General features: G+C 54.8%; 51 protein-coding genes and 5 tRNA genes (3 of these 56 only partly in view). 17 read left to right on the top strand and 39 right to left on the bottom strand.

Going from position 1 to position 57,671, the window contains the following annotated elements; translation table 11 throughout:
- The 4 genes from thiH to L379_RS21375 form a co-directional block, all read left to right on the top strand.
- On the top strand, positions 1–547 hold the 3' end of the coding sequence (thiH, locus tag L379_RS21360; protein WP_015569973.1) for a 2-iminoacetate synthase ThiH. The gene continues 581 nt to the left of window position 1, outside the view; 547 of the gene's 1,128 nt are visible here — the last part of the coding sequence; its start codon lies beyond the left edge, outside the window; its stop codon occupies positions 545–547.
- Positions 548–885: 338 nt separating this feature from the next.
- Positions 886–2,427, top strand: a complete 1,542-nt coding sequence (locus L379_RS21365) for a sensor domain-containing diguanylate cyclase (RefSeq protein WP_032652183.1) — start codon at positions 886–888, stop codon at positions 2,425–2,427.
- A gap of 180 nt (positions 2,428–2,607) precedes the next feature.
- Complete coding sequence (locus tag L379_RS21370) at positions 2,608–2,916, top strand: PTS sugar transporter subunit IIB (protein WP_010425948.1); 309 nt, start codon at positions 2,608–2,610, stop codon at positions 2,914–2,916.
- The gene (locus tag L379_RS21375) at positions 2,916–3,233 is read left to right on the top strand and encodes a PTS lactose/cellobiose transporter subunit IIA (RefSeq protein WP_003862327.1); all 318 of its coding nucleotides are present in this window, start codon (positions 2,916–2,918) and stop codon (positions 3,231–3,233) included. Before L379_RS21370 ends, L379_RS21375 begins: the two co-directional genes overlap by 1 nt.
- 115 nt (positions 3,234–3,348) lie before the next feature.
- Here the strand turns inward: L379_RS21375 and rpoC are convergent, their stop codons facing one another.
- The 13 genes from rpoC to L379_RS21440 all read right to left on the bottom strand — a co-directional run bounded on the left by rpoC (position 3,349) and on the right by L379_RS21440 (position 17,411).
- On the bottom strand, positions 3,349–7,572 hold the full coding sequence (gene rpoC / locus L379_RS21380; protein WP_017384083.1) for a DNA-directed RNA polymerase subunit beta': 4,224 nt from the start codon (positions 7,570–7,572) through the stop codon (positions 3,349–3,351).
- Between the two features lie 76 nt (positions 7,573–7,648).
- Positions 7,649–11,677: a DNA-directed RNA polymerase subunit beta gene (gene rpoB, locus L379_RS21385; protein ID WP_015569976.1), complete on the bottom strand. Its 4,029-nt coding sequence runs from the start codon at positions 11,675–11,677 to the stop codon at positions 7,649–7,651.
- A 319-nt stretch (positions 11,678–11,996) separates the two neighbouring features.
- Positions 11,997–12,362, bottom strand: coding sequence for a 50S ribosomal protein L7/L12 (rplL, locus tag L379_RS21390; protein WP_002445276.1), 366 nt, complete (start codon positions 12,360–12,362; stop codon positions 11,997–11,999).
- Positions 12,363–12,428: 66 nt separating this feature from the next.
- A complete protein-coding gene (gene rplJ, locus L379_RS21395) occupies positions 12,429–12,926 on the bottom strand; it encodes a 50S ribosomal protein L10 (RefSeq protein WP_003862338.1) in 498 nt (165 codons plus the stop codon).
- Between the two features lie 289 nt (positions 12,927–13,215).
- Entirely contained in the window at positions 13,216–13,920 is a 705-nt protein-coding gene (gene rplA / locus L379_RS21400; RefSeq protein ID WP_006810530.1) for a 50S ribosomal protein L1, read from the bottom strand.
- Between the two features lie 3 nt (positions 13,921–13,923).
- A complete protein-coding gene (rplK, locus tag L379_RS21405; RefSeq protein WP_003862340.1) occupies positions 13,924–14,352 on the bottom strand; it encodes a 50S ribosomal protein L11 in 429 nt (142 codons plus the stop codon).
- A 156-nt stretch (positions 14,353–14,508) separates the two neighbouring features.
- Positions 14,509–15,054 (bottom strand): transcription termination/antitermination protein NusG, encoded by a 546-nt coding sequence (gene nusG / locus L379_RS21410; protein WP_003862341.1) that lies wholly within the window; start codon positions 15,052–15,054, stop codon positions 14,509–14,511.
- A 1-nt stretch (position 15,055) separates the two neighbouring features.
- Positions 15,056–15,439: a preprotein translocase subunit SecE gene (secE, locus tag L379_RS21415; protein ID WP_003862342.1), complete on the bottom strand. Its 384-nt coding sequence runs from the start codon at positions 15,437–15,439 to the stop codon at positions 15,056–15,058.
- A 227-nt stretch (positions 15,440–15,666) separates the two neighbouring features.
- Entirely contained in the window at positions 15,667–16,851 is a 1,185-nt protein-coding gene (tuf, locus tag L379_RS21420; protein WP_032634256.1) for an elongation factor Tu, read from the bottom strand.
- Between the two features lie 118 nt (positions 16,852–16,969).
- Positions 16,970–17,045, bottom strand: a tRNA-Thr gene (locus L379_RS21425).
- A 6-nt stretch (positions 17,046–17,051) separates the two neighbouring features.
- Positions 17,052–17,126, bottom strand: a tRNA-Gly gene (locus tag L379_RS21430).
- A gap of 116 nt (positions 17,127–17,242) precedes the next feature.
- Positions 17,243–17,327 (bottom strand) — tRNA-Tyr (locus L379_RS21435).
- Between the two features lie 8 nt (positions 17,328–17,335).
- Positions 17,336–17,411: transfer RNA gene (locus tag L379_RS21440), tRNA-Thr, on the bottom strand.
- Between the two features lie 317 nt (positions 17,412–17,728).
- Here L379_RS21440 and coaA point away from each other — a divergent pair.
- Positions 17,729–18,679, top strand: a complete 951-nt coding sequence (gene coaA / locus L379_RS21445) for a type I pantothenate kinase (protein WP_015569977.1) — start codon at positions 17,729–17,731, stop codon at positions 18,677–18,679.
- Positions 18,680–18,721: 42 nt separating this feature from the next.
- On the opposite strand, the gene dppF is transcribed toward coaA, so the two are convergent.
- The 9 genes from dppF to L379_RS21490 all read right to left on the bottom strand — a co-directional run bounded on the left by dppF (position 18,722) and on the right by L379_RS21490 (position 29,133).
- The gene (dppF, locus tag L379_RS21450; protein ID WP_017383568.1) at positions 18,722–19,735 is read right to left on the bottom strand and encodes a dipeptide ABC transporter ATP-binding subunit DppF; all 1,014 of its coding nucleotides are present in this window, start codon (positions 19,733–19,735) and stop codon (positions 18,722–18,724) included.
- Positions 19,732–20,715: a dipeptide ABC transporter ATP-binding protein gene (gene dppD, locus L379_RS21455; protein ID WP_015569978.1), complete on the bottom strand. Its 984-nt coding sequence runs from the start codon at positions 20,713–20,715 to the stop codon at positions 19,732–19,734. Before dppD ends, dppF begins: the two co-directional genes overlap by 4 nt.
- A gap of 10 nt (positions 20,716–20,725) precedes the next feature.
- Positions 20,726–21,628: a dipeptide ABC transporter permease DppC gene (gene dppC / locus L379_RS21460; RefSeq protein ID WP_006810535.1), complete on the bottom strand. Its 903-nt coding sequence runs from the start codon at positions 21,626–21,628 to the stop codon at positions 20,726–20,728.
- Positions 21,629–21,637: 9 nt separating this feature from the next.
- Entirely contained in the window at positions 21,638–22,657 is a 1,020-nt protein-coding gene (dppB, locus tag L379_RS21465; RefSeq protein WP_006810536.1) for a dipeptide ABC transporter permease DppB, read from the bottom strand.
- A 161-nt stretch (positions 22,658–22,818) separates the two neighbouring features.
- Complete coding sequence (dppA, locus tag L379_RS21470; protein WP_003860756.1) at positions 22,819–24,426, bottom strand: dipeptide ABC transporter periplasmic-binding protein DppA; 1,608 nt, start codon at positions 24,424–24,426, stop codon at positions 22,819–22,821.
- 621 nt (positions 24,427–25,047) lie between these two features.
- Positions 25,048–25,124: transfer RNA gene (locus tag L379_RS21475), tRNA-Pro, on the bottom strand.
- A gap of 91 nt (positions 25,125–25,215) precedes the next feature.
- Positions 25,216–26,910 (bottom strand): kdo(2)-lipid A phosphoethanolamine 7''-transferase, encoded by a 1,695-nt coding sequence (gene eptB / locus L379_RS21480; protein WP_017383570.1) that lies wholly within the window; start codon positions 26,908–26,910, stop codon positions 25,216–25,218.
- Between the two features lie 239 nt (positions 26,911–27,149).
- Positions 27,150–28,352: an L-lactate MFS transporter gene (locus L379_RS21485; RefSeq protein WP_015569982.1), complete on the bottom strand. Its 1,203-nt coding sequence runs from the start codon at positions 28,350–28,352 to the stop codon at positions 27,150–27,152.
- Positions 28,353–28,590: 238 nt separating this feature from the next.
- Positions 28,591–29,133: a lipase gene (locus L379_RS21490; RefSeq protein WP_032652178.1), complete on the bottom strand. Its 543-nt coding sequence runs from the start codon at positions 29,131–29,133 to the stop codon at positions 28,591–28,593.
- 160 nt (positions 29,134–29,293) lie between these two features.
- Here L379_RS21490 and tag point away from each other — a divergent pair, with 160 nt between their 5' ends.
- A complete protein-coding gene (tag, locus tag L379_RS21495; protein WP_032652175.1) occupies positions 29,294–29,875 on the top strand; it encodes a DNA-3-methyladenine glycosylase I in 582 nt (193 codons plus the stop codon).
- Positions 29,853–30,293: an N-acetyltransferase gene (locus tag L379_RS21500; protein ID WP_032652174.1), complete on the top strand. Its 441-nt coding sequence runs from the start codon at positions 29,853–29,855 to the stop codon at positions 30,291–30,293. Before tag ends, L379_RS21500 begins: the two co-directional genes overlap by 23 nt.
- On the opposite strand, the gene L379_RS21505 is transcribed toward L379_RS21500, so the two are convergent.
- Positions 30,262–32,631, bottom strand: coding sequence for a molybdopterin guanine dinucleotide-containing S/N-oxide reductase (locus L379_RS21505; RefSeq protein ID WP_044488942.1), 2,370 nt, complete (start codon positions 32,629–32,631; stop codon positions 30,262–30,264). The two genes, L379_RS21500 and L379_RS21505, sit on opposite strands and share 32 nt — an antisense overlap.
- 122 nt (positions 32,632–32,753) lie before the next feature.
- Between L379_RS21505 and L379_RS21510 the strand changes: the two genes are divergently transcribed.
- The 6 genes from L379_RS21510 (at position 32,754) to ghrB (ending at position 38,806) form a co-directional block, all read left to right on the top strand.
- On the top strand, positions 32,754–33,416 hold the full coding sequence (locus L379_RS21510) for an OmpA family lipoprotein (protein ID WP_015569987.1): 663 nt from the start codon (positions 32,754–32,756) through the stop codon (positions 33,414–33,416).
- Between the two features lie 179 nt (positions 33,417–33,595).
- On the top strand, positions 33,596–34,612 hold the full coding sequence (locus L379_RS21515) for a LacI family DNA-binding transcriptional regulator (protein WP_032652172.1): 1,017 nt from the start codon (positions 33,596–33,598) through the stop codon (positions 34,610–34,612).
- 102 nt (positions 34,613–34,714) lie between these two features.
- Positions 34,715–35,464 (top strand): sugar phosphate isomerase/epimerase family protein, encoded by a 750-nt coding sequence (locus tag L379_RS21520; protein WP_032652170.1) that lies wholly within the window; start codon positions 34,715–34,717, stop codon positions 35,462–35,464.
- A 3-nt stretch (positions 35,465–35,467) separates the two neighbouring features.
- Positions 35,468–36,406: a sugar kinase gene (locus L379_RS21525; RefSeq protein WP_032652167.1), complete on the top strand. Its 939-nt coding sequence runs from the start codon at positions 35,468–35,470 to the stop codon at positions 36,404–36,406.
- A gap of 117 nt (positions 36,407–36,523) precedes the next feature.
- Positions 36,524–37,804, top strand: a complete 1,281-nt coding sequence (locus tag L379_RS21530) for an MFS transporter (RefSeq protein WP_017694735.1) — start codon at positions 36,524–36,526, stop codon at positions 37,802–37,804.
- A 27-nt stretch (positions 37,805–37,831) separates the two neighbouring features.
- Positions 37,832–38,806, top strand: a complete 975-nt coding sequence (gene ghrB, locus L379_RS21535) for a glyoxylate/hydroxypyruvate reductase GhrB (protein ID WP_017694736.1) — start codon at positions 37,832–37,834, stop codon at positions 38,804–38,806.
- A gap of 58 nt (positions 38,807–38,864) precedes the next feature.
- Here ghrB and cspA read toward each other — a convergent pair whose 3' ends face one another.
- Together cspA and L379_RS21545 are read right to left on the bottom strand one after the other, a co-directional pair.
- Positions 38,865–39,077 carry a transcription antiterminator/RNA stability regulator CspE gene (cspA, locus tag L379_RS21540; RefSeq protein ID WP_003860775.1) on the bottom strand — a complete coding sequence of 71 codons (213 nt, stop codon included), beginning with the start codon at positions 39,075–39,077 and terminating at the stop codon, positions 38,865–38,867.
- Positions 39,078–39,321: 244 nt separating this feature from the next.
- Complete coding sequence (locus L379_RS21545) at positions 39,322–40,032, bottom strand: DUF3053 domain-containing protein (RefSeq protein WP_032652166.1); 711 nt, start codon at positions 40,030–40,032, stop codon at positions 39,322–39,324.
- 330 nt (positions 40,033–40,362) lie between these two features.
- Between L379_RS21545 and L379_RS21550 the strand changes: the two genes are divergently transcribed.
- Complete coding sequence (locus L379_RS21550) at positions 40,363–40,650, top strand: HTH-type transcriptional regulator (protein WP_003860776.1); 288 nt, start codon at positions 40,363–40,365, stop codon at positions 40,648–40,650.
- Between the two features lie 38 nt (positions 40,651–40,688).
- On the opposite strand, the gene L379_RS21555 is transcribed toward L379_RS21550, so the two are convergent.
- From L379_RS21555 to ubiD, 3 genes are all read right to left on the bottom strand, one after another.
- Complete coding sequence (locus L379_RS21555) at positions 40,689–42,308, bottom strand: ABC-F family ATP-binding cassette domain-containing protein (protein ID WP_032652162.1); 1,620 nt, start codon at positions 42,306–42,308, stop codon at positions 40,689–40,691.
- Positions 42,309–42,524: 216 nt separating this feature from the next.
- Positions 42,525–43,226, bottom strand: a complete 702-nt coding sequence (gene fre / locus L379_RS21560) for an NAD(P)H-flavin reductase (protein ID WP_003860778.1) — start codon at positions 43,224–43,226, stop codon at positions 42,525–42,527.
- Positions 43,227–43,265: 39 nt separating this feature from the next.
- Entirely contained in the window at positions 43,266–44,762 is a 1,497-nt protein-coding gene (gene ubiD, locus L379_RS21565; RefSeq protein WP_032652159.1) for a 4-hydroxy-3-polyprenylbenzoate decarboxylase, read from the bottom strand.
- 169 nt (positions 44,763–44,931) lie between these two features.
- On the opposite strand from ubiD, the gene rfaH reads away from it, so the two are divergent.
- Positions 44,932–45,423: a transcription/translation regulatory transformer protein RfaH gene (gene rfaH / locus L379_RS21570; protein WP_003860779.1), complete on the top strand. Its 492-nt coding sequence runs from the start codon at positions 44,932–44,934 to the stop codon at positions 45,421–45,423.
- On the opposite strand, the gene tatD is transcribed toward rfaH, so the two are convergent.
- The 9 genes from tatD to udp form a co-directional block, all read right to left on the bottom strand.
- A complete protein-coding gene (gene tatD, locus L379_RS21575) occupies positions 45,420–46,202 on the bottom strand; it encodes a 3'-5' ssDNA/RNA exonuclease TatD (protein ID WP_032652158.1) in 783 nt (260 codons plus the stop codon). The genes rfaH and tatD overlap by 4 nt on opposite strands.
- Before the next feature lie 41 nt (positions 46,203–46,243).
- Positions 46,244–47,014, bottom strand: coding sequence for a Sec-independent protein translocase subunit TatC (gene tatC / locus L379_RS21580; protein WP_015569997.1), 771 nt, complete (start codon positions 47,012–47,014; stop codon positions 46,244–46,246).
- Positions 47,015–47,016: 2 nt separating this feature from the next.
- Positions 47,017–47,559: a Sec-independent protein translocase protein TatB gene (tatB, locus tag L379_RS21585; protein WP_003860783.1), complete on the bottom strand. Its 543-nt coding sequence runs from the start codon at positions 47,557–47,559 to the stop codon at positions 47,017–47,019.
- Between the two features lie 3 nt (positions 47,560–47,562).
- Complete coding sequence (gene tatA / locus L379_RS21590; RefSeq protein ID WP_003860787.1) at positions 47,563–47,817, bottom strand: Sec-independent protein translocase subunit TatA; 255 nt, start codon at positions 47,815–47,817, stop codon at positions 47,563–47,565.
- Positions 47,818–47,893: 76 nt separating this feature from the next.
- On the bottom strand, positions 47,894–49,534 hold the full coding sequence (gene ubiB / locus L379_RS21595) for a ubiquinone biosynthesis regulatory protein kinase UbiB (protein ID WP_017694740.1): 1,641 nt from the start codon (positions 49,532–49,534) through the stop codon (positions 47,894–47,896).
- Complete coding sequence (gene ubiJ / locus L379_RS21600; protein ID WP_003860788.1) at positions 49,531–50,136, bottom strand: ubiquinone biosynthesis protein UbiJ; 606 nt, start codon at positions 50,134–50,136, stop codon at positions 49,531–49,533. Before ubiJ ends, ubiB begins: the two co-directional genes overlap by 4 nt.
- A gap of 13 nt (positions 50,137–50,149) precedes the next feature.
- Positions 50,150–50,905, bottom strand: a complete 756-nt coding sequence (gene ubiE / locus L379_RS21605) for a bifunctional demethylmenaquinone methyltransferase/2-methoxy-6-polyprenyl-1,4-benzoquinol methylase UbiE (protein WP_003860790.1) — start codon at positions 50,903–50,905, stop codon at positions 50,150–50,152.
- 66 nt (positions 50,906–50,971) lie between these two features.
- Positions 50,972–52,429: a DNA recombination protein RmuC gene (rmuC, locus tag L379_RS21610; RefSeq protein WP_017383581.1), complete on the bottom strand. Its 1,458-nt coding sequence runs from the start codon at positions 52,427–52,429 to the stop codon at positions 50,972–50,974.
- Positions 52,430–52,567: 138 nt separating this feature from the next.
- A complete protein-coding gene (gene udp / locus L379_RS21615) occupies positions 52,568–53,329 on the bottom strand; it encodes a uridine phosphorylase (protein ID WP_003860792.1) in 762 nt (253 codons plus the stop codon).
- A 259-nt stretch (positions 53,330–53,588) separates the two neighbouring features.
- On the opposite strand from udp, the gene L379_RS21620 reads away from it, so the two are divergent.
- Positions 53,589–54,395, top strand: coding sequence for a dienelactone hydrolase family protein (locus L379_RS21620; RefSeq protein ID WP_032652155.1), 807 nt, complete (start codon positions 53,589–53,591; stop codon positions 54,393–54,395).
- A 47-nt stretch (positions 54,396–54,442) separates the two neighbouring features.
- Here the strand turns inward: L379_RS21620 and metE are convergent, their stop codons facing one another.
- Positions 54,443–56,704 (bottom strand): 5-methyltetrahydropteroyltriglutamate--homocysteine S-methyltransferase, encoded by a 2,262-nt coding sequence (metE, locus tag L379_RS21625; RefSeq protein WP_032652152.1) that lies wholly within the window; start codon positions 56,702–56,704, stop codon positions 54,443–54,445.
- 116 nt (positions 56,705–56,820) lie between these two features.
- Between metE and metR the strand changes: the two genes are divergently transcribed.
- Positions 56,821–57,671 carry the 5' portion of an HTH-type transcriptional regulator MetR gene (gene metR / locus L379_RS21630; protein ID WP_015570000.1) on the top strand. The gene runs 103 nt beyond the window's last position, so 851 of the gene's 954 nt are visible here — the first part of the coding sequence; its start codon is at positions 56,821–56,823; its stop codon lies beyond the right edge, outside the window.
- Positions 57,662–57,671, bottom strand: partial view of a carboxylate/amino acid/amine transporter gene (locus L379_RS21635; protein ID WP_023295736.1) — the 3' end only. Its footprint extends 890 nt past the window's final position; the window shows 10 of its 900 coding nt (coding positions 891–900); its start codon lies off the right edge, out of view; its stop codon occupies positions 57,662–57,664. The genes metR and L379_RS21635 overlap by 113 nt on opposite strands.

Genomic DNA, 57,671 nt, shown 5'->3' with positions numbered 1-57,671 from the left:
CCTGAAAGGGAAGAAGCAGGATTTCATCTTCCGGCTGGAAACGCCGGACAGGCTGGGGCGCGCCGGTATCGATAAAATTGGGCTGGGCGCGCTTATCGGTCTGTCCGACAGCTGGCGGGTGGACTGCTATATGGTGGCGGAGCATCTGCTGTGGCTACAGCAGCAGTACTGGCAAAGCCGCTATTCCATCTCTTTCCCGCGACTGCGTCCCTGTACGGGAGGCGTTGAACCCGCCTCGCTGATGGATGAGCGCCAACTGGTGCAAACCCTGTGTGCATTTCGCCTGTTCGCGCCGGAAGTGGAATTGTCGCTCTCCACGCGTGAATCCCCCGCGTTTCGCGACCGCGCGATCCCGCTGGCGATCAATAACGTCAGCGCCTTTTCCAAAACGCAGCCGGGCGGTTACGCGGACGATCACCCGGAACTGGAACAGTTTGCACCGCACGACGGCCGACGGCCCGAAGCGGTGGCGGAAGCCCTGACTGCACAGGGGCTACAGCCGGTGTGGAAAGACTGGGATAGCTGGCTTGGAAGAGCCTCGCATTAGCGCTGAAACTGTCTGCAAAAATGCGAAAAGGTTACGAGGCGGCTCGTAAGATCATAACCGGGCGATTGAGGCGATCTGCCCGGTTTTCTTATGCTTAACCACGTCAGCAACGGACGCTGACCAGGGTGAAAATGCTTCTTCCTCGTTTCGCCCTGCCCTCCGCCTCTTAAACAAAATTCAATTGATACAATAAATACGTCGTTTCTTATCTACGCTTAAGATAAATCATCTCGTCGGTAATCGCCTTCTGTATAATTTACTACCAGCAACCGGACAGCGACTATGCTGAGGGTATCGACAGACGCAACGCGTCTACCATCTGGATTGATGTACAACTCATGGCACTCCACAGTAAAAAGCTCTCTTTTACCCGGCCAATTATGGTCAGCTTCGCGGGGATACTGTTCAGTTTCGCGCTGATCGCCGTCCTGGTCGTCCTTTCACAGAGAAAGGATTTCCTTGAGGATTATCATAAGATTAATGGTAACTTCACCCATAATCTGGCGGTGAACTATACCGAATCCATCCTGCGAGAAAATGACTATATTCTTGGTCGCGCTTCGATGTACTTCGCCCGTAATGACAGAGTGAATCAGACAATAAATATCGATCCGACACACGGTTTGCAGATGTTGATGCATTTGCAGAACCTGATGCCGACGGTGTCGTCTATCTCTCTGGCGGACACAGAAGGGCGCCATCTGCGCGCGCCGGAAGTGCTGCCAACGGAGAAAAGTAAGTCGTTCGACGCCAGAACCCGCCCATGGTTTGTCGGGCAAGCGGAAGCCAGCAACTTTCCTCACTACACCCGCCCCTATCTGGACTATTTCACCCAACATCCTACTGTCACCCTCTATAAGCCGGTCATTTCACCTGAAGGCCGTCTGAAGGGCACGCTCGCTTTCCATCTTGATTTAACGTCCATGGGGTATACCCTGCGCCAGATGGTGGCGCCTGTTCAGGGTGAGTTTTTTGTCGTGGAGCGTGACGGCGCCGTTGTGCTGCATCCGGACACGGGGGCGCTCTTTAAGCAGTACGTAAGCGAAGCGCTGATGGACAAAATGACCAGCGGCGAAGGCCATCTTTTCGACCCCAAAAGTAAAACCTGGTATTACTACTACTCTTTCACCAATCCGGACTGGTTTGTGATTTATCGGGTCTCCGATGCCACGCTTACCGTCATCACCCGGCATGAAACCACCGTCGTCGGCTGGGGATTTGCGCTGGCGGCAATCATCATCATTTTGTTCGGGCTTTACCTTCGTCATGCCTCGCGTTCTGTGCTGATGAACATTATCAACGCCATCAAAACCGGCGACGTCAACCAGGCGCCACGCCTTGAGGCGATGCTCAGCCATACCATTCGAACCAATAAAGAACGCGAGCTGGCCTATGTCCGTCAGGCCACCCATGATGCGCTGACAGGCTGCAAAAATCGCCGTGCGTTCGATAACGATGTGGATGAGCTGCTGACCGCTCATCAACCCTTCGTTCTGGCGCTGATCGACATCGATAACTTCAAATCCATTAACGACACCTGGGGCCACCTGAGCGGGGATATTGTGCTGCGCAACGTGGCGCGGGAAGGTATTCAGATCATGCAGCCGCACCACGTTTCCGTTTACCGCTACGGTGGAGAAGAGTTCGGCGTGATATTCCCGGCCGAGCTGATGAACTCCGCGCACGCGCTACTGGAAGCCTGGCGCACCGCCGTTGAAAAGCGGACCTGGCGGGAAGAGAACCTGCGAGTGACCTTCAGCGCCGGGATGGGAGAGTGGCACTTCGAACCGCTGGAACAATTTATCGGTAGCGTAGATGAAGCGCTGTATACCGCTAAACAACAGGGTAAAAACCGCATCGTAAGCACGGCCTGCCGATAATACCCTTCCTCAAATTCTGCCCGATCTGACGGGCAGAATGCTCTCCGCTGTAAAATTGTAACCGGTTTCAGAAAAATGCCGATTTCTTTGTGATGCCTGACACACAATCGCGGTAAAGCGGTTGTTGAAGCGGTCTGCACGGGATAATTATCAATAAACACATGTAGATCGAGGCTGACTATGAAGAACATCGTTTTATGCTGTGCAGCGGGAATGTCAACCAGCATGCTGGTTCAACGTATGAAAGATGCCGCGCAGAAAAAAGGAGTCGAAGTAACCATTAAAGCCGTTCCGGTCGCGGAGTTTAAAGATAACATCGCGACGGCTGATATCGTATTACTGGGGCCACAGGTTAAATACGAACAGGCAAAACTCCAGGCGCAGGCCGATCCGCTCGGAAAAAAGGTTGCGGTCATCGACATGATGGATTACGGCATGATGAAAGGTGATGCCGTACTGGAAAAAGCGCTCAAACTTCTGGAGTCATAATGGAAGACTTAGAAACCACGATTATGGAACTGCTGGTCAACGCAGGCGCAGCGCGCAGCGCGGCCCTGACGGCGTTACAGATGGCGCGAAAAGGCGACTTTGATGAAGCCGAGAAAGCGATGGAAGAATCGCGTGAATATGTGAAACATGCGCATACGATCCAGACGCAGCTTATCGGTCTTGATGAAGGGACCGGGAAACTTCCGGTTAACCTGATCACCGTTCACTCTCAGGATCACCTGATGAACGCGATGGTTATTCAGGATCTGGCGGGCGATATGATTGAGCTTTATCGACGTATCCCGTTAGTGAACTGAAGACATACAGATGTAAAAAAACCCGCCGAGGCGGGTTTTTTATTGTCGGGTGGCGCTACGCTTACCCGACCTGTGATTCATATGCCCGGTAATTTTACCTACCGGGCATCAACGATTACTCGTTGTCGGAACCGCCCAGACCTGCGTTCAGCAGTTCTGCAAGGCTCGCGGATGCATCTTCGGCAGTCACCTGCGGTGCAGCTGGCAGTTCGCCCGCTGCGCGACGACGCATACGATCCTGGTGGTACGCATAACCGGTACCGGCCGGGATCAGACGACCCACGATAACGTTCTCTTTCAGACCGCGCAGTTCATCACGTTTACCTGCAACAGCCGCTTCGGTCAGGACACGAGTGGTTTCCTGGAACGATGCAGCAGAGATGAAGGACTCGGTTGCCAGAGACGCTTTGGTGATACCCAGCAGATCGCGTGCGAAGGTCGCACCGATTTTGCCGTTCGCTTCCAGATCGCGGTTAGCGATCTTAACGCGTGAGTATTCAACCTGCTCGCCTTCCAGGAAGTCGGAGCTGCCCGCGTTTTCGATGGTTGCTTTACGCAGCATCTGACGAACGATAACTTCAATGTGTTTATCGTTAATCTTAACGCCTTGCAGACGGTATACGTCCTGTACTTCGTTAACAATGTAACGGGTAACAGCATGCACACCACGCAGACGCAGGATGTCGTGCGGCGCTTCTGGACCATCGGAAACCACGTCACCACGTTCTACGCGTTCACCTTCGAACACGTTGAGCTGACGCCACTTAGGAATCATCTCTTCGTACGGCTCGCTGCCATCTACTGGCGTAATAACCAGGCGGCGCTTACCTTTGGTCTCTTTACCGAAGGAGATGATACCGCTGATTTCAGCCAGGATCGCAGGCTCTTTCGGACGACGTGCTTCGAACAGGTCCGCAACGCGTGGCAGACCACCGGTGATGTCCTTGGTACCGCCGGATTCCTGAGGAATACGCGCCAGGGTGTCACCAGAGCTGATCTGTACGCCATCTTCCAGCTGTACAATCGCTTTACCCGGCAGGAAGTACTGCGCAGGCATATCGGTACCAGGGATCAGAACGTCGTTACCCTGAGCATCAACGATTTTCAGTGCAGGACGCAGATCTTTACCGCCGGTAGTACGTTCAGCAGAATCCAGAACCACCAGAGAAGACAGACCGGTCAGCTCGTCGGTCTGACGAGTAATGGTCTGGCCGTCGATCATGTCAGTGAAGCGGATGAAACCACTTACTTCGGTGATAACCGGCATGGTGTGTGGATCCCAGTTTGCAACGGTTTCACCGCCAGCAACCTGCTCGCCATCACCTTTCGCCATAACCGCACCGTAAGGCACTTTATAGCTCTCTTTGGTACGACCGAATTCGTCGATCAGCTTCAGCTCGGTGTTACGGGAAGTGATAACCAGTTTACCGCTGGAGTTCACAACCGACTTCGCGTTGCTGAGCTTGATGCTACCTTTGTTTTTCACCTGGATGCTGGATTCAGCAGCCGCACGAGATGCCGCACCACCGATGTGGAACGTACGCATCGTCAGCTGTGTACCCGGCTCACCGATGGACTGTGCCGCGATAACGCCGATAGCCTCACCTTTGTTGATGATGTGGCCACGCGCCAGGTCACGACCGTAGCAGTGCGCACACACACCAAAGTCGGTGTCACAGGATACAACGGAACGCACTTTCACGGAGTCAACAGAGTTCGCTTCCAGCAGGTCACACCACTGTTCGTGCAGCAGGGTGTTGCGCGGAACCAGAATGTCTGCGGTGCCCGGCTTCAGAATGTCTTCCGCGGTCACACGACCCAGTACGCGATCGCGCAGCGGCTCTTTAACATCACCACCCTCGATAACCGGGGTCATGGTGATACCTTCGAGGGTGCCACAATCGTCTTCGGTGACGACCAGATCCTGCGCAACGTCAACCAGACGACGCGTCAGATAACCGGAGTTCGCCGTTTTCAGTGCGGTATCCGCCAGACCTTTACGCGCACCGTGCGTGGAGATGAAGTACTGGAGTACGTTCAGACCTTCACGGAAGTTCGCGGTGATTGGCGTTTCGATGATGGAGCCATCTGGCTTCGCCATCAGACCACGCATACCTGCCAGCTGACGAATCTGTGCCGCAGAACCACGCGCACCGGAGTCGGCCATCATGTAGATGCTGTTGAAGGAGACCTGCTGCTCTTCTACGCCGTCACGGTTAATCACGGTTTCGGTTTGCAGGTTATCCATCATCGCTTTAGATACACGATCGTTCGCCGCAGCCCAGATATCGATAACTTTGTTGTAACGTTCGCCTGCGGTTACCAGACCAGACTGGAACTGCTCCTGGATCTCAGCAACTTCAGCTTCCGCTTCAGAGATGATCTCGTGTTTCTTCTCTGGGATGACCATGTCATCGATACCAACAGATGCACCTGAACGCGCTGCATAAGCAAAGCCGGTGTACATTGTCTGGTCAGCGAAGATAACGGTCGGCTTCAGACCCAGAATGCGGTAACAGGTGTTCAGCATTTTGGAGATCGCTTTCTTGCCCAGCGCCTGGTTGACGATGGAGAAAGGCAGACCTTTCGGTACGATCATCCACAGAATGGCACGGCCAACGGTCGTGTCTTTCAGGCTGGTGTGCGCAACGAACTCGCCGTTTTCATCTTTTTCGTATTCGGTGATACGCACTTTAACGCGCGCATGCAGAGAGGCCAGGCCAGCGCGATAAATACGCTCAGCTTCTTTCGGGCCAGTCAGCACCATGCCTTCGCCTTTGGCGTTAACACAGTCACGGGTCATGTAGTACAGACCCAGTACAACGTCCTGAGAAGGAACGATGATAGGTTCACCGTTCGCTGGAGACAGGATGTTGTTGGTAGACATCATCAGCGCACGCGCTTCGAGCTGGGCTTCCAGCGTCAGCGGTACGTGAACAGCCATCTGGTCACCATCGAAGTCGGCGTTATAGGCCGCACAAACCAGCGGGTGCAGCTGGATCGCTTTACCTTCGATCAGGACTGGCTCAAAGGCCTGGATACCCAGACGGTGCAGAGTTGGTGCACGGTTCAGCAGTACCGGGTGTTCGCGGATCACTTCGTCCAGGATATCCCAAACGACAGCTTCTTCACGCTCAACCATTTTCTTCGCGGCTTTGATGGTGGTGGCGAGGCCACGCAGTTCCAGCTTGCCGTAGATGAACGGTTTGAACAGCTCCAGTGCCATTTTCTTCGGCAGACCGCACTGATGCAGACGCAGGTATGGACCTACGGTGATTACAGAACGACCGGAGTAGTCAACACGCTTACCGAGCAGGTTCTGACGGAAACGACCCTGCTTACCTTTGATCATGTCGGCCAAAGATTTCAGAGGACGTTTGTTAGAACCGGTGATCGCACGACCACGACGACCGTTATCCAACAGGGCATCGACTGCTTCCTGAAGCATACGTTTTTCGTTGCGTACGATGATGTCCGGCGCAGCCAGATCCAGCAGACGTTTCAGACGGTTGTTACGGTTGATCACGCGACGGTACAGATCGTTCAGATCCGACGTTGCGAAACGACCGCCATCCAGCGGAACCAGCGGACGCAGATCTGGCGGCAGAACCGGCAGAACGGTCAGGATCATCCACTCTGGTTTGTTACCAGACTGAACGAACGCTTCCAGCAGTTTGATACGCTTGGTCAGCTTTTTACGCTTGGTTTCGGAGTTGGTTTCATTCAGCTCTTCGCGCAGAGTTTCACACTCTTGCTCCAGATCCATGCTCTTCAGCAGGGCCTGGATAGCTTCCGCACCCATCTTCGCGTCGAATTCGTCACCGAACTCTTCCAGCGCATCCAGATACTGTTCTTCGGTCAGGATCTGGTTACGTTCCAGATTGGTCATCCCGCCTTCGATAACCACATAAGATTCGAAGTACAGAACACGTTCGATATCGCGCAGCGGCATATCCAGCAGCAGACCGATACGGGACGGCAGAGATTTCAGGAACCAGATGTGAGCGGTCGGAGACGCCAGCTCGATGTGGCCCATACGCTCACGGCGTACTTTGGTCTGGGTCACTTCAACGCCGCACTTCTCACAGATCACACCACGGTGTTTCAGGCGCTTGTACTTACCGCACAGGCACTCGTAATCTTTTACTGGCCCGAAAATACGCGCGCAGAAAAGGCCGTCACGCTCAGGTTTGAACGTACGGTAGTTAATGGTTTCCGGCTTTTTAACTTCACCGAAAGACCATGAACGGATCATGTCTGGCGAAGCCAGAGCAATTTTGATCGCATCAAACTCTTCGGTTTTAGTTTGCGCTTTCAGAAACTTTAATAAGTCTTTCACGGATTTGCTCCCGTCGGAGTTAGCACACTCTGCTGTCGGGCGTTAACCCGACAGCAGTGACCTGTTTGAGCGAGAATTACTCGTCTTCCAGTTCGATGTTGATACCCAGCGAACGAATCTCTTTCAACAGTACGTTGAAGGATTCTGGCATGCCCGGTTCCATCTGATGGTTGCCGTCTACGATGTTCTTATACATCTTAGTACGACCGTTCACGTCATCAGACTTAACGGTGAGCATTTCCTGCAAGGTGTATGCTGCGCCGTATGCTTCCAGCGCCCACACTTCCATCTCCCCGAAGCGCTGACCACCGAACTGAGCCTTACCACCCAGCGGCTGCTGAGTAACCAGGCTGTAAGAACCGGTAGAACGAGCGTGCATCTTGTCGTCGACCAGGTGGTTCAGTTTCAGCATGTACATGTAACCTACGGTTACCGGACGCTCGAACTGTTCACCGGTACGGCCGTCAAACAGCGTAATCTGACCAGACGTTGGCAGACCACCCAGTTGCAGCAGCTCTTTAATTTCAGCTTCTTTTGCACCGTCGAATACCGGCGTTGCAATTGGCATACCTTTGCGCAGGTTCTCTGCCAGACGCAGCACTTCTTCATCGCTGAAGGTGTTCAGGTCGACTTTCTGACGAACGTCGGTACCCAGATCGTAGGCACGCTGGATGAACTCGCGCAGTTTCGCGACTTCCTGCTGCTGTTTCAGCATGGCGTTGATCTTATCGCCGATACCTTTCGCAGCCATACCCAGGTGGGTTTCCAGAATCTGACCGATGTTCATACGAGACGGTACGCCCAGTGGGTTCAGTACGATATCTACCGGCGTACCGTTAGCATCGTGCGGCATATCTTCGATCGGGTTGATCTTAGAGATAACACCCTTGTTACCGTGACGACCTGCCATCTTATCACCAGGCTGGATCTGACGTTTAACAGCCAGATACACCTTAACAATCTTCAGCACGCCTGGTGCCAGATCGTCGCCCTGAGTGATTTTGCGGCGTTTCGCTTCGAGTTTTTTCTCGAACTCGTGTTTCAGTTCGTCATACTGCTCAGCCAGCTGTTCCAGCTGATTCTGTTTCTCTTCGTCGGTCAGGCCCAGTTCCAGCCAGCGATCGCGTGGCAGTTTGTCGAGCTTCTCAGCTTCAACGCCACCGGCAACCAGCACCGCATAGATACGGCTGAACAGACCTGCTTCGAGGATTTGCAGTTCTTCAGACAGGTCTTTCTTAGCCTGTTTGAGCTGCATCTCTTCGATTTCCAGCGCACGCTTATCTTTCTCAACGCCGTCACGGGTGAAGACCTGAACGTCGATAACCGTACCGGAAACACCGTTTGGTACGCGCAGAGAAGAGTCTTTAACGTCAGACGCTTTCTCACCGAAGATAGCACGCAGCAGTTTCTCTTCTGGCGTCAGCTGGGTTTCGCCTTTCGGCGTGACCTTACCAACCAGAATGTCACCGCCGGTCACTTCCGCGCCGATGTAAACAATACCGGATTCATCCAGTTTAGAGAGCGCAGCTTCACCCACGTTCGGGATGTCAGCGGTGATCTCTTCTGGCCCCAGCTTGGTGTCACGGGACACACATGCCAGTTCCTGAATGTGGATGGTGGTGAAACGATCTTCCTGAACCACACGCTCGGAGACGAGGATGGAGTCTTCGAAGTTGTAACCGTTCCACGGCATGAACGCTACGCGCATGTTCTGACCGAGCGCCAGTTCACCGAGGTCGGTGGACGGACCGTCTGCCAGCACGTCGCCGCGCTCAACTGGCTCACCCAGAGACACACATGGCATCTGGTTGATACAGGTGTTCTGGTTAGAACGGGTGTATTTGGTCAGGTTGTAGATGTCGATACCCGCTTCGCCCGGATACATCTCGTCTTCGTTAACTTTGATAACGATACGGGATGCGTCAACGTACTGAACGGTACCGCCACGCTTAGCAACTGCTGTAACACCAGAGTCAACGGCAACAGCACGTTCCATACCGGTACCAACCAGCGGCTTATCAGCACGCAGAGTTGGAACGGCCTGACGTTGCATGTTCGCACCCATCAATGCACGGTTGGCGTCATCGTGTTCCAGGAACGGGATCAGGGACGCACCGACGGATACCACCTGCTGGGTGGATACGTCCATGTAGTCAACCTGGTCGCGGCTGAACAAGCTGGATTCGCCTTTGCTACGGCAGGTAACCAGATCTTCTACAAAGTGGCCTTCGTCATCCAGGTTGGAGTTCGCCTGAGCGATAACGTAGTTGCCTTCTTCGATAGCAGACAGGTAATGAATTTCGTCAGTAACAACACCGTCGGTCACTTTACGATACGGGGTCTCGAGGAAACCGTATTCGTTCGTCTGTGCGTACACGGACAGGGAGTTGATCAGACCGATGTTTGGACCTTCAGGCGTTTCGATTGGACATACGCGACCGTAGTGAGTCGGGTGTACGTCTCGAACTTCAAAGCCTGCGCGTTCACGGGTCAGACCGCCTGGGCCGAGTGCGGAGATACGACGTTTGTGCGTGATCTCAGACAGCGGGTTGTTCTGGTCCATGAACTGAGACAGCTGGCTGGAACCGAAGAACTCTTTCACTGCCGCAGAAATCGGCTTCGCGTTAATCATATCCTGAGGCATCAGGGTATCCAGATCGCCCAGAGACAGACGCTCTTTCACCGCACGCTCTACACGTACCAGGCCAACGCGGAACTGGTTTTCCGCCATTTCGCCTACGGAACGGATACGACGGTTGCCGAGGTGGTCGATATCGTCCACTTCGCCTTTACCGTTACGGATATCGATGAGCTTCTTCATCACTTCAATGATGTCGTCTTTGCTCAGGATACCGGAACCTTCGATCTCGTCGCGCAGCAGAGAACGGTTGAACTTCATACGACCAACCGCGGACAGATCATAGCGGTCTTCGGAGAAGAACAGGTTCTCGAACAGGCTTTCAGCCGCTTCGCGAGTTGGTGGCTCACCAGGACGCATCATGCGGTAGATTTCGACCAGCGCGCTCAGACGATCGTTGGTTGGGTCGACGCGTACAGTCTCAGAGATGTACGGACCGTGGTCCAGATCGTTGGTGAACAGCGTTTCGATACGTTTGTGGCCAGACTGGCTCAGCTTAGCCAGCAGATCCAGGCTCAGCTCCATGTTCGCCGGGCAGATCAGCTCGCCAGTTGATTCATCAACGTAATCTTTCGCGGCTACTTTTCCTGCAATGTATTCAACCGGAACTTCGATGTGTTTGATATCATCTTTTTCCAGCTGGCGGATGTGGCGCGCGGTGATACGGCGACCTTTTTCCACATACACTTTGCCGTCGGCTTCGATGTCGAACGACGCGGTCTCACCACGCAGACGTTCCGGCACCAACTCCATCTGCAACTTGTTGTCGCGGATTTCAAAGATCACTTTCTCAAAGAACAGGTCCAAGATCTGCTCAGTGGTATAGTTCAGTGCACGCAGAATGATGGTTGCAGGCAGCTTACGACGACGGTCGATACGGACAAACAGGTTGTCTTTTGGATCGAATTCGAAGTCCAGCCATGAACCACGGTAAGGAATGATGCGTGCGTTATACAGTACTTTACCGGAAGAGTGCGTTTTACCTTTATCGCTGTCGAAGAAGACGCCCGGGCTACGGTGCAGCTGGGAAACGATAACACGCTCAGTACCGTTGATAACGAAAGTACCGTTGTCCGTCATGAGTGGAATTTCACCCATGTAGACTTCTTGTTCTTTAATGTCTTTTACGGTGCCTTCCGGCGCTTCGCGCTCGTAGATCACCAGACGCAGTTTTACGCGCAGCGGTGCGGAATAGGTCACGCCACGGATCTGACATTCCTGAACGTCAAACACCGGTTCGCCAAGGCGGTAGCTGACGTACTGCAGCTCGGAATTACCGCTGTAGCTCTGAATCGGGAACACGGAACGGAAGGCTGCTTCCAGGCCGTACTGCCCTTCAGGATCTTGCTCGATAAACTTCTGGAACGAGTCAAGCTGGATAGAAAGGAGATATGGAATGTCCAGAACTTGTGGACGTTTACCAAAATCCTTACGAATACGTTTTTTCTCGGTATAGGAGTAAACCATAGGGTTCCTCAGCTCGCTGACAAGTCGACCCATCTGTCCGACGAAGGGACAGTTTGTGCAACACCATTTTGTGGACCGGAAAATTGAATACTTTCCGCAATACCTGTTGCTATCACGCTTAAACCATTTCATTGCGATTTACACAGAGCGAGCACCCTGTCGCAGTATATTAAGTCGTCGATAGAAACAAGCATTGTCAGGACAACCAGCAGTCAAACAGTGTGAAATGCTGCTGATGCCTTACAGCGCAAAAAGGCTGGTGACTAAAAAGTCACCAGCCATCAGCCTAATTACTTAGGCTGCAACCAGAAAAGTTGGCTTATTTAACTTCAACTTCAGCGCCAGCTTCTTCCAGAGATTTTTTCAGTGCTTCTGCGTCGTCTTTGCTCACGCCTTCTTTCAGCGCAGCTGGAGCAGATTCTACCAGGTCTTTAGCTTCTTTCAGACCCAGGCCAGTTGCGCCACGTACTGCTTTGATTACAGCAACTTTGTTCGCGCCAGCAGCTTTCAGAATTACGTCGAATTCAGTTTTTTCTTCAGCAGCTTCAGCCGGGCCCGCAGCTACAGCTACAGCAGCAGCAGCAGAAACACCGAATTTTTCTTCCATTGCAGAAACCAGCTCTACAACGTCCATTACGGACATAGCTGCTACTGCTTCAATGATTTGATCTTTAGTGATAGACATTTAAATTGTTCCTGAAAATCAGAATAAGTTTATACGTAAGCAAATGCTTTATAAAGATAACTGCGATTAAGCAGCTTCTTTCGCATCGCGTACAGCAGCCAGAGTGCGAACCAGTTTGCCAGCCGCAGCTTCTTTCATGGTTGCCATCAGGCGTGCAATTGCTTCTTCGTAGGTCGGCAGGGTTGCCAGGCGATCGATTTGCGATGCCGGGATCAACTCACCTTCAAAGGCTGCAGCTTTGACCTCAAATTTTGCATTCGCTTTCGCGAACTCTTTGAACAGACGAGCAGCAGCGCCCGGGTGTTCCATAGAGTATGCAATCAGGGTCGGACCAACAAACGTGTCTTTCAGGCACTCGAACTGAGTACCTTCAACTACGCGACGCAGCAGGGTGTTACGAACAACACGCATGTATACGCCAGCTTCACGACCTGCTTTACGCAGTTCAGTCATTTTGTCTACAGTAACGCCACGGGAATCCGCAACTACTGCAGACAGCGCGCCTTTGGCTACTTCGCTGACTTCAGCAACAATCGCTTGTTTGTCTTGAAGATTTAAAGCCATTAGCTTTGCTCCTGGATGTTTGCCGGAACTCATGTTCCGGAACTCACTTCACTCGACCCAACGGGAAGAGCGTCTTAATACGGTGAGCAGAAACAAGCCAGAGTATTTAAAATAATCTTAGCGTTCTGTCACCGTCTACGCAGGGGATTAAGTTTCTTGCGAAACACCTGCGGTCTTCGACGGAGGCCTGGATAGGCCAGGCTCCAACGAACAATTCTTTTAGCCGCTAACTTTTGTTAGCAAACGTGGGGGTAAGATTGTAGACAAAATCACCGCCCACGTAAAGGCATTAGTTTGCAGCAGCGCTCAGGCCAGCCTGGTCAACTGCAACACCTGCACCCATGGTGGTGGAGATGCTAACTTTCTTGATGTACACGCCTTTCGCCTGAGTTGGTTTTGCTTTTTTCAGCGCAACCAGCAGAGCTTCCAGGTTTTCTTTCAGTTTGTCAGCGTCAAAGTCCACTTTACCGATGGTGGTGTGGATGATGCCGTTTTTGTCGTTACGGTAACGAACCTGACCTGCTTTAGCGTTCTTAACCGCTTCAGCAACGTTAGGCGTTACAGTACCCACTTTCGGGTTTGGCATCAGGCCGCGTGGACCCAGAACCTGGCCCAGCTGGCCAACAACGCGCATTGCATCTGGAGAAGCAATAACAACGTCAAAGTTCATTTCGCCTTTCTTGATCTGATCAGCCAGATCTTCCATACCTACCAGTTCAGCGCCGGCAGCTTTAGCAGCTTCAGCGTTTGCACCCTGAGCAAATACAGCTACGCGTACGGAACGGCCAGTACCGTGTGGCAGTACAGTTGCGCCACGAACGTTCTGATCGGATTTACGAGCGTCGATGCCCAGGTTAACGGCAACGTCAACGCTTTCAACGAACTTAGCAGTTGCCAGTTCTTTCAGCAGAGCGATAGCTTCGTTGATGTCGTACTGTTTGGTCGCATCAACTTTGTCACGGATCACGGACATGCGCTTGGTCAGTTTAGCCATTTCTTAGTCCTCCACTACCAGGCCCATGGAACGTGCAGTACCTTCGATGGAGCGAGTCATCGCTTCAATGTCGGAACCAGTCATGTCGGCAGCTTTGGTCTGCGCGATTTCCTGCAACTGAGCGCGGGAAATTTTACCCACTTTGTCTTTGTTCGGCTTACCGGAACCAGACTTGATGCCCGCTGCTTTCTTCAGCAGAACTGCTGCTGGAGGGGTTTTGGTAACGAAAGTGAAAGAACGGTCAGCGTAAACAGTGATTACAACTGGGATTGGCAGACCTTTTTCCATGGATTCAGTTTTGGCGTTGAACGCTTTACAGAATTCCATGATGTTCACACCCTGCTGACCCAGAGCTGGACCAACTGGTGGACTTGGGTTCGCCATACCTGCTGCAACCTGCAGCTTGACGTAGGCTTGTACTTTCTTAGCCATTCTAAAATCCTCTGATTGGGTAATAACGCCTCGGAGAGGCTCCCCGTGAATAAAATTCGTTTTACGGGCCGGGGCCCATAAAAACAAAAGGCGCGAAATTGTATTCCAATCTCGCGCCCTGTGCAACGATTAAATCGTCGCTTTTTTGATCGCTGCTTAGGCTTTTTCTACCTGAGCAAAGTCCAGCTCTACCGGGGTCGCACGACCAAAGATAGAAACGGAAACTTTCAGGCGGGACTTCTCGTAGTCCACTTCTTCGACGACGCCATTGAAGTCAGCAAACGGACCGTCGTTAACACGAACCATCTCACCCGGTTCAAACAGCGTTTTCGGACGCGGTTTATCACCAACCTGCTGGAGGCGGTTCATAATCGCATCAACTTCTTTGTCGCTGATTGGCGCCGGACGGTCAGATGTGCCGCCGATAAAGCCCATCACGCGTGGTACGCTGCGCACCAGGTGCCAGCTCGCGTCGTTCATCACCATCTGAACCAGCACGTAACCCGGGAAGAATTTACGCTCGCTTTTGCGACGTTGGCCGCCACGGATCTCAACCACTTCTTCGGTCGGAACCATAACTTCGCCAAATAACTCTTCCATATTGTGTAATTTGATATGCTCACGCAGCGACGTAGCTACGCGGCCTTCAAAACCGGAAAACGCCTGAACGACGTACCAGCGCTTTTTAGGGGCTTCAGACATCTCAGAACCTCAGGCCAGTGATAAAGGATACCAGGCGAACCAGAATACCATCCAGTCCCCACAGGATCAGTGACATTACAGCGGTTACCGCCGCTACAATCAGCGTGGTGTGCAATGTTTCCTGGCGAGTCGGCCAAATGACCTTGCGGACTTCGGTACGCGCTTCGCGGGCAAACGCAACGGTCGCTTTGCCTTTCGTCGTCAACAGCGCGACACCACCCGCCGCAGCAATCAGAATTACCACTGCAAGCGCGCGTAGCGGCAGCATCATGTCACGATAAAGATAGTTGCCGACAATCGCCACAATCAGCAGCACGGCTACAACTACCCATTTCATCGCTTCCAGGCCGCGCCCGCTCCCTTGAGCTTCGGTATTCGCACTCATAAACCAACCTGTCAGAAGTATTCTACAAACATTTTCACCCCGCGTGTGCGAGGCAAACCAATCGAAATGCTATTCGCTTTTCGTATTATACGCTCTCCGCAGAGCCTGTCTCAGCAATGATTATGACAAAATTAATCACTGATGAGCCAGGTTCTGATGTGAAAGCGTGCAAAAAGGGCATCAAATGATGCCCTTTTATTGCGCATTGCGTCAAATGTTATCAGCGATTAGCCGAGAACTTTAGCAACAACGCCCGCGCCAACGGTACGGCCGCCTTCACGGATTGCGAAACGCAGACCGTCGTCCATCGCGATTGGGTGGATCAGCGTCACAACCATCTTGATGTTGTCGCCTGGCATTACCATCTCTACGCCTTCTGGCAGTTCGATGGTACCGGTCACGTCAGTTGTACGGAAGTAGAACTGTGGACGGTAGCCTTTGAAGAACGGAGTATGACGGCCGCCTTCGTCTTTGGACAGAATGTACACTTCAGATTCGAACTTGGTGTGTGGCTTGATTGAGCCTGGCTTCGCCAGAACCTGACCACGTTCGATTTCTTCACGTTTGATACCACGCAGCAGAACACCAACGTTCTCACCAGCACGGCCTTCGTCCAGCAGTTTGCGGAACATTTCAACGCCAGTACAGGTAGACTTCGCAGTCTCTTTGATACCAACGATTTCAACTTCTTCACCAACTTTGATGATACCGCGCTCTACACGACCGGTAACAACGGTACCACGACCGGAGATGGAGAATACGTCTTCGATTGGCAGCAGGAATGGCTTGTCAATCGCACGCTCTGGTTCTGGGATGTAAGAATCCAGGTAGCCAGCCAGTTCGATGATTTTCGCTTCCCACTCTGCGTCGCCTTCCAGCGCTTTCAGCGCGGAACCACGAACGATTGGAGTGTCGTCGCCTGGGAAATCGTACTGAGACAGCAGTTCACGAACTTCCATCTCTACCAGTTCCAGCAGCTCTTCGTCATCAACCATGTCACATTTGTTCAGGAACACGATGATGAAAGGAACGCCTACCTGACGACCCAGCAGGATGTGCTCACGAGTCTGAGGCATAGGGCCGTCAGTCGCAGCAACAACCAGGATCGCGCCGTCCATCTGCGCAGCACCGGTGATCATGTTTTTAACATAGTCGGCGTGGCCTGGGCAGTCTACGTGTGCGTAGTGGCGAGTCGGGGTGTCATACTCAACGTGAGAGGTGTTGATGGTGATACCACGAGCTTTTTCTTCTGGTGCGTTATCGATCTGGTCGAAAGCACGAGCAGCACCGCCGTAGGTTTTAGCCAGTACGGTAGTGATTGCAGCGGTCAGCGTTGTTTTACCATGGTCAACGTGGCCGATAGTACCGACGTTAACGTGCGGTTTTGTACGTTCAAACTTTTCTTTAGACATCGATTGTCCCTCTAAGACACGGATAAATCGGTGATATCACCACATCAACCAGGCGAAAATGCCTGAACTGTTGAATACATTTACATTGAAACAGAGAGAAAGGGAGGGAGAAGTGAAGTGGTGCTGATACCCAGAGTCGAACTGGGGACCTCACCCTTACCAAGGGTGCGCTCTACCAACTGAGCCATATCAGCACGTATTGGAGCGGGCAGCGGGAATCGAACCCGCATCATCAGCTTGGAAGGCTGAGGTAATAGCCATTATACGATGCCCGCATCCTGAAACTCGGCTACCCAGTTCTTTCTGTAACAAAAAAAGAGATTTCTCTCTTTTCTGTTCGAGCTGGTCAATTTTTCCAACCAGCTCCGGCGGCGTTGTCGCTGCCAGAAAGTGGTGGTGGGGGAAGGATTCGAACCTTCGAAGTCTGTGACGGCAGATTTACAGTCTGCTCCCTTTGGCCGCTCGGGAACCCCACCGGACTTGATGGTGCCGACTACCGGAATCGAACTGGTGACCTACTGATTACAAGTCAGTTGCTCTACCTACTGAGCTAAGTCGGCATCAAGTAGCGCGCATTCTATGGAGACCTGCGCAGTCATGCAACTAAAAAATTGCATAAAACGTTCTTTCGCTCACATTTTATTCGAAACCAGGGCTAACCGCTGTAAATTCATCCGCTCACGGTTAAAAATTCAACATGAACGCCTGATTTCGGCACGCTATAGCCCCAGGTGATGCCTGCCCGGTTAAGCATCGCTTTCCCATATTTTTTCTTATTATTCCTCTCATCTGGTGTTAACCTCCTGCCCATTGTCCAAAATTAACTATGTGATGAGCCCGCACCCGCCGTTTCGTGATGGTTCACAGAAGCATGCTTATGAGCAAAAAAGAGCAAACGTTAATGACGCCCTATCTTCAGTTTAACCGTAGCCAGTGGGCAGCCCTGCGTGACTCCGTCCCTATGACACTGACGGAAGGTGAAATCGCACGGCTAAAAGGGATAAACGAAGATCTCTCCCTGGAAGAGGTGGCAGAAATCTATCTCCCCCTTTCTCGCTTGCTTAACTTCTATATCAGCTCCAATTTGCGCCGTCAGGCCGTACTGGAACAGTTCCTCGGCACGAACGGTCAACGTATTCCTTATATCATCAGTATTGCGGGCAGCGTGGCAGTGGGTAAAAGTACCACCGCGCGCGTGCTACAGGCGCTGCTGAGCCGCTGGCCGGAACACCGCAGCGTGGAGCTGATCACCACCGACGGCTTCCTGCATCCCAACGAGGTGTTGAAAGAACGCGGCCTGATGAAAAAGAAGGGCTTCCCGCTCTCTTATGATATGCACCGCCTGGTAAAGTTTGTTTCAGATCTAAAATCGGGCGTACCTCACGTTACCGCGCCGGTTTACTCGCATCTGATCTACGACCGCATCCCGGATGGCGACAAAACGGTTGTGCAGCCCGACATCCTGATTCTGGAAGGCTTAAACGTCCTGCAAAGCGGGATGGATTATCCTCACGATCCGCATCATGTGTTTGTCTCTGACTTTGTCGATTTCTCAATTTATGTCGATGCGCCGGAAGATTTGCTGCAACGCTGGTATATCAACCGCTTCCTGAAGTTCCGCGAAGGCGCGTTCACCGACCCGGATTCCTACTTCCACAACTACGCCCAGCTCTCTGAAGAAGAGGCTATCAGCGTGGCGACCGGGCTGTGGAATGAGATCAACTACGTCAACCTCAAAGAGAACATCCTGCCGACGCGCGAACGCGCAAGCCTGATCCTCACCAAGAGTGAGAAACACGCCGTCGACCAGATTCGTTTACGGAAGTAGACCTCAGACGTAAAAAAACCGGCTTAACGCCGGTTTTTTTATTTATGCCTGCGGCTTTTCGCCGTTTTCATCCTGATCGACCGCGAAGCAGGCCACCAGCTGTCCGCCATAATCCTTCAGCTGTGGCTGCAACTGCGTGCACGGGCCGAAGCGGCGACGGCAACGGGCGTTGAACGCACATCCCGGCGGTGGGTTAAGCGGGCTTGGCAACTCGCCGGTCAGCTTAATGCGCTCCCGGCGGTCATCCGGGTTCAGTCTCGGCGTTGCAGACAGCAGCGCCTGCGTATACGGATGACGCGGGTTAGTAAAGATCTGATCTTTCGTCCCCTTCTCCACGCAGCGTCCCAGATACATCACCATCACCTCATCGGCAATGTGCTCAACCACGGACAGGTCATGGGAGATGAAGACGTACGACAGTCCCAGATCCTGCTGTAAATCCATCATCAGGTTAAGCACCTGCGCGCGAACGGACACGTCAAGCGCTGAGACCGGCTCATCGGCAATCACCACGTCCGGGTCAAGCATCAGCCCACGGGCGATGGCAATACGCTGACGCTGACCGCCAGAGAACATATGCGGGTAACGATCGTAATGCTCGGTTTTAAGCCCCACCTTCGCCATCATCGCCAGCGCTTTTTCACGACGCTGCTCTTTGCTCAGATTGCTGTTAATCAGCAGCGGCTCTTCCAGAATCTGCCCCACTTTTTTACGCGGGTTTAAAGAACCGTACGGGTTCTGGAACACAATCTGGATTTTTTGACGACGCAGCTTCTGCGCCTGCGGATCGTGCTTGAGCAGATCCTGGCCCTGATAGTAAAGCTCGCCGCCGGTTGGCGTTTCGATCATCGTCAGCAGACGGCCCAGCGTGGATTTCCCACAGCCCGACTCCCCTACGACCGCCAGCGTTTTACCGCGTTCAAGGCTGAAGGAGACGCCGTCCAGCGCTTTTACCAGGCGCTCGGGGGCAAAAATCCCCTTCTTCACCGGGTAATGTTTTTTCAGGTCGATAGCCTGCAACAGCGGCTGTTGCGTGGTGGCCTCGTGCGTACTCATAGTGTTGGCCTCCCGGCATCATCGAGTGGGTAGTGGCATTTTGACTGCCGACCATCGGCCAGCAGATTCAGCTCTGGCTCCTCGGCGCGGCATTTATCCGTCGCATACGGGCAGCGCGGATTCAGCAGGCAGCCCTGCGGACGGTCATATTTACCCGGAACCACACCCGGCAGTGACGCCAGACGCGCTTTGTCCTGGGCAAACTCCGGCAGCGCGCGCAGTAACGCCTGCGTATACGGGTGACGCGGAGCGCGGAAGATATCGTGCGAACTTCCGGTCTCCACCACCTGACCCGCGTACATCACGATGATTTTGTGTGCCGCTTCCGCCACCAGCGCCAGGTCGTGCGTAATCAGCACCAGCGCCATATTCTCTTTCTGCTGCAACTCCAGCAGCAGCTCGATGATTTGCGCCTGGATGGTCACGTCCAGCGCGGTAGTTGGTTCATCCGCAATCAGCAGTTTTGGTCGACAGGCAATCGCCATGGCGATCATCACGCGCTGGCTCATGCCGCCGGAAAGCTGATGCGGGTAAACGTCCAGACGCGATGCTGGGTCAGGTATCCCCACCAGGTTCAGCAGATCGATAGCACGCTGGCGACGGGTTTTCTTGTTGCCGCCCTGATGCACCTTAATGGCTTCCATAATCTGGAAACCGACGGTGTAGCATGGGTTCAGGCTGGTCATGGGGTCCTGGAAGATCATCGCCACTTCCGCGCCCACCAGCTGGCGGCGCTGTTTTTCGGAAATGCGCTTCAGATCCTGACCGTTGAACTCCAGATTTTCCGCCATCACGCGGCCGGGGTAGTCAATCAGCCCCATAATCGCCAGCGAACTCACTGACTTACCGGAGCCCGACTCTCCTACAATCCCGACCACTTCGCCCTGATTAACGCTGTAGCTGATGCGGTCCACGGCGCGAAACGGTGTGCCTTCGTCGCCAAAGTGCACGGATAATTTATCTACATTTAATAACGCCATCTCGTGCCTCTTACTGCTTCAGTTTGGGATCAAGTGCATCACGCAGACCGTCACCCATCAGGTTAAATGCCAGCACCGTCAGCAGAATCGCCAGACCCGGGAAGGTGACGACCCACCAGGCGCTTTGCGCGAACTGCAACACGTCGGAGAGCATGGTGCCCCACTCCGGTGTTGGCGGCTGCGCACCCATGCCAAGGAAGCCAAGAGCGGCCATATCAAGAATGGCGTTAGAGAAACCGAGCGACGCCTGAACAATCAGCGGCGCAAGGCAGTTTGGGAAGATATTGATAAACATCTGACGCATCGCACCGGCACCCGCCACGCGAGAGGCGGTAACGTAGTCGCGGTTCACTTCCACCAGCACCGCCGCACGGGTCAGACGCACGTAATGCGGTAGCGCAACAAACGTCAGCGCAAGCGCGGCGTTACCAATCGACGGACCAAAGATCGCCACCAGCACCAGCGCCAGCAGCAGGCTTGGCAATGCCAGCATAATGTCGACGACGCGCATGATGATGTTATCAACAATGCCGCCGAAGTAGCCTGCCACCAGGCCGAGTACGATCCCCATGATCAGCGACAGTACGACAACGAGGCAGCCAACCAGCAGCGACAGGCGTGCGCCGTACATCAGGCGCGACAGCACATCGCGGCCCACGTCGTCGGTGCCCAGCAGGTGCGTCAGGCTTCCGCCGTCCTGCCATGCAGGAGGTGCCAGCAGCGCATCGCGGAACTGATCAGCCGGGTTATACGGCGCAAGGACGTTCGCAAACACCGCAATCAGGATCATGATGGAAACATACACCAGCCCGACGACCGCGCCTTTGTTGCGCTTGAAGTAGTGCCAGAACTCCTGCATCGGCGTCATTGGCACCGGTGCGGTGACCACTTTATTTTGAGTAACTTGTGACATGATGGCCCCTTACTTCTTATGACGAATACGCGGGTTCACCACGCCGTACAGCAAATCGACCAGCAGGTTGACGAGGATAATCATCGTCGCGACCAGCAGTACACCGCCCTGCACAACCGGATAGTCACGGCGTTGCAGCGCATCAATCAGCCAGCGTCCAAGACCCGGCCAGGAGAAGATGGTTTCGGTCAGGATCGCCCCCGCCAGCAGCGTACCGACCTGCAAACCGATAACGGTTACCACCGGCAGCATAGCGTTACGCAGGGCATGAATGATGATGACGCGCATACGGGTCAGGCCTTTAGCGCGGGCAGTACGAATATAATCCTCGCCCAGCACTTCCAGCATGGAGGAACGGGTCATACGCACGATCACCGCCAGAGGGATGGTGCCCAGCACCATTGCAGGCAGGATCATGTGCGCAACCGCATCAATGAAGTTGCCCTCTTCGCCCCAGATCGCCGTATCAATCAGCATAAAGCCGGTTAACGGGTTGGTGTCGTCAAGGAAAACCATGTCGCTGACGCGTCCGGAGACCGGCGTCAGGTTCCACTGCACCGAGACCAGCATGATCAGCATCATGCCCCACCAGAAGATAGGCATGGAGTAGCCGGTCAGTGCCAGGCCAACAGCGGTGTGGTCGAAAATAGAGCCACGCTTAACGGCAGCCAGTACGCCAACGGGGATCCCTACCGCGGTCGCGAAGATCATGGCGCAGATACCGAGTTCCAGCGTCGCTTTAAAGCGCGGTACGAACTCGTCCCACACCGGAAGACGGCTTTTCAGTGAAATCCCTAAATCGCCGTGCAACACACCCCAGATATAGTGGAGATACTGCTGCCACATCGGCTTATCAAGGCCGAGTTCAGCCAGCAGTTGCGCATGACGTTCAGGGGAGATACCACGCTCACCTGCCATAATCATTACCGGGTCACCCGGGATCATATGGACGAAGGCAAAAGTGAGAAGGGTGATACCGATAAACGTCGGGATAACCAGTCCCAGACGTCGGAGGATGAACTGCAACATAACCCGGATTCTCTCTGATGACGCACGCCCAGTGGCGTGACGTCTGTATTGCTCACAAATGTAAATTCCCTCTCCCTGTGGGAGAGGGTTAGGATGAGGGGATGCATGCACGCCCCTCACCCCTGCCCTCTCCCAGAGGGAGAGGGAGAACACCCTACTTATTATTCAACAGACACGTTTTCGAAGTGGTGTTTGCCCAGTGGATCGACCACGTAGCCCTTCACTTCTTTACGCACTGGCTCGTACACGGTGGAGTGAGCAACAATCAGCGCCGGAGCCTGATCGTGCATGACAACCTGAGCTTGCTTGTACAGTTCAATACGTTTGTTGTGATCGTCGGTCGCACGCGCCGGCTGGATCAGATCTTCAAACGGCTTGTAGCACCAGCGAGAATAGTTTGAACCGTCTTTCGCTGCCGCACAGCTGAACAGGGTCGCGAAGAAGTTGTCCGGATCCCCGTTGTCGCCGGTCCAGCCCATCATGACCGCCTGGTGTTCGCCCGCTTTAGCGCGCTTCAGGTACTCGCCCCACTCGTAGGTCACAATTTTGGCCTGTACGCCAATCTTCGCCCAGTCAGCCTGAACCATTTCCGCCATACGACGTGCGTTCGGGTTGTAAGGACGCTGTACCGGCATCGCCCACAGCTCGACGGTGAAGCCTTTGTCCTGGCCCGCTTCTTTCAGCAGCGCTTTCGCTTTCTCAGGGTCGTAGGTGTAGTCCTTAATGTCGTCGTTATAACCCCACATGGTTGGTGGGATCAGGTTCTTGGCCGCAACGCCCGCGCCCTGGTAAACGGCTTTGATGATCGCTTCTTTGTTCACCGCGTAAGTCAGCGCCTGACGCACTTTCACGTCATCGAACGGTTTCTTCTCGGTGTTGAAGGAGAGATAACCCACGTTCAGGCCCGCCTGCTCCAGCAGGTTGATATTTTTGTCCTGCTTCATGCGCGCGATGTCAGCCGGGTTTGGATACGGCATCACCTGACATTCGTTTTTCTGCAATTTTGCGTAACGCACGGATGCGTCAGGCGTGATGGAGAAGACCAGACGGTCGATCTGCGGCTTGGTGCCCCAGTAGCCCGGGAAGGCTTTATACAGAATACGGGAATCTTTCTGGTACTGAAGCAGCTGGAACGGGCCGGTACCGATTGGGTTCAGGTCCACTTTTTCCGGCGTGCCGGCTTTCAGCATGTTGTCAGCGTACTCTTTAGAGAGAATCGAGGCGAAGTCCATCGCCAGGTCAGCCAGGAATGGCGCTTCCGGACGCGTCAGCACAAACTGAACGGTTTTATCGTCCACTTTTTTCACTTCAGCGATCAGGTCTGGCAGACCCATCCCTTCGAAGTATTCATAGCTGCCGCCAGACACTTTATGGTACGGGTTCTGGGCATTTTTCTGACGGTCGAAGGAGAACACAACGTCGTCGGCGTTAAAGTCGCGCGTAGGTTTAAATTCTTTGCTGTCCTGCCACTTCACGCCCTGGCGCAGGTGGAAGGTATAGGTTTTACCGTCTTCGCTGATATCCCACTTTTCAGCCAGGCCAGGAATTACTTCCGTGGTGCCGGTTTTAAATTCAACCAGACGGTTATAGATCGGTACAGAGCTTGCGTCGTAAGTCGTACCAGAGGTAAAGAGCTGTGGGTTAAAGCCTTCCGGAGAGCCTTCAGAACAGTAAACCAGGGTTTTTGCCTGTACGCTTGCTGCAACGGTCATGGCCACCAGGCTCAGACCAAGCTTCAGCATCCCTGACTTCTTCAAGGAAATACTCATTATTGTGCTCCAATGTGATGTTTTGCTTTGTTGTGTTACGCCGCCTGACCTTTATTTATTTTTTACCCGGTCCGGTCGGTGATGCCCGAAGGCGTTAAAAGGGATAGAGAATCCTTTCAGAAGAGCGTTTGAGTTGCAGCGCAGATCCTCCCTGAAATGCCCCTCGTGCCCTACAATCTGTCAACAGAATGTGAAAACGTCAATACAGGTGGCGGGGATTTACGTGGAGTGTGAGAAACCGCAAACAAAGATTAAAAAAACCCTGACCGTGAGTTTTCAGCAGAGAAATTTATGCTACTCGCCATGATGCAGCACAATTATCTTCATATTTCGCAACACTCAGTGATTAAGTTTTATTCAGAATGGGTAAATTTTCTTACAGAATGGTGATTATCTGAGCACTAAATACCGCGAACGTTAAAACGCACAGCAAAAAATGCTGAGGTTATCCATAAGCAACGCGAAAAAAGATCAAACTATATATAAAAAAATACAATGGATTATGTCACAAAACCGCAAGCAGGCAGGGGGAAGCAGGGCTAAGGGGTATTTTGAGGACTCGTGCGGGGTAACGCGTTAATGCAAAAAGGGCTAACCTTGCGGTTAGCCCTTTTTAGAATGTGGTCGGCGAGAGAGGATTCGAACCTCCGACCCACTGGTCCCAAACCAGTTGCGCTACCAAGCTGCGCTACTCGCCGAATGCGGAGCGCATCTTACTGCTGAGGTGCGCCCCCGTCAATCCCTTATTTTCAAAAAGCCATTCAACTGGCGATATTCTCGCCAGACCAGCTACTGCGCGGCTTTTGTGGTGTTATCAGGGAGTTTACACCAGTTGTTGTTTTCGTTAATCCCACCGTTCGGTGAGGTATAGCCGAGACAACCCATAATGGTGTCGTACAGCTCAACGTGACGGCGCGGTACCTTGATCTCTGCCTGCTGTTTCAGATGGGCAAACATTTTGGCTTTGTCCGGGTTTTCCAGGTACTTATCCGACATCCACATGATCATCGGCACGCGGAACTGCTCAGGCGGGGCCAGTTTACGCGGCGTGCCGTGTAAATGCTCTTTCTCGTTGATGGACTCGCCGTGGTCGGCCGCGTAAATCACAATCGCTTTCTTATCGCGAAGCTGGTCGATCACCCGGCTGAGGAAGGTATCCACATACAGAATCGAGTTATCATAGGCATTGATCAGCTCCTGCTTGCTACAGTTCTTGTTAATGCCGACGCACTCAGGCGTCCATTTGGCGAAATCGCGTGTGTAACGCTGATAGTAGCTGTAATGTGACCCTTTGGTATGCAGAACAATAAGGTGCTTACCCTGCGGATGGTTTTTCAGCGACTGTTCCATCTCAGAGAGCAGCAGCATATCATCAACGTTCTTTCCGCGGTTACGCGGCTCGGCGCCAATCTGCTCGCGGTAGGCGATGTTATCCGCCATGGTGTTGGTGTAGAACCACATCTCACTTTGCATGGCGAACAGATCGGAGCTAAATCCAAGCTGCTTCAGAACAGCAAACACGTTTTGCTCTTTGAGAGTGCGCTGAGGATTATCACTCGCACCGCCCTCACGAACAAACATACAGCGCAATGAAAGCTTCGTGGCGGTATCGCAGGAGTAGCCGCGGTATGCCACCAGGTTCTTTTCCTGCGCCAGTTTCGGGGTGGTATCGCGGTCATAACCGAGAATACCCATATGATCCCAGCGCGTCGTTTCGCCGATAACGAAGACCACGTAAGTATCATCCAGTCCGTCAGCCGGAGCCTGGTAGGTGAACTTTTTGGTCGGGTTAATCAGCGATTTCACATCGCTGGATTCGTCCGCCTGAGCCCAGGCATAGAGACCTAGCGCCGACAGCCAGTTAGACGGCAGATACGAGTTAGCCACCACGCCGCCGTAGCTTGGCATATCTACGCCTGTCGCTTTTTCGATCCGCTTTTGCTGTTTTTCCATCAGGCGAATAGGCGCCCATACCAGCAGACCCGCCAGAAGAACGACGGCGACGTTGCGGATGCGTTGCCCACGGGTACGCAGCTGGCGTAACAGGGTATAGCGACAGGTATTACTCCAGATAAAGAAGAGCGGGATCAGGCAGGTCAAAATCGTCCACATGATGAACCCTTGCCCCACCACCTCTTTCGAGAGGTCGATGTCCGTGGTCATCACCGAGGCCACAATACCGTAGCCAATGACCACATTCATGAATGTCATGTAATAGCTTGCAGCGGCAGAGATAATCACCACCAGCGAGGCCAGAACCTGCCATGTACGTCTGCCAAAAAGCGAGAGCAGACGTAGCAGGAAGAAGGTTGCCAGAATTGAGCCAAACACTTCAATCGCGGCGAAAATCCCGTTTCTTACGGTGAGGTGTTCAAAATAACCTTCCACTCTTCTGAACAGCACCGCGCCATTCAGAAACAAACCGATATAGACAGCCAGCATCAGACACAATCTTTGCTGGGTAAGAGACCTGATATATTTCATGCAAACAACCCTGGGGGAAGGGGTATAAAGACCCGCCGAATCTCATTGAGAAAGCAGACAGAGTAAGTAGGTGCGAGATAAACCGTTATCAGAAACGTCTACAAGCGCGATAAGTAGACCACAGCGAGGAAGAAAAGTGGCAGCAGAGAATGTGAATCGATGAAAATTTTTACAAAATAACAAGTCCGGAAGTGATATGGCGATAAAAAAAGAGGCCCTGCGGCCCCTTTTTTATCGAATCATGCATGCGCTTCTTTATATACCTCGCGCTGCGGCTGACGAATCGTGGTGGACAGCGCCAGTGAAATAATCAGCAAGGCAAATATCACGCAGAATGTCACGTAGAAGCCACCAAACAGCGAGGCAATCAGCGATCCGCAAATACTGCCGATACCGAAGCCGAGATAAATCACACCGTAGTTTTTCGCCAGATTGTTCAGCCCGAAGAACTCGCTCACCAGCGACGGGAAGACGGTAATGGTGCCGCCAAAGTTAAAGGCTACGCAGGCTATCGCCGCAAAGAATGTCGCTTCGTTCAGCGGAGCGAACAGCAGCGCTGCCATCCCCACCAGGGATATCACCTGCCCCAGCGTAATCACGCGGATCCTGGCGATTTTGTCAGACAGGATACCCAGTACCAGACGACCCGAGAGGTTAGCGATGGAGATGACCGTTACCGCGTTCGCCGCCGTCGCCGCGTCCAGTTTCACCATTCCCTGCGCGATATCTTTCGCCACGCCGATGACATACAGACCGCTCATGCAGGCCGTCAGGAACATCACCGCCAGCATCCAGTACTGCGGTTTACGCATGGACTGTGCAAGGGTGAAATCATTCTCCACCACACCGTTAACGGTTTTCACTTCCTGCTGCGGCGCGTCTTTCATCAGCGTTGCGCCGAAGAGGATCATCACCAGCACAATCACGCCCCAGATCATAAAGGTTTTTTCAAGCCCCACCGAGGCCAGCAGATGCGCATCGATGAATTTGAAGCCAAGGCTGCCCAAGCCATATGAACCAATGGCAAACGCGGAGATAAGCCCTTTACGCTCCGGGAACCACTTCACGCAGTTAGACAGCGTCAGCAGGTAACCTGCGCCGTCCGCCAGCCCCACCAGCACCCCGGCGCTCAGCCACAGCATCATCAGGTTGTCGGAATATGCCGTCAGGAAGAAGCCCACGCCCAGCAAGATCCCGGAGGCCATGGTTACACGCTTCACGCCGAAGCGCTCCTGAAGTTTGCCCGCCACGGAAGAGGAAATTGCTAACCCAAGACTCAGCAAGCCGAAGGAGAACGCCACCTGGCTTATCGGCGCGCCGATCTTATCAGACAGGGCGCTGTTAAACAGGCTCCAGGTATAGACCGATCCCAGTGCGAACTGGGTAACGATGGTGCCGAATAGCGTCAGCCAACGCGTGCGGTTATAAGTTGATGTGTTCATGGCAGTGTCCTGCAAGATAAATTAAGGAAATTCGCTGAGGACACGATAAACAAAACCCCATAACACCAGGGGTAAAACGGCATGAAATGCAGGAGAAACGGAATGAAATGCCTGGAAGCGGGAATGAATGACCTTGCCGGAGAAGAAAAAGCTCAAAGGTGAGCGATCACTATCGCTACAGCCCACGCCGTTATTGTATTAAATATGTTACCGCAGCGTTTAAAAAAGTGACAACCCTTTAAAATTTGGCGCTCAATCCCAGCGTATATAAATATTCTTCTTCAGATTGCTGGTTATAGCTGATCTTCGCCCAGGGGTGTAAATCACCATACTGCGTATCGACACGCCACCCCAATGAGTTCACGCTGGCATGCCAGAGTGGATCGGTAAGCGACTGCGTGGTGGTTGTATCCTCAAACGCATTCACTGGTGCGGAGGGAGCGTCATCAGTGCGCCACGCCATTACGGGCCCGGTGGTGAAATGTCCCGCCACGGGAAAATTCCAGCCAACGCTCAGAACGGTTTCCGCATCCGAAGCGGAGGGATCGTTCAGGGTAAACCCCGCAGCATTCTGCGTGCGGTTAATACGCTCCGCGAGAATATCTTCATAACGAGGTTGGTGATCGGCGTCCCATGTATAGCGTTCCATCGTATTACTTTGAGCATCTGAAACGATATATTCCTGTTGCCACGCAAAAGCGGTGTTACAAAAAAGCAGGCAGACTGAAACACCCACCAGGCCAGAAGCAGCATGGCGACCACTGATTTTTTTTATCATCATCAAAGCGACTCCAGAAAGAGCCGAGTTCGGCGATATATGTCATTGTTCGAAGAGGTATTAGGGCGTATAGCCCTGTATTAACTATTGTCTCTTTAGCAGACACGTCAAGCCGGGCAGATTGAAATTTTTGCGTTTACCGTATCAGGAAGGGAGATGACCTATGCAACGTTGCGGCTGGGTAAGCCAGGATCAGCTTTATATCGATTATCACGACAAGGAATGGGGCGTACCGGAAACCGACGGTAAAAAACTGTTTGAAATGATTTGCCTTGAAGGCCAGCAGGCCGGACTGTCGTGGATCACCGTTCTGAAAAAGCGTGAGAACTACCGTAAAGCCTTCCACCAGTTCGATCCGGTAGCGGTTGCCGCCATGAACGACGACGACGTGGAAAGGCTGGTTCTGGATACCGGTATCATCCGCCATCGCGGTAAAATTCAGGCCATTATTGGTAACGCGCGTGCTTATCTGGCGATGGAGCAAAACGGCGAACCCTTCTCAGCATTCGTCTGGTCGTTTGTGGATAACGAGCCGAAGGTGACGCAGGCCGCCACGCTTGCAGAGATCCCAACGTCGACCCCCGCCTCAGATGCCCTGTCGAAAGCGCTGAAAAAACGCGGCTTTAAGTTTGTGGGCACCACCATCTGTTACTCCTTTATGCAGGCCTGCGGGCTGGTCAATGACCACATTACGGGCTGCTTCTGCCATCCGGAGGGCCACCATGATCCGCAAATGGCAAAGTGAGGACACCGCTCCGCTTTTGAGTCTGTGGCTGGAGAGCACCACCGAGGCGCATCCGTTTATCGACGCAAGTTACTGGCAAGCGAATGAAGCGGTAGTGCGGGATGAATACCTTCCCGCCGCCGAGACCTGGGTCTGGGAAGAAAACGGTACCCTGTGCGGTTTTATCAGCGTCATGCAGTTCCAGTTCGTGGGGGCGTTGTTTGTCGCCCCGGCGTTCATCGGAAAGGGGATCGGGCGTGCGCTGCTGAACCACGTTCAGCAGCACTATCCGTATTTAACTCTGGAGGTGTATCAGAAAAACGTGCGGGCGGTGAATTTCTATCATGCTCAGGGTTTTCGCATCGAAGACAGCGCCTGGCAGGATGATACCCAACACCCGACGTGGATCATGAGCTGGCAGGCGGATCAAACGCCGTAAGGGTAAGCGCCGGCCCCTCATATTTCTCCACCCATGCCAGCGCCGTATTCCCCGCGCAGCCATTCCCCAGCTTCGAGCTGGGGAGATCTTTGGTCAGCACGTTTACGGCGCCGTTCTTACAAATACCGCCCTCGTCCAGCGCCAGATCCGGCCATGCGCCCTGATGAATGCAGAAAACGCCAGGGCGGATCCCGTCACTCACCACGGCGCCTGCCAGCACCTGCCCGCGCGCGTTCCAGACCCGAACGAGGTCGCCGTGGTTAATCCCCCGCGCCTTTGCGTCATCGCTGTTCAGCGCAATCGGCTCACGACCCGCCACCGCATACTGCTCGCGCAAAGCCGAATAGTTGAGCTGGCTGTGCAGACGATGGGCGGGATGGGCAGACAGCAGCTGAAGCTGCCCCGGCTGCGCATTGCCATGCCATTCGTCCGGCTCCAGCCACGCCGGATGTGGCGGACAGTCCGCGTAGCCAAAGCTGGCGATGCGTTCGCTGTAGATCACAATCTTCCCGCTTTCGGTTTTTAACGGATGATTCTCCGGATCGCGACGGAAGTCAGCAAAGCGCACAAACCGCGCATTCTGCTCGCTTTCCGGCATTTCGAAGAGTTGATTCGCCTCCCAGAACTCAGCGAATGGCGGCAGCGTCACGCCCTGCGCAGCCCCGCGCTGGCTGGCAATCTGGTAAAACGTTTCCAGCCATTGCAGATCGGTTTTGCCCTCGGTGAAACGCTCCCGACCGCCCGCTTCCCACATTTCACTCAGGTCGGCAAAGACATCAAAATCATCCCGCGCTTCATCCCGGGGAGCCACGACGCGCTTCATCGGCACCATATGCTGATTACTGTAATCCCCCGTCATGGTGAGATCGTTACGCTCGAACGAGGTCGTGGCGGGCAAAACGATATCGGCATGTTTCGCTGACGCGGTCCAGAAGCACTCCGAGATCACCACCAGCTCCGGTTTCTGCCAGGCGCGGATCAGGCGGTTAGTATCCTGGTGATGGGTGAAGTTGGCCCCACCCGCCCACCAGACAAACTTAATATCCGGGAAATGCCGATCCTGGCCGTTGTGCTGATAAAACCCGCCTGGGTTCTCCAGGGCTTCAACAATGCGTGCCACCGGAATTTTATCTACCGCGTCCACGCCACCCTGCACCGAGCCCTGCATGGACGCCAGCACCGCGGCTTTTCGCGTCGGGTTGCCGCCGTTAGCAAAGTGATAGGAAAGCCCAAAACCGCCGCCGGGTGTGCCAATCTGCCCGAGCATCGCGGCGAGCGTCACCAGCATCCAGTGCTTCTGCTCGCCAAACTGCTGGCGCTGCATCCCCCAGCCGGACATGAGCATCGTGACACGGCTATGGAATAACGTCGCCAGTTCGCGGATTTTAACGGCATCAACGCCGCAAATCGCCGCAGCCCACTCTGCGGTTTTGGCGATACCGTCGGTTTGTCCCGTCAGGTAGTCGGCAAATTTATCGAAACCCGTGGTGCAGCGCGCCAGAAATTCCGTATCGTGCCAGCCGTTCTCCACCAGGGTGTGGGCGATGCCCAGCATCATCGCCACGTCGGTGCCCATATGCGGCGCGATCCACTCGGCGCTGTCGCCGAAGAAATCCAGCGTTTCAGAACGCATCGGATCGATACAGATGATGCGCTTGCCGCTTTTGCGCAGCGCATCAAAGTAGGAAACGCCCTGCTCGTCGGACGCATTCCAGGCAATTTTCAGGGTATTGAGCGGGTTGGCGCTCCAGAGCACCACCACCTCCGCATGCTCCAGCACCAGCGGCCAGCTGGTCTGCTGCTGATAAACCTCATTCCCGCCCACGACATACGGCATGATTGCCTGCGCCGCGCCAGTCGAGTAATCGCCCAGATGGCCGGTGTATCCTCCGGCCAGGCTCATATAGCGTTGCAGCAGGGTTGCGGCCTTATGCAGCACGCCGTTCGAGCGCCAGCCATAGGAGCCGGCAAAAATGGACGACGGGCCATAGCTGTCGCGAATGCGTTTATGCTGGGTATGGATCAACGCCAGCGCGTCGTCCCAGCTCACGCGTACGAACTCATCCTGCCCACGAATACCCTGCGGCTTATCCGGTGACGCCAGAAAGCCTTTACGCACCATCGGCCAGCGGACGCGGGTTTTACTGTGTACCTGATCGCGAACGACGGTCTGTAAAGAGTTGAGATGGCGCGAAGGCAAAGCCCCGCGAGACGACAGCACAGTGTCGCCATCGGTTTCGACCAGCATCGGCCCCCAGTGGGCGGCGGTCAGAATGGTTTTTGTTGAGGTGCTCAAAGCGTGCGCTCCTGGTTGCGTGCAGGTGTTTCGGCCTTTCATTGAGGCAGTTTATCGTTTGTGACAAATTTCAGAGTTATACACTGAATTTTCTCCGTATCCGGACGTCATAATCCACTGCCACGTCCATCGTGGCAAAGAATAAAAAGGATTAAGGAAATAAGATGAAAAAACGCGTACTCGTTATTGCCGCTCTGGTGAGCGGCGCACTGGCTGTTTCTGGCTGCACAACCAACCCTTACACCGGTGAACGCGAAGCGGGCAAATCCGGCATTGGCGCGGGTATTGGTTCCCTGGTGGGCGCTGGCGTTGGCGCACTCTCCTCCTCCAAGAAAGATCGCGGCAAAGGTGCGCTGATTGGCGCAGCGGCAGGCGCAGCCCTGGGCGGCGGCGTGGGTTATTACATGGACGTGCAGGAAGCAAAACTGCGTGACAAAATGAAAGGTACGGGCGTGAGCGTGACGCGCAGCGGTGACAACATCATCCTGAACATGCCAAACAACGTGACCTTTGACAGCAGCAGCGCGACGCTGAAACCCGCAGGCGCAAACACCCTGACCGGCGTGGCCGCAGTGCTGAAAGAGTACAATAAAACTGCCGTGAACGTGATTGGCTACACCGACAGCACCGGCAGCCAGGATCTGAACATGCGTCTGTCCCAGCAGCGCGCCGATTCCGTGGCCAGCTCGCTGATCGCCCAGGGCGTAGAAGCGAACCGCATCCGCACCAGCGGCATGGGTCCGGCTAACCCGATAGCCAGCAACAGCACGGCGGAAGGCAAAGCGCAGAACCGCCGCGTTGAGATTACGTTGAGTCCTGTGCAGTAGGTAAAAGCAAAACGGTAACCCCGTTGCCGTTTTTAGTGTTTGCGCCCTCTCCCGTGGGAGAGGGTTGGGGTGAAGACATCAGACCGCAACCTCCGTTAAGCGCAGCGCCACCCGGCAAATAGCTTGATTCGCCAGATTTTCCCGCTAAGGTATTCTCACTAAATTCAGGGAAATCAGCGATGATCAAACCAACCCGGGCCACCATCAGCGACGTGGCGAAAGCCGCCAAAACCGGTAAAACCAGCATTTCACGCTACCTCAACGGCGAGAAACACCTGCTTTCCGATGCGCTGCTGGCGCGAATCGAACAGGCCATTGCCGATCTCGACTACCGTCCCAGCCTGATGGCGCGCGGCCTCAAGCGGGGCCGCACCCGTCTGATTGGCCTCATCATCGCCGATATCACCAACCCCTACTCCGTAAACGTCCTCAGCGGCATCGAAGCGGCATGCCGTGAGAAAGGCTTTACCCCGCTGGTCTGTAACACCAATAACGAGGTTGATCAGGAGCTGCATTACCTCGATCTGCTGCGCAGCTATCAGGTGGAAGGGATTGTGGTGAATGCCGTCGGGATGCGAGAAGAGGGGCTAAATCGTCTGCAACAATCGTCTCTGCCAATGGTGCTTATTGACCGAAAAATCCCGGAATTTGCCTGCGATGTGGTCGGGCTGGATAACACCCAGGCGGCTACCACCGCCACTGAGCACCTGATTGAACAGGGCTTCGAAGCCATTTTATTCCTGAGCGAACCGCTGGGCATGGTTAACACCCGCCGCGACCGCCTGGCTGCATTTCGTGCCACACTGGCGCGATATACCGGCGTGATCGCCGAGAATGCCGAAATCCCCCTGCATGAAGCCGGGCAGCTGGATAATACCCTGCGCCAGTTCCATACCCGCCATCGGGGTATGCGCAAGGCGGTGATCTCCGCGAACGGGGCGCTGACGCTTCAGGTTGCCCGCTCGCTTAAACGCATTGGCCTGCACTGGGGCAGCGACATCGGCTTACTCGGCTTTGATGAACTGGAGTGGGCAGAACTTGCTGGCGTAGGCATCACCACCCTCAAACAACCCACCTGGCAGATCGGCTATGCCGCGGTTGAACAAGTGGTTCGCCGCATTGAAGGCACCCGCGACGCCGTACGCGAGCAGGTTTTTTCCGGCGAACTGATCGTTCGCGGCTCTACTGCCCGTTAATTTCCCCTTCGTGACAGCGATCATAAATTCAGCATCCCGATCTTTTCTTTGGAACCGGTTCCATCTAGCGTAATACTATCGATTACGCTCTGGAGTCAGGAAATGAGCAGGAAAATTATGGTGGTCACCGCCGCGTATGGTGCGGAACAGGTGCGACAGGCAGGCGGTCAACGGGCAATGCTTCCCGTTATTGCCGGCGCGGGAGCTGATGGCGTTGAAATCCGCCGCGAGCTCTTCAGCAACGACGAGTTAATGGCCCTGCCTGCGCTCGGCGAGTCCATTGAACTGCTGGGTTTACTGGCGTGCTACTCCGCCCCGGCCCCCCTGTTTATGCCCGATGGCACCCTCAACACAGATCTCCCGCGCTACCTTAGCGAAGCCAGCGCCCTGAACGCGCTGTGGCTTAAAGTCTCGCTGGGTCATTTCAGCGACAAACAGCCGCTTGAAGCCCTGCGCGCACTGCTGGATGAAAGCGGCATGACGCTGGTGGTGGAAAACGACCAGACCGACTGCGGGCAGCTCGCGCCGATGCAGCGCTTCAAAGCCGCCTGCCGGGTAATGGCGCTACCGGTCACGCTGACGTTCGATATGGGCAACTGGCTGTGGGTTGGCGACTCCCCGGAAGAGGCTGCACGTCAGCTGGCTCCCGCCGTGAGCTATATTCATGTGAAGGCCGCGGTCCCACACAAGGCGCAGTTCCGCGCCGTCGCGCCGGATCAGACCGATTCTCGCTGGCGGGATCTGCTTAATCAACTCCCTGCCGATGCGCCACGCGGTATCGAATTTCCGCTGGAAGGGACGGATCTCACCGCCGTCACCCGCCATTACGTCAACCTGCTGCGCGAGGAGTAAACCATGCACAAGACGCTGGATGTCATCACCATTGGCGAGGCCATGGCGATGTTTGTCGCCACCGAAACGGGCGAGCTGAGCGCAGTGGAGTACTTTATTAAACGCGTGGCAGGTGCCGAGCTGAATGTTGCTACCGGCCTTGCGCGGCTGGGGCTGAATGTCGGCTGGGTAAGCCGCGTGGGAAATGACAGCTTTGGCCATTTTGTTCTCGACTCGCTGAAAAAAGAGGGCATTGATGCCGCAGGCGTGACCCTCGACGGACGCTTTGCGACGGGCTTTCAGCTGAAATCTAAAGTTGAAAATGGAACCGATCCCATCGTGGAGTATTTCCGCAAAGGCTCAGCGGCAAGCCATCTCTCCGTGGATGATTATCACGCCGCATATTTCTCCTCCGCGCGCCACCTGCACCTGAGCGGCGTGGCGGCGGCGCTCTCGGCCAGCTCGTACGATTTACTGGATCATGCGGCTTCGGCAATGATAGCGCAGGGCAAAACGATCTCCTTTGATCCTAACCTGCGCCCGGTGCTGTGGAAAAGCGAAGCGGAGATGGCTGAGAAACTCAACCGACTGGCGTTTCAGGCGGACTGGGTTCTGCCGGGCATAAAAGAGGGAATGATCCTCACTGGCGAAAGCACGCCCGAAGGCATTGCTGATTTTTACCTCAACAAAGGGGTAAAAGCCGTGGTGCTAAAAACCGGTGCCGACGGCGCATGGTTTAAAACTGCCGACGGTGAGCAAGGCGCTGTCGCTGCGGTAAAAGTCGACAACGTGGTCGATACCGTGGGCGCGGGCGATGGGTTTGCCGTCGGGGTTATCAGCGCCCTGCTGGAGGGCAAACCACTGTCGCAGGCCGTGGCGCGAGGCAACAAAATTGGTTCGCTGGCGATTCAGGTGCAGGGCGACAGCGAAGGATTACCAACACGAGCAGAGCTCGGCGTCTAAATTCCCTCTCCCTGTGGGAGAGGACCAGGGTGAGGGCAGCAATCCGCACCAGATAATTAAGCCACCGTGTACCCTACAGACAACGGCGGCAACAACCTCAACAACAGAGGCAAGCCTATGAACAGTTCGACCAATGCAGTAAAACGCTGGTGGTACATCATGCCAATCGTGTTTATCACGTACAGCCTGGCGTACCTGGATCGTGCCAACTTCAGTTTCGCATCCGCCGCCGGGATCAACGAAGACCTCGGGATCACCAAAGGGGTCTCCTCCCTGCTGGGTGCCCTCTTCTTCCTGGGTTATTTCTTCTTCCAGATCCCCGGCGCGATTTACGCTGAACGCCGCAGCGTGCGAAAGCTCATTTTCATCTGCCTGATCTTATGGGGTGCCTGTGCGTCGCTTACTGGCGTGGTGAATAACATTCCTGCTCTGGCGGCTATTCGCTTTATTCTCGGCGTGGTTGAGGCGGCCGTCATGCCAGCAATGCTGATTTATATCAGCAACTGGTTCACAAAATCTGAGCGTTCACGTGCCAATACGTTCCTGATACTCGGTAACCCGGTCACCGTGCTGTGGATGTCGGTGGTTTCCGGCTACCTGATCCAGTCCTTCGGCTGGCGCGAGATGTTCATCATCGAAGGGGTTCCCGCGATTATCTGGGCCTTCTGCTGGTGGGTGCTGGTGAAAGATAAGCCAGCCCAGGCAAAATGGCTTTCAGAGGACGAAAAAGCCGCACTCCAGGCGCAGCTGGATAAAGAGCAGCAGGGGCTGAAAGCGGTGCGTAACTACGGTGAAGCCTTCCGCTCCCGGAACGTTATTCTGCTGTGCGCACAGTATTTTACCTGGAGTATTGGCGTGTACGGCTTTGTGCTGTGGCTGCCGTCGATTATCCGCAGCGGCGGTGAAAACCTTGGCATGGTGGAAGTGGGCTGGCTGTCATCCGTGCCTTACCTGGCTGCGACCATCGCGATGATTATCGTCTCCTGGGCATCGGACAAGCTGCAAAACCGTAAGCTGTTCGTCTGGCCACTGCTGCTGATCGCTGCTTTTGCCTTCATTGGCTCCTGGGCCGTAGGCGCAAACCACTTCTGGGTCTCGTACACTCTGCTGGTGATTGCGGGTGCGGCCATGTATGCCCCGTATGGTCCGTTCTTTGCCATCATCCCGGAAATGCTGCCGCGTAACGTCGCAGGGGGCGCGATGGCGTTGATCAACAGTATGGGCGCGCTGGGTTCGTTCTTTGGCTCGTGGTTTGTGGGCTATCTGAACGGCGCCACCGGCAGCCCGTCGGCCTCTTACATCTTTATGGGGGTGGCGCTTTTTGCTTCGGTATGGCTTACTTTGATCGTTAAGCCTGCTAATAATCAACAGCTACCCGTCGGCGCACGCCACGCCTGAATCCTTTTAAAATCAACGGAGATTAGCATGAAGCCGTCCGTCATTTTGTACAAAGCACTGCCTGAAGATCTGCAAAAACGCCTGGAGGAACACTTTACCGTTACCCGGGTAAAGAACCTCAGCCCGGAAACCGTGGCGCAGCACGCCGACGCGTTTGCCAGCGCCGAGGGCCTGCTGGGTTCGAGCGAAAAGGTGGATGCAGCGCTGCTGGAGAAAATGCCGAAGCTTCGTGCTACCTCAACCGTTTCGGTGGGATACGACAATTTCGACGTGGATGCGCTAAACGCGCGTAACATCCTGCTGATGCACACGCCGCATGCCCTGACGGAAACCGTCGCCGACACGCTGATGGCGCTGGTGCTCAGCACCGCCCGTCGCGTGGTGGAAGTGGCCGAGCGCGTGAAAGCGGGCGAATGGACGAAAAGCATTGGCCCGGACTGGTTCGGCGTGGACGTTCATGGCAAAACGCTGGGGATTGTTGGGATGGGCCGTATCGGACTGGCGCTGGCACAGCGCGCGCATTTTGGCTTCAACATGCCCATCCTGTATAACGCACGCCGTCACCACAGTGAAGCTGAAGAACGTTTCAATGCCCGCTATTGCGAGCTTGATACGCTGTTGCGGGAAGCCGACTTTGTCTGCCTGATCCTGCCACTGACGGATGAAACGCGTCATCTCATCGGCAAAGCGGCGTTTGAAAAGATGAAGAAATCGGCTATTTTCATCAACGCGGGTCGTGGTCCGGTGGTCGATGAGAAGGCGCTGATTGAGGCACTGCAAAACGGTGAGATCCACGCCGCCGGTCTGGACGTGTTTGAACAGGAGCCGCTGCCGGTGGATTCTCCGCTACTGACCATGCCGAACGTCGTCGCCCTGCCCCACATCGGCTCTGCCACTCATGAAACACGCTACAATATGGCGGCGACCGCCGTGGATAACCTGATTGCCGCGCTCGGCGGTAAAGTGGATAAGAACTGCGTTAACCCACAGATACAACAGTAGAAACGAAAAAACCCGCCAGAAGGCGGGTTTTTGAATTTTGTGCTACTGGGCTGGAAGCTTACAGGCTTACAACGTTACCAGCTGCTGGGCCTTTAGCGCCGCTTTCGATGGTGAAGGAAACTTTCTGACCTTCATCCAGAGATTTGTAGCCATCGTTCTGGATAGCAGAGAAGTGTACGAACACGTCTTTAGAGCCATCGTCAGGAGTGATGAAGCCGAAACCTTTATCAGCGTTGAACCATTTTACCAGACCAGTCATTTTAGCAGACATAGAAATTACCTTATTAACAAATATATTGTGCCTTCCGGCTTGATGGATTGCGTTACAGATTTTTAAGCGATGAAGGAAGGGTCACTACGAAGGGTATCTATGGATAACAATCTGGACTGCTTTACTAAACTGCTTTAGGTCTGTGTAACAAACCGACGAACATAGTTATACCGATGTGGTAGATGAATGACAAGCGTTATTTTCATCAAGCATAAAAAAAACCCCGCCGAAGCGGGGGTTTTTCTTATTCCGTAGCAGCGACCGCTGCGCTCCAGGCCTGGCTAAAGGCCTGATGCTGGGACGCGAGCGGCCCGATCAGCGCGTTATACTGGCTCGCCTGCTGGGAGGTCGGGAACTGGATACCGTTAGAGACGAAGCTTACCTGCGTACCTTGTTCACTGATAAAGTCACCCACCTGAACCAGCTGCTGAGTAAAGACCTGCGCCGCCGGGATCAGCGGTTGCAAGGCGTTTGACGGCTTGGTCACGACTTTCTCATACACCTGGTCATAGACCGGTTTGAGATCCTCGCCCTGCTTCAACGCGGAACGCGACGCATCAGCCTGCATTTTGGCATTTTGCAGCTGCTGGCTCAGTACCCCAAGCGCGCCATTTGACTGGCGCAGCGGTTCGCGCTGGGTCATATAATCCTGTGGAACGCGAATAGCATTTACGCTATCCACTACCGGGCGAATACCGGAATCCATCGCCTGGCTTACCTGCTGTGAATAGCCATACAGAATGGCGTAATCCGACACGAATGGACCAAACTGTTTTTTCTGATCCGCAGTCAGCGTTGGTAAACGCTCGCCGCTACGCATCACTGTATTCTGTAGAAAATCGATAAACGCTTTGCGCTGATCGCCTTCTTTATCGAAACACCCACTCAGGCTAAAAACCATCAACAACGCCGCAATAGGCGCAAACCAGCGAGAGCAGGACTTTCCTGTCGCCATTTTATTACTCCTTTCACCCAAAAAGCGCACACCGGCACACGCGTGCCCAACGGTGACAAGGATAGTCCAGGTCAGCCTTGCAAGATAGAGTTTTCATGCAAAACGGGTATTCCCGTTTTTGTACTGACTATTTACAAAAAAATACCTGTGCATCCCTACATATGACTAATCAGGTAATTGGCATAACTATCCATATAGCTGAATCGCGTAAAGCGATCGTTATCGCACAATTAATCACAGCCGTGACGATCCTGTGTCTGGTTTAGGGACTATTCTTAACAGGCTCTCTGATGTTCATGATCCCGATGTGTGATTTATGAGGAGTTCTCAATGGAATTAAAAGATCCTGAGTTTGAGCTGCTGAGCAGCCTGGAACAGATTATTTTTAAAGATGTACCGCCGACGGTTACCCTGAATCAAAAGTCCAATCCTTTTAGTGAATTTGAGCGTTTACGCAAAGGATCGGGCCTGAAAACAGATGAATTCGCAAGAGCGATGGGTGTCAGCGTAGCGATGGTGCTGGAGTGGGAGTCAAAACGTGAAAAACCTACCCCAGCCGAGCTAAAGCTGATGCGCCTGATCCAGGCAAACCCTGACCTTCGCAAGCAGTTAGCCTGATAAAGTTTGTTTGCCCCCGCCCTTGCGGGGGCTTGTGTTTACAGACTTTCACATCGCCATCCCGTCTCTTCCCACACCAGTTCATGCGTCAGCTTCAGCCCTGCCAGAAAGGCTTCATCATGCGACACCACCAGCAGCGCGCCGGGGTAATCGGCTAAGGCCGCTTCTATGGCCTGAACAGAGGCCAGATCAAGATGGTTGGTCGGCTCATCCAGAAGCAACAGCTGCGTTGCCGCTTCACGCCACAATACGCAGGCCAGCGCGGCCTTCAGGCGCTCGCCGCCACTCAGTTCGGCCAGTGGTAGTGTCACTTTCTCTGCGCCCAGCTGAAGCTGCGCTAAACGGGTACGCAGCGCCCCTTCTTCGAGCGGCGTATTGCCCAGGCTAAGGTGTGTCATCACCGACTGCGACAGATCCAGCCGGGAAAGATGCTGATCGAGATACGCACACCTGACAGAGACCTTACAGGTTCCCGTGACAGGGGCGGTTTCGCCCAACATCACTTTCAACAGCGTGGATTTTCCACAGCCGTTCGGCCCGCGTAGCGCCACGCGCATCGGGCCATCCATTCGCCAGTTTATCGGGGAGACAGGCACGTGCGGAAGCACCAGTTCTTCCAGCACCAGCACCTGTTTTCCTTCCGGGATTTCACTGCCCGGCAGGGTAAACATCACCGCGTTCTCCTCTTCAACCCGCTCGCGTGCCTGGTTGACCGCAGCGTTCAGAGCATAATTTTGATCGCTATGCTGTTTTTTCCAGGAACCAATACGCTCTTTCGCCGCCCCTTTGTATTTGACCCGTTCAAACGAGGCGATGTTAAGGCTGTCGACCGTGCGAAGCGTTTTGGCTGAACGCCGCAGGCTGTCGTCATGCTCTTTATGCAGACGGGCGCGGGTACGCTTGCGTTCGGTGGCAGCATGCTCCAGCGCGGCGCGGGCAGCCAGCTGCTCAGCATCACGCTGGGTTCGATAGCCAGCATAATTCCCACCGTAGCTGCGCAGGCCCAATGCGCTCAGTTCAAGGATACGCGATACCTGGGCCAGCAACTCACGGTCGTGGGAGGCCACCAGCACCCCGCCCTGATACCGGGAAAGCTGCTCGTAGAACCACACGCGGCCTTGCCTGTCGAGGTGGTTGGTCGGTTCGTCCAGCAGCAGGTAATCAGCATCTGCGGCGAATGCGCCGCACAGCAAGGCACGAATGCGCTCGCCGCCGCTCAGCTCTGCCGCGCGTTTATTCGGGTCAAAAGGGGGAAGTTTTGCAGTGATAAAAGCCTGGCTCAGCCGTTCAGCCAGATCCCAGTAACCATCGAGCGTGTCGAGATCGTCGGGTTCATAATGACCGCTGTCGATGCGCGTGCGCGCCGCAAAGATCGCGTCGTAACCAAGCAGTCCGGCAAGCGTGGTATCCGCAGAAATATCCTGCTGCTGCGCCACATAGACGTGTGTACCAAAGCGCTCAATATGACCGCTGGCGGGTTCATCAACCCCTGCCAGCAGCCGCAGAAGGCGTGTTTTACCGCTGCCGTTGCGGCCAACCAGCGCGCACACTGACGCATCCAGAGAAAGATTCAGTGGACCAAAAAGGATATCGCCCGTCGCAAACTGACAGGTGACCTGATGCAAAATAAAAGAGGGGGACTGCGCAAAATGAGCCATAAGCACTCCTGAATGAAATCAAAACATCCCCTGCCGACGCGGTGCGTTGAGCAAGGATCGAAATTCATCAGTCGTGTTTGTTCATTTTTGGGGGGCGCTCCTGAGGGCGAAATTTAACGGGAACAAGAATAACGGCAATGCGCCGCCCATTTCAAGGTTAAATTTTCACCAGGCTATTGCCCGAGCGTAAAAAACCCGCCGAAGCGGGTCTCTCAATCAGATAAACGCAAACGCATCGCCAAACAGACGATCTTCCCGCGCGTCACGCTCGTTGCAGAACAGGTCGCGGGCAATTTTCGCCATTTCAAAGCGACCGGCAATATAGATGTCGTGCCCGGCCAGCGTCCCGTGATCCTGCAATACCGCAGTCAGCACCGTACCGCTGCGCCCGCGCCAGCCCTCTTCCGGCTGCTCGACAACCGGCTCAATGCGCAGGTTTGGATGATTTACGCTCAGCGCTTCCAGCTCAGACAGATCGTAAAGATGCTTCTCTTCACGGCCGCCCCAGTAGATGGTGATATCGCGATTCGGGTTGCGCGCCAGCGCGGTCAGCAGAATAGAGCGGACATAAGAGAAGCCCGTGCCACCGGCAATCAGGATCAGCGGACGGTCTTCGTCTTCACGCAGCCAGGCCTCGCCATGAGGAATATCGACCACGATTTCACGCTCTTTCAGGATGCGGTCCATCACGGCCATCGCGTACAGGTTAAGCTCAGACGCACCAATATGCAGCTCAATAAATTCCTTCTCTGCTGGCGTTGAGGCCATAGAGAAAGGACGCTTATCACGCTCGTCCATCACGACCATCAGGTACTGACCGGCACGGAATGAGAAGGCCGCTTCAGGAACCAAACGGACGCGATATACGGTGTCGGTAATAGCATCTACCGACGTCACTTTACAGCTTAAGGTTGTCATTCGCTCTCTCTGTCGGGAAGTCTATAGGGCTAAACGGTCTTATTCTGCCTTACCGTTATTCATTATGGCCAGCTCGTCCCAGATCGCGTCAATTCGCGCGGTCACGGCAGGATCTTTTTCGATCGGGCGACCCCATTCACGGTCGGTTTCGCCAGGCCATTTGTTCGTGGCATCCAGTCCCATTTTTGAGCCAAGGCCGGAAACCGGCGAGGCAAAGTCCAGATAATCAATCGGCGTGTTTTCCACTAACACCGTATCACGCGCCGGATCCATACGCGTGGTGATGGCCCAGATGACGTCATTCCAGTCGCGGGCATTGACGTCATCATCGCAGACAATCACAAACTTGGTATACATAAACTGGCGCAGGAAAGACCATACGCCCATCATCACGCGCTTAGCGTGACCGGCATACTGCTTCTTCATCGTCACCACCGCCAGGCGATACGAACACCCTTCCGGCGGCAGATAAAAATCAACGATTTCCGGGAACTGCTTTTGCAGGATCGGCACAAACACTTCGTTCAGCGCCACGCCAAGCACCGCCGGTTCGTCGGGTGGACGGCCGGTATAGGTGGAGTGATAGATGGCATCTTCACGCTGGGTAATGTGGGTGACGGTGAACACCGGGAAGTTATCCACTTCGTTGTAATAGCCGGTGTGGTCGCCGTACGGCCCTTCGGGCGCCAGCTCGCCCTGTTCAATGTAACCTTCCAGCACAATCTCTGCGCTGGCCGGTACTTCCAGGTCACTGGAGATGCACTTCACCACTTCGGTTTTGGTGCCGCGCAGCAGCCCTGCAAAGGCATATTCAGACAGCGTATCAGGAACAGGCGTCACCGCGCCCAGAATGGTTGCCGGATCGGCACCCAGCGCGACGGAAACCGGGAAGCGTTCGCCCGGATGGGCCGCGCACCACTCCTGGAAATCCAGCGCCCCACCGCGATGGGACAACCAGCGCATGATGAGCTTGTTTTTGCCAATCAGCTGCTGGCGGTAAATGCCGAGGTTTTGACGCTCTTTATGCGGCCCACGCGTCACGGTGAGGCCCCAGGTGATCAGCGGTGCGGCATCGTCAGGCCAGCACTGCATGATGGGAATTTTGGTCAGATCCACCGCATCGCCTTCCAGCACTTTTTGCTGGCACGGCGCACCGCGCAGGCGTTTGGTGGGCATGTTCAGCACCTGCTTAAACTGCGGCAGCTTGTCGAACAGGTCGCGGAACCCTTTTGGCGGCTCCGGCTCTTTAAGAAAGGCCAGCAGTTTGCCCACTTCACGTAACGCCGTGACATCTTCCTGTCCCATCCCCAGCGCCACGCGGCGAGGTGTGCCAAACAGGTTGCACAGCACCGGCATGGCGTAGCCTTTTGGGTTTTCAAACAGCAACGCCGGGCCGCCCGCGCGCAGGGTGCGGTCAGCGATTTCTGTCATTTCCAGATACGGATCAACAGGAAGCGTAATGCGTTTGAGTTCGCCCTGCTTTTCCAGCAGCGCCAGGAAGTCGCGTAGATCGTGGTATTTCATGCAGTTAATCATGGCCTCTCTGTAAGCGCTTCATTATACGGCGTAAGACCGCGTGATGCTGTAATTTTGTTAAATTAGCGTGAACTTCCACGACTTACTCTCTTTTTCGCCATTATAATCACCTTAGCGATCCCGCCAGGGTTTTGGTATGCTTGCGCCCCGAACAATGGGAAGAGTGATTATGCAGGCCTGGTATTTACTGTATTGCAAACGCGGGCAACTTCAGCGCGCGCAGGAACATCTTGAACGTCAGTCTGTTAACTGCCTGACACCCGTGATCACGCTTGAAAAAATGCAGCGTGGAAGACGCACGACCGTCAGTGAGCCTCTGTTCCCGAACTATCTGTTCGTCGAGTTCGACCCCGAAGTGATCCACACCACGACGATCAGCGCCACGCGCGGCGTCAGCCATTTTGTGCGTTTTGGCGCCCATCCGGCAAGAGTACCGTCATCGGTTATTCATCAGCTTTCTGTCTACCAGCAGCCTGAAGATATTACCGATCCGGAAACCCCTTATGCCGGCGACAGCGTGGTGATCACCGAAGGCGCCTTTGAAGGGTTACAGGCCATCTTCGCTGAGCCGGACGGTGAAGCGCGCTCCATGCTGCTGCTCAACCTGCTGAACAAAGAGGTGTTGCAGAGCGTTAAAAACACCGATTTCCGCAAAGTTTAGAACTGCACGCCGAACAGACGACGCACGTTATCATCGGTTTGTGCTGCCAGCCACTGGGCATCTTCTCCGCGCCAGTGCGCCACTCGCTCAGCAATATGCCCCAGGTAGGCCGGTTCATTACGTCGTGATGGCGGTTTGGGCTGCATATCCCGGGGCAACAGATACGGCGCATCCGTTTCCAGCAGCAAACGATCGGCCGGGATAACGGGTAACAGCTCACGCAGTTCCAGCCCACGACGCTCATCGCAGACCCAGCCCGTGATACCCAAATACAGCCCGCGGTTCAGGCAATCCAGCGCTTTCTGACGGGAGCCCGTAAAGCAGTGCAACACCGCGCCCGGCAGTTTCTCCAGCCAGGGTTCCAGTAGCGCCATAAAACGTTCATGCGCATCGCGACAGTGCATAAACACCGGCATCTCCAGCTCTGCTGCCAGCGCGAGCTGGGCGGTAAATGCCTTCTCCTGCTCTTCAGGCGTCGAGAAGTTACGGTTGAAATCAAGCCCGCATTCGCCAATGGCAACCACTTCTGGCGTTTGTGCCAGACGATGAAGCGCCTCAGCGCTTTCATGCGTCCACTGGCTGCTGTCATGAGGATGCACGCCTGCGGTGGACCAGCAGTGTTGATAGCGTTGCGCCAGCTGCCGTGCCTGCTCACTCTCATGCAGATTCGTTCCCGTCAGTAGCAGCCCACCCACGCCGGCGGCAAAGGCACGCGCCACCACCTCATCGTGGTCTTTCGCAAACTGGGCGCTGGTGAGGTTAAGCCCGATATCAAACATACGTATCCCCATATGACAACCGCCCTGACGGGCGGTTGGTTTTATTCTTTAGTAGTCTCTTCAGACGGCTCGTCTTCTTCGTCCCGGGTACGCCCCTTTCCGACGTAGAAACGAGCGAAGAACACGCCGACTTCAAACAGGCAGTACATGGGTATCGCCAGTAAGGTTTGCGAGAAGACGTCCGGTGGCGTTAACAGCATACCTACGACAAATGCCCCCACCAGGATGTACGGGCGCTTCTTACGCAGATCGTCAGGCGTGGTCACCCCCACCCAGCAGAGCAGGACAATTGCTACGGGCACCTCGAAGGCGACACCAAAGGCCATAAACAGCGCCATCACGAAGCTGAGGTAGCTGGCGATGTCCGTCGACACCTGTACCCCTTCCGGTGCGGTATGCGTCAGGAAGCCGAAGGCCAGCGGGAAGACAACGAAGTAGGCGAACGCCATGCCGATATAAAACAGCAGCGAACTGGACACCAGCAGCGGAATAACCAGCTTGCGTTCATGCTTGTACAGCGCGGGCGCCACAAATGCCCAGACCTGATACAGAATGACCGGCGCAGAGGCAATCAACGACACCCAGAAGGTCAGTTTGATCGGGGTAAAGAACGGTGAAGCAACGTCTGTTGCAATCATCGTCGCGCCCAGAGGCATCTGTTTAATCAGCGGCGCGGAAACCACCTGATAGATATCGTTGGCAAAATAGACCAGACATAAAAAAATGAGGAAAACCGCAATAATGCAGTTTAACAGGCGCTTACGCAGCTCAATGAGGTGCGTAATAAGCGGTTGAGTATCATCTACTGCCATGTTTACGCTTTATCACTCGACGAGGGGGATGATTCGGAAACGGGCGCGGCGGGTTTTACCTCAGCCGTTTTGACCACGGGCTCTTCCGGCGGCACCTGCTTTTTCACTTCGGGCTCCTGCGGCGATTGCTCTGGCGAAGCAGCCTGATGCTCCGCGCTGGAAGGCGTTACACCCTCGCGCTGCTCTTCGCTACCCTTCACCACCGGATTGTGGATGGTGTTTGCTTCATCGCTCGCCTTCTCAGGATCGTTAATACTGTAAGAACGCTTCATGGATTCAGCCGCTTCGCGCAACTCATCCATTGATGCTTTCAGCTCCGGCGTCAGGTTGTCCATACTCGCCTTTTCAACCTTTTTCAGGCTGTCCTGAAATTCCTGAAGCTTCAGCTCCTGCGCCAGTTCGTTCTGCACGGTAGTTGCCAGCGAGCGAAGCGCCCGCACCCAGCCCACGACGGTTTTCACCGCAACGGGTAAACGCTGCGGCCCCAACACAATCAGACCAATCACAAAGACCAGCAGTAACTCACCAAAACCAATGTCGAACACGAATTACACCTGCTCTTTATCGTGACGTTTAGCCTCTTCCTTTTTGGCTTCGTCCTGCTTATCGGCGATGGATTTAGCGGTAAAATCAGCATCCTGACTGGTTTTTTCCTGCTTATTCTCATCATCGCTCATGGCTTTCTTGAAGCCTTTGATTGACGCGCCCAGGTCGGAACCAATCGATCCGAGTTTTTTCGTGCCAAACAGCAGCACAACGATGACGGCAATGATCACTAACTGCCAGATACTGATACCACCCATGCGTGTTCCCCAGTGATAGATGATTAATTAGTCAGATCGCATTATACGTATGCAATCTCTCGATAGCGACGCTAATTCAGCGCGTTTTTCGCCAGCCAGCAAGCCAGACAACCACACCGGCAGCCATAATCCAGGCTGGCATCATTTCCCAGTCCGGACGATTGATCAACAGCAACGTGCCGCTTATCAGCAGCGTCGCGCCAATTCCGAAGAGATAGCGGGACTGCCCCTGACGCACGCGACTGGATTGAAGCTCGTGCGCGATTTTATCCATGCTGTGCTGAAGGTTCTTGCTCTGACGCAAACTGTCGTAAACCAGTTCAGGAATTTCAGGCATTTTTTCAATCCAGAACGGGCCTTTCTCTTTAAGCGAGCGAACCAGGGCTGGAATACCGACCTGATCCTTAATCCAGGATTCGAGGAACGGTTTCGCGGTTTTCCACAAGTCTAACTGAGGATAGAGCTGGCGGCCTACGCCCTCAACGTAAAGTAATGTTTTCTGAAGTAAAACTAATTGTGGCTGCACTTCCATATTGAAACGGCGTGCGGTGTTGAACAGGTTGAGCAGGACGTGTCCGAAAGAGATCTCCGAGAGCGGCTTTTCAAAAATCGGCTCACAGACGGTGCGGATCGCAAATTCAAACTCTTCCACGTTGGTATCTGGCGGAACCCAGCCTGAATCCACGTGCAGCTCGGCCACCTTACGGTAGTCGCGATTGAAGAAAGCGATAAAGTTCTCGGCGAGATAACGCTTATCCTCTTTATTCAGCGAGCCGACAATACCGCAGTCGATGCCGATGTATTTCGGATCTTCCGGGTGCTCATAGCTGACGAAGATGTTGCCCGGATGCATGTCTGCATGGAAGAAGCTGTCGCGAAAAACCTGAGTAAAGAAGACCTGCACGCCACGCTCGGCCAGCAGCTTCATGTTGGTGCCCTGTTTTTCCAGCGCCGCCACGTCCGAGACCGGAATACCGTAGATACGTTCCATCACCATCATGTTCTGACTGCAATAGTCAGAATAGACTTCAGGAACATACAGCATCGGGCTGTCTTCAAAGTTTCGACGCAGCTGAATGGCGTTCGCCGATTCACGCAGCAGGTTAAGCTCGTCAATCAGCGTTTTTTCGTATTCCCGAACCACTTCCAGCGGACGCAGACGGCGACCATCCGGCAACAGACGCGGCACCCAGCGAGCCAGGCGATAAATCAGCTTCATGTCTGCTTTGATAACCGGCAGGATATCCGGACGAATCACTTTGATGACCACCTCTTTGCCATTTTCCTTCAGGCGCGCGGTGTGAACCTGCGCAATAGAGGCAGAGGCCAGGGGCTGAATATCGAAATCATCAAACCAGGTCTCGATGGGGATATTGCCCATCGCTTCTTCGATTTGTTTCTTCGCTCTCTCTCCGTCAAACGGAGCAACGCGGTCCTGCAATAGCGCGAGCTGATCGGCAATCTGCGGTGGGAAAAGGTCGCGACGTGTTGAGAGCATCTGTCCAAACTTGATCCAGACCGGTCCCAGCTCCTGCAACGCAAGACGCAGGCGTGCGCCCAGTTCCTGATCCTTATGGCGATTCGGCATCCAGAACAGCGTGCGACGCCAAAGCCGAAGCGGCAGGGTGATACGCATTCTGGGGATAAGCTCGTCGAGCCCGTAGCTCAAAAAGGTGCGAACGATAAAATAGAGGCGCCGAATTTCACCAGGCGTCATTTGCCCTCCAGTTTTTCCAGCCGTTTGGTTAACGCATCAACTGCGCGCTCAACTGCCGCGGTCTCTTCTGCAAACCAGGCGACTTCTAAAGGCCCCGGCGCCATACGCCACTCTTCGGTCAGCACCTCGGCAGCGTAGCGCTGTTGACGGAGCAGACCTTTACGCAGGAAAGCGGAACCCGTGCGCAGCGTTTTGCTTATACCTTCAGCCGCGATGTCGCCGATATAGGGCGCCAGCAGTTCCGCCGGGTCGAATTCAGCCTGATCGCTGAGTGCAACGAAGTTCTGTACCACCTGAATATCGCCTTCGACCTCCAGCTCACCGCTGCGAATAAGCGCCGTCATCTGCTGACGGTCACGCAGTTTTGGCAATACGCTCATATGCGTAATCACCGAGCAGTCCGCCTCGCCTTCCCACTCCCCCAGAACGTCAAGCTGGCGTTCGCTGAAGACCAGCACAAGCGGCGTCGAGAACTCCTTTAAAACGATGCGCAGCACCTTTCCGTTAAGCCGCTGACGTGCGGTTTTCAGCGCCGGAGCGCGATACAGAAAGGCATTCAGTACATTCTCGATGCCTGCGGTGACTAAGGGTTTAATGGGCACGGGAAACCTCCACTCAGAACTTGTAACCACGATGCAGCGCGACGACACCCGCCGTCATATTGAAGTATTCCACGTTTTCAAACTCCGCATCCTGCATCATCGCTTTCAGCGTGTCCTGATCCGGGTGCATTCGGATGGACTCGGCCAGATAACGGTAACTTTCTGCATCGTTTGCCACCAGCTCGCCGATGCGCGGCAGAACGTGGAAGGAATAGGCATCGTAAGCTTTGCTCAGCGGGTCGATAATCGGTTTAGAAAACTCGAGAACCAGCAGTCGGCCGCCCGGCTTCAGCACGCGGTACATGGAGCGCAGCGCTTTATCTTTATCGGTCACGTTACGCAGACCGAAAGAGATGGTGATGCAGTCGAACGTATTATCCGGGAACGGCAGCGCTTCGGCGTTGGCCTGAACATATTCAACGTTGCCTACCACGCCGATATTACGCAGCTTTTCGCGTCCCATTTTCAGCATGGAGTCGTTGATATCCGCCAGCACCACGCGGCCGGTTTCGCCAACCAGACGGGAGAATTTAGCGGTCAGATCCCCTGTGCCTCCGGCTAAATCCAGCACCGTTTGTCCACGGCGCACGCCGCTGCAATCAATAGTGAAGCGCTTCCACAAGCGATGAATGCCAAATGACATCAAATCATTCATCACATCGTACTTCGCCGCCACGGAATGAAATACGTGGGCCACCATGTCAGCTTTCTGCGCTTTGGCGACAGTCTGAAAGCCAAAGTGCGTTGTGTCTTGTGAATCGTCAACCATCTCAGAGCCTGCTAATCAGTCAAATGTTCGTGAAGTGTAACAGATTGGGCGCATTTGCCCTACGTTTCAACCACCGTGAAAGAAACGCGCCGGCTGCGCTTCGGGGGATAAACTCGCCGCTAAATCGTTGTCTTCATTGCGGCTATTTTGCTTACCGTCGCCTTCACGCAGACGAAACTCTTCGTCCTGAGCGGTAGCCTGCTCCACCAGTTCCGGATTAATCTCGCGTTTAACTTCCACCCCCAGGCTGCGAAACGCCTCCGCCTGCGCCAGCAAATTGCCACGCCCGGAGGAGAGTTTTTTCATCGCCTGGCGGTAGTTATCCTGCGCGCGATCCAGGCTTTGCCCCACCGAGGACATATCGTCCACAAACAGCCGCATTTTGTCGTACAGCTTGCTGGCGCGATCGGCAATCTGCTGCGCGTTACGGCTTTGGTGCTCATAGCGCCACAGGTTGGCAATGGTACGTAACGCCACCAGTAGCGTGGTGGGGCTGACCAGCATAATGTTATTTTTCAGCGCTTCGGTGATCAGTTCGGGCTGTCTGTCGAGCGCCAGCAGGAACGCAGGCTCGACCGGAATGAACATCAGCACATAATCCAGCGATCGCAGCCCCGGCAACTGCTGATAATCTTTTCTGCCCAACAGACGGATATGGTTACGCACGGAGGCGATGTGCTCCTGCAACGCTGTTTCGCGGGTGTAGTCATCCTCAGCGTTGAAGTAGCGCTCATAGGCCACCAGCGTCATTTTGGCGTCGATAACCACATCTTTGCCCTGTGGCAGACGAACAATGACATCCGGCTGCATCCGCGAGCGCGCATCGTTCTCAATGCTGACCTGCGTTTCGTATTCGTATCCTTCGCGCAGGCCAGAGGCCTCCAGCACGCGCGTCATGACCACTTCGCCCCAGTTTCCCTGCGCTTTGTTATCACCTTTCAGTGCGCGCGTCAGGTTAACCGCCTCCTGCGCCATCTGCGCATTCAGCTGCTGGAGATTACGAATTTCATGCGCCAGCGTGTGGCGTTCGCGGGCTTCCTGACCAAAGCTGTCCTGTACCTGACGGCGAAAGCCATCCAGCTGTTCACGCAGCGGCGTCAGCAGGCTGTTCAGGCTCTGGCGGTTCTGCTCATCCACGCGGCGATTGCTGTGCTCAAAAATGCGGTTCGCGAGGTTCTCAAACTGCTCGCTAAGACGCTGCTCGCTGTTGATCATCTGACGGATTTTGTCTTCGGCGTGCAGTTGGGTGGACTCAAGACGGGTGGTCACTTCACGGAGATCGGCCTCCAGCGAGGTATTGATATCACGCAGATTGCGCAGTTCGTTATTGAGCAGTTCGCATTCGTCGCGCCAGTGGTCACTCAGCGCAAGCTGTTGTTTCGTCGCGCTAAGTTCAGCGACGATCTCCTCGCGCTCTGCCAGCTGTTCGGCTTTCTGCTGCGCATGCTGGTAGCCGGAAATGAGCCAGCCAATTCCCACGCTCACCAGCGCAATCACTGCATAAATCAGGATTGAGATATCCACAATGCCCCCTGCATCAACGTATTACCGCACAAAATAGAATTGTGCTGTATGAACGTCCAGTTTGAAAGGGTTTTCCTGCGAGGCGTTACGCAAAAAGAAAAGGCCGAGCATGTCGACCTTTCAGCACTGAAGAGAGAATTAGATCAGGCGGCGCGCCGCTTCAACCACGATTTTCACCGCATGGCTTTCAGTCTGCTTCATGGTTTCAGCGTTCGGGATCTCCTGCTGAGTACGGTTGACGATAACGCCCGCCACCATACCGGCACGCAGACCCTGGCTTGCGCACATGGTCAGCAGCGTCGCAGATTCCATTTCGTAGTTCATGACGCCCATCGACTGCCACTCTTCCATGGAGCCTTTGAAACGGCTCACCACGCGACCAGAGAAGGTGTCGTAACGCTCCTGGCCCGGGTAGAAGGTATCGGAAGAGGCAGTTACGCCCACGTGGGTGGTTGCGCCCACGGACTTCGCGGCTTCAACCAGCGCGGTGGTGCATTCGAAATCGGCCACTGCCGGGAATTCCATCGGTGCAAAGTGCAGGCTTGCACCGTCCAGACGCACGGATGCGGTGGTAACCAGCACGTCGCCCACGTTGATGTGCGGCTGAATGGCGCCGGTGGTGCCGATACGCAGGAAAGTACGAATGCCCAGCTGCGCCAGCTCTTCAACGGCGATAGAGGTAGACGGGCCACCAATACCGGTAGAGCACACGATCACCGCTTTACCGTCCAGCTCTGCGCGCCAGGTGGTGAATTCTCGATGCGCTGCCAGCTTAACCGGCTTATCCATCAGCGCGGCGATCTTTTCCACACGCTCAGGATCGCCAGGGACGATAGCAAGCGTAGCCCCTTGTAAATCGTTTTTAGTGAGGCCGAGATGAAAAACATCAGACTTAGACATAGGTGACTCCTCTGTGGGTCGGTTTGTCAGAAGAAGTAAAACGGTACTTTACAGAAGCAATGTGCATTATTTCGTGACACACTTCACCATGAATGAAAATGATTGCAGTTAATTTCCATAAAATAGTGATTCACATCACATTAACAAGTTATATCGCCGGGTGCTGCACAAAAGATAGACGCTATAAGGCACTGTGGATTGTTAACCTGGTGTCTATATTTATCTTTGCGCTAATCCATTCATTGGTACGGAGAATGCCATGACTGAAAAAACCGGTTTTGCACCTGCTGCGGCCCCGCATGCTTCAACCATCGTCTCAACCCCTGAAGAGGCCATTACCGCAGGCGAGACCTCCATTCCCTCCCAGGGAGAGAACATGCCAGCGTACCACGCGCGGCCAAAATCCGCCGATGGCCCGCTGCCCATCGTGATCGTGGTGCAGGAAATATTTGGCGTTCATGAACATATTCGCGACCTCTGCCGCCGTCTGGCGCTGGAAGGTTACCTGGCCGTTGCGCCGGAACTCTATTTCCGTCAGGGCGATCCGAATGATTACAGCGACATCCCGACGCTGTTCAGCAACCTGGTCACCAAAGTGCCGGACGCGCAGGTGCTGGCCGATCTCGACCACGTTGCCAGCTGGGCGGCGCGCAACGGTGGCGACCCGCACCGTCTGATGGTGACCGGCTTCTGCTGGGGCGGACGCATTAGCTGGCTGTATGCCGCGCACAATCCGCAGCTGAAAGCCGCTGTGGCCTGGTACGGTAAACTGGTGGGTGAAAAGACCCTGAACTCGCCGAAACATCCAGTTGATATCGCCACCGATTTAAATGCCCCGGTGCTAGGGCTGTATGGCGGCCAGGATACCGGCATTCCGCTTGATACCGTCGAGACCATGCGCCACGCGCTGCGGGCGGCAAACGCGACGGCGGAGATCGTGGTGTACCCGGATGCGGGACACGCGTTTAATGCCGATTATCGTCCGAGCTATCACGCAGAATCGGCGAAAGATGGCTGGCAGAGAATGCTGGCGTGGTTCAGCCAGTACGGCGGGAAGAAAGCGTAATACAAAAAGCCCGGTGGCGGCTGCGCCAACCGGGCAATCCAGCCCCACTACGCCTGACGCAAATTCTGCGCCGCCTGCACCATGTTCGCCAGCGCCGCGCGGGTTTCAGGCCAGCCGCGAGTTTTCAGGCCGCAGTCCGGGTTTACCCACAGGCGTTCCGCCGGAATGCGCTGGGCGGCTTTGTGCAGCAGCGATTCAATCCACTCCACGCTCGGCACGTTAGGGGAGTGAATGTCATACACGCCCGGCCCGATTTCGTTCGGGTAGTCGAACTCTTCGAACGACTCCAGCAGCTCCATGTCTGAACGCGAGGTCTCGATGGTGATCACATCGGCGTCGAGCGCGGCAATGGAGTCCATGATGTCGTTAAATTCGCAGTAACACATGTGGGTGTGGATCTGCGTGTCGTCCTTCGCGACGGCCGCGTTGAGGCGGAACGCCTCCACGCCCCACGTCAGATAAGCATCCCAGTCGCTGCGACGCAGCGGCAAGCCTTCACGCAGCGCCGGTTCGTCGATCTGAATGATGCCAATCCCCGCCGCTTCCAGATCCGCCACTTCATCACGCAGCGCCAGGGCGATCTGTTTGGCGATGGTTTCCCGGGATACATCTTCACGCGGGAACGACCAGCAGAGAATGGTCACCGGCCCCGTCAGCATGCCTTTTACCGGTTTGTCGGTCAGAGACTGGGCATACTTCGCCCACTCCACGGTGATCGCTTCCGGGCGGCTGACGTCACCGATCACCACCGGCGGCTTCACGCAGCGGGAGCCGTAGCTTTGCACCCAGCCGTTCTGGGTAAAGACAAAGCCGTCCAGGTGTTCACCGAAGTATTCCACCATATCGTTACGCTCGGCCTCGCCGTGCACCAGCACGTCCAGACCCAGACGTTCCTGCTCGACGATCGCCTGTTTGATGTGCTCCGCAATGCCGGTGCGGTAGTGATTCGCATCCAGATTGCCCTTTTTGAAGTCCAGGCGCAGGCCGCGGATCTCGGTAGTCTGCGGGAAGGAGCCGATGGTTGTGGTCGGCCATGCGGGCAGGTTAAAGCGCTCACGCTGGGCTTCGGCGCGCACTTCATACGGGCTCTGGCGCTGGCTGTCCCGGGCAGTGATGGCCGCCAGACGTTTTTCCACCGCCGGGTTATGCACGCGCGTTGAGTGACGGCGCGCCTGGATCGGGGCGCTCCAGTCGGTAATCGCTGCCGTGTCGCCGCTGTTCAACGCGTCGCGCAGCAGAGCCAGCTCCTCACACTTTTGCAGGGCAAAGGCAAACCAGCTTTTCACCTCAGGGTCGAGTCGGGTCTCCACGCTCAGGTCGATCGGGCTGTGCAGCAGGGAACAGGAAGAGGCTACCCACAATTCACGTTTACCGGCAATGTCCTTGATTTGTGCATATTTCCCGGTGAGATCGGCACGCCAGACGTTACGACCATTCACCAGACCGGCAGAGAGCAGCCACTCCGCAGGCAGACGCTTGTGCAACTCTGCCACATCGTCTTTGCCGTGAACGAGATCAACGTGCAGACCCTGAACCGGCAGCGCGGTGATGGTGTCGAGGTTCGGCGTTACGCCCTCGAAATAGGTGGTCAGCAGCAGCTTCACCTGGCCCGTGAGCGCGTCATACGCCGGTTTGAAGGCATCCAGCCACGCCTGCGGCAGCTCAAGCACCAGCGCCGGTTCATCGATTTGCACCCACTGAATACCGCGCTTACCCAGCTCAATCAGCACCTGCTTATAAACCGGCAGAATATCGTTCAGCAGGCTGAGGCGGTCGAACTGCTCACCTTTCACTTTGCCCAGCCACAGGTAGGTGACCGGCCCCAGCAGCACGGGTTTCACCTGGTGACCCAGCGCCAGCGCTTCGTCCACTTCATCCAGAAGCTGGGTCCAGGTCAGTTTGAACTGCTGGCCCTTAACGAACTCCGGCACCATATAGTGATAGTTAGTGTTAAACCACTTGGTCATTTCCGCCGCTGCCGCTGGCTCACCCGTTGGCGCACGGCCACGGCCGATGCGGAACAGGGTATCGATATCCACCGATCCATCGTTGTTCTGATGACGAGCCGGCACGTTGCCAAGCAGCAGGCTGGTGGTCAGAACATGGTCGTACCAGGCGAAATCGCCCACCGGCAGCAGGTCTACGCCCGCCTGTTTTTGCTGATCCCAGTGACGCGCGCGCAGCTCGCGCCCCACCGCCAGCAGTTCTTCGCGGGTGGCGTTACCCGCCCAGTAGCTTTCTTGCGCTTTTTTCAGCTCGCGACGCAGACCAACGCGAGGGAAACCGAGAGTGTGAGTGCGGATTGTCATGGCATACCCCTTGTAGAAATTCGTTATTTAGACGTCCAGATGTTTACACTTCTATAATTGGCAGGTACTGTATATTCCTCAAGCGCAAAATGTTCATGGCGAAGTGAAGGACTTTCATGATCGAGATAAAACACCTGAAAACGCTACAAGCGTTGCGGAACTGCGGTTCTCTTGCGGCGGCAGCGGCCACGCTGCACCAGACTCAGTCTGCCCTTTCTCACCAGTTCAGCGATCTGGAACAACGCCTCGGCTTTCGTCTTTTTGTGCGTAAGAGCCAGCCTTTGCGCTTTACGCCGCAGGGCGAAATTTTGCTTCAGCTGGCGAACCAGGTGTTGCCGCAGATTGCCAGCGCGTTGCAGTCCTGCAACGAGCCGCAGCAGACCACCCTGCGCATCGCCATTGAGTGTCACAGCTGTATTCAGTGGCTGACCCCCGCGCTTGAGAACTTCCGCCAGAAGTGGCCGCAGGTGGAGATGGACTTCAAATCCGGCGTCACGTTTGATCCGCAGCCGTCGCTTCAGCAGGGTGAGCTGGATCTGGTGATGACCTCAGATATTCTGCCGCGCAGCGGTCTGCACTATTCGCCAATGTTTGATTTTGAGGTGCGTCTGGTGCTGGCCCCGGACCATCCGCTGGCCGCTAAAACGCGTATCACGCCGGAAGATCTGGCAACGGAGACGCTGCTGATTTACCCGGTACAGCGCAGTCGTCTGGATATCTGGCGCCATTTCCTGCAACCCGCGGGCATCAGCCCACAGCTGAAAAGCGTGGATAACACGCTGCTGTTAATTCAGATGGTGGCGGCCAGAATGGGGATTGCGGCGCTGCCGCACTGGGTGGTCGAGACGGTTGAACGCCAGGGTCTGGTGGTCACCAAAACCCTGGGTGAAGGACTGTGGAGCCGGCTGTACGCCGCCGTGCGCGACGGCGAACAGCGTCAGCCGATTACGGAAGCGTTTATTCGCTC

Origin of the sequence: Enterobacter sp. MGH 33 (genome assembly GCF_000534535.1) — a bacterium.
GTDB classification, from domain to species: Bacteria; Pseudomonadota; Gammaproteobacteria; order Enterobacterales; family Enterobacteriaceae; genus Enterobacter; species Enterobacter hormaechei_C.
This window is presented reverse-complemented; position numbering and strand designations above follow the sequence as displayed.

Bases quoted from the DNA above. Each gene is read 5' to 3' on its own strand.
- L379_RS21365 (WP_032652183.1), top strand. From the start codon at position 886: ATGGCACTCCACAGTAAAAAGCTCTCTTTTACCCGGCCAATTATGGTC.
- L379_RS21370 (WP_010425948.1), top strand. From the start codon at position 2,608: ATGAAGAACATCGTTTTATGCTGTGCAGCGGGAATGTCAACCAGCATG.
- L379_RS21375 (WP_003862327.1), top strand. From the start codon at position 2,916: ATGGAAGACTTAGAAACCACGATTATGGAACTGCTGGTCAACGCAGGC.
- rpoB (WP_015569976.1), bottom strand. From the start codon at position 11,677: ATGGTTTACTCCTATACCGAGAAAAAACGTATTCGTAAGGATTTTGGT.
- rplL (WP_002445276.1), bottom strand. From the start codon at position 12,362: ATGTCTATCACTAAAGATCAAATCATTGAAGCAGTAGCAGCTATGTCC.
- rplJ (WP_003862338.1), bottom strand. From the start codon at position 12,926: ATGGCTTTAAATCTTCAAGACAAACAAGCGATTGTTGCTGAAGTCAGC.
- rplA (WP_006810530.1), bottom strand. From the start codon at position 13,920: ATGGCTAAACTGACCAAGCGCATGTCCGTGATCCGTGACAAAGTTGAT.
- rplK (WP_003862340.1), bottom strand. From the start codon at position 14,352: ATGGCTAAGAAAGTACAAGCCTACGTCAAGCTGCAGGTTGCAGCAGGT.
- nusG (WP_003862341.1), bottom strand. From the start codon at position 15,054: ATGTCTGAAGCCCCTAAAAAGCGCTGGTACGTCGTTCAGGCGTTTTCC.
- secE (WP_003862342.1), bottom strand. From the start codon at position 15,439: ATGAGTGCGAATACCGAAGCTCAAGGGAGCGGGCGCGGCCTGGAAGCG.
- tuf (WP_032634256.1), bottom strand. From the start codon at position 16,851: ATGTCTAAAGAAAAGTTTGAACGTACAAAACCGCACGTTAACGTCGGT.
- coaA (WP_015569977.1), top strand. From the start codon at position 17,729: ATGAGCAAAAAAGAGCAAACGTTAATGACGCCCTATCTTCAGTTTAAC.
- dppF (WP_017383568.1), bottom strand. From the start codon at position 19,735: ATGAGTACGCACGAGGCCACCACGCAACAGCCGCTGTTGCAGGCTATC.
- dppD (WP_015569978.1), bottom strand. From the start codon at position 20,715: ATGGCGTTATTAAATGTAGATAAATTATCCGTGCACTTTGGCGACGAA.
- dppC (WP_006810535.1), bottom strand. From the start codon at position 21,628: ATGTCACAAGTTACTCAAAATAAAGTGGTCACCGCACCGGTGCCAATG.
- dppB (WP_006810536.1), bottom strand. From the start codon at position 22,657: ATGTTGCAGTTCATCCTCCGACGTCTGGGACTGGTTATCCCGACGTTT.
- dppA (WP_003860756.1), bottom strand. From the start codon at position 24,426: ATGAGTATTTCCTTGAAGAAGTCAGGGATGCTGAAGCTTGGTCTGAGC.
- eptB (WP_017383570.1), bottom strand. From the start codon at position 26,910: ATGAAATATATCAGGTCTCTTACCCAGCAAAGATTGTGTCTGATGCTG.
- L379_RS21485 (WP_015569982.1), bottom strand. From the start codon at position 28,352: ATGAACACATCAACTTATAACCGCACGCGTTGGCTGACGCTATTCGGC.
- L379_RS21490 (WP_032652178.1), bottom strand. From the start codon at position 29,133: ATGATGATAAAAAAAATCAGTGGTCGCCATGCTGCTTCTGGCCTGGTG.
- tag (WP_032652175.1), top strand. From the start codon at position 29,294: ATGCAACGTTGCGGCTGGGTAAGCCAGGATCAGCTTTATATCGATTAT.
- L379_RS21500 (WP_032652174.1), top strand. From the start codon at position 29,853: ATGATCCGCAAATGGCAAAGTGAGGACACCGCTCCGCTTTTGAGTCTG.
- L379_RS21505 (WP_044488942.1), bottom strand. From the start codon at position 32,631: ATGAAAGGCCGAAACACCTGCACGCAACCAGGAGCGCACGCTTTGAGC.
- L379_RS21510 (WP_015569987.1), top strand. From the start codon at position 32,754: ATGAAAAAACGCGTACTCGTTATTGCCGCTCTGGTGAGCGGCGCACTG.
- L379_RS21515 (WP_032652172.1), top strand. From the start codon at position 33,596: ATGATCAAACCAACCCGGGCCACCATCAGCGACGTGGCGAAAGCCGCC.
- L379_RS21520 (WP_032652170.1), top strand. From the start codon at position 34,715: ATGAGCAGGAAAATTATGGTGGTCACCGCCGCGTATGGTGCGGAACAG.
- L379_RS21525 (WP_032652167.1), top strand. From the start codon at position 35,468: ATGCACAAGACGCTGGATGTCATCACCATTGGCGAGGCCATGGCGATG.
- L379_RS21530 (WP_017694735.1), top strand. From the start codon at position 36,524: ATGAACAGTTCGACCAATGCAGTAAAACGCTGGTGGTACATCATGCCA.
- ghrB (WP_017694736.1), top strand. From the start codon at position 37,832: ATGAAGCCGTCCGTCATTTTGTACAAAGCACTGCCTGAAGATCTGCAA.
- cspA (WP_003860775.1), bottom strand. From the start codon at position 39,077: ATGTCTGCTAAAATGACTGGTCTGGTAAAATGGTTCAACGCTGATAAA.
- L379_RS21545 (WP_032652166.1), bottom strand. From the start codon at position 40,032: ATGGCGACAGGAAAGTCCTGCTCTCGCTGGTTTGCGCCTATTGCGGCG.
- L379_RS21550 (WP_003860776.1), top strand. From the start codon at position 40,363: ATGGAATTAAAAGATCCTGAGTTTGAGCTGCTGAGCAGCCTGGAACAG.
- L379_RS21555 (WP_032652162.1), bottom strand. From the start codon at position 42,308: ATGGCTCATTTTGCGCAGTCCCCCTCTTTTATTTTGCATCAGGTCACC.
- fre (WP_003860778.1), bottom strand. From the start codon at position 43,226: ATGACAACCTTAAGCTGTAAAGTGACGTCGGTAGATGCTATTACCGAC.
- ubiD (WP_032652159.1), bottom strand. From the start codon at position 44,762: ATGATTAACTGCATGAAATACCACGATCTACGCGACTTCCTGGCGCTG.
- rfaH (WP_003860779.1), top strand. From the start codon at position 44,932: ATGCAGGCCTGGTATTTACTGTATTGCAAACGCGGGCAACTTCAGCGC.
- tatD (WP_032652158.1), bottom strand. From the start codon at position 46,202: ATGTTTGATATCGGGCTTAACCTCACCAGCGCCCAGTTTGCGAAAGAC.
- tatC (WP_015569997.1), bottom strand. From the start codon at position 47,014: ATGGCAGTAGATGATACTCAACCGCTTATTACGCACCTCATTGAGCTG.
- tatA (WP_003860787.1), bottom strand. From the start codon at position 47,817: ATGGGTGGTATCAGTATCTGGCAGTTAGTGATCATTGCCGTCATCGTT.
- ubiB (WP_017694740.1), bottom strand. From the start codon at position 49,534: ATGACGCCTGGTGAAATTCGGCGCCTCTATTTTATCGTTCGCACCTTT.
- ubiE (WP_003860790.1), bottom strand. From the start codon at position 50,905: ATGGTTGACGATTCACAAGACACAACGCACTTTGGCTTTCAGACTGTC.
- udp (WP_003860792.1), bottom strand. From the start codon at position 53,329: ATGTCTAAGTCTGATGTTTTTCATCTCGGCCTCACTAAAAACGATTTA.
- L379_RS21620 (WP_032652155.1), top strand. From the start codon at position 53,589: ATGACTGAAAAAACCGGTTTTGCACCTGCTGCGGCCCCGCATGCTTCA.
- metE (WP_032652152.1), bottom strand. From the start codon at position 56,704: ATGACAATCCGCACTCACACTCTCGGTTTCCCTCGCGTTGGTCTGCGT.